Below are 44,194 nucleotides of genomic sequence, written 5' to 3'. Positions count from 1 at the left end.
TGGTGAGCTAAATACTGCCTATATCGTCGAGGTTAAAAGTCATGCTAGAGAGGAATCTATTACACAATTAAAAAGTATTTTGCAACGGTTTCGCAGCTTTTTCCCTGAACACAAAGATAAAAAACTCTATGGCATATTAGCAGCGGTTCATGTATCTCCAGAATTACGCGAAAAAATTCTGCAAGAGGGGTTTTATGTGGCTCGGATTCATGACCAAGTATTTGAATTAGATATTCCCGATAATTTTCAACCTCGACCTTATTAAAAATTTAAATGTAATCGCTCTATCTTGCCCAAAGGCATCAACACTTTTTTCTTCATGAATCGGCAAAATTCAGTAAAATAGTAATAGACCAAATCAGAGATAAAAAACTCTATGGCATATTAGCAGCCCTGGGTAAGCGCATCTTAACAATCCTTGACAAAATGAACTTTATGTGAGTTGCCCACCCAGACGACAATTCAGGCATATTTGAGTAGAATTTGCCATCTCAATTGTTAAGCAACAATCGACCAAATAGGTCGAGTTCGTAACTATTCTGATTGACTGGTATCACTTGAAATGCCCACGCAAATCACAAAATTGGCCAATTGTCAATAGCCTTTGAGATGCCCTCACCCCAGTTTGGGTCTAGGTTTTAAAAATCCCACAAAAGAAGATTTATATCTCAAATCAGCAACGCTGGAAAAATTATTGCTATGACAGGAGGTACCCCGACTCATATTCGCTCATCAAATACATAAACAAAGAAAATTATCTGTATATTTAATTACTTAATCAGAAACATTTACCTTTGAAATAGCAGTTTCTAAATAGGAAACCACCTCATTAATTGCTACTTCTGATGCTTTTTTACTGGCTCTTTCGACTAATTCCACCTTACCCGATTTGAGAGATTTACCCGTGACAATGCGATAGGGAATCCCAATTAAATCCGCATCTTTGAACTTAACTCCCGCACGTTCATCCCGGTCATCTAAAAGGGTTTCAATGCCGGCTTGATTTAACTCATTGTATAAACTTTCGGCAGTTTTTACCTGCTCGGCATCGGCTAAATTAGGAATAACCACAATCGCTTGATAGGGGGCAATAGCTACGGGCCAAATAATGCCATCTTTGTCGTAGGATTGTTCTACGGCTGCCTGGGCTAAACGCGATACTCCTATACCATAACAACCCATACAAATGGGGGTAGATTCTCCCGCTTCATTAGTATAAAAAGCATTCATAGCTTGAGAATATTTATAACCCAATTGGAAGATATGACCGACTTCAATTCCTCTAGCACTTTGCAAGGTTTGATTAGGATCGTGAATAGCTCGATCGCCTACCCGGGCTTTGCGTAGATCGACGATTAATTCTGGTAAGATAAAATCTTTACCCCAATTGGCTCCCACTACATGAAATCCGCTTTCATTAGCACCAGTGATAAAGTTTTCTAAGTCTATCACTGTGTTGTCTGCTATGCGTAAAAACTTAGGAGCTATATCGCTGGCTTTTTTGAGTAAATTATCTTCTAAGTCGGGAGCAATATAACCTAAAGGTAAAGGTTTAGTTCCCCATTTCTGTTGAGCGGCAGCATCGGGTATTTTTAAAGCCAAAATTGTTTTAGCATTGTAACAGCTCGCCTGTCTAACTAATTCATTTTGTAGTTTAACTTCATTAACCTCTTGATCGCCGCGAATATGCAGTAAAACTAAAACAGTTATGCCGCTATCATAAAGCACTTCGTAGAGAACATTTTTGACGATGGCAGTGGCAGAACAATCAAGAAATTTAGCTAAACTTTCGATCGTGTTGGTGTTAGGAGTCTCTTTTTTAGCAAACTTTTTAAAGGGAGAAGCCACTTTATCTGCTGGCAAAGAAACGGCTTTTTCTACATTAGCCGCATACTTTTCATCGGCAGTAAATAAAACCTCATCTTCTCCAGCATCAGCTAAGACCATAAATTCTTGGGATGCGGAACCACCAATCGCTCCAGAATCCGCTTCTACTGCCCGAAAAGCTAACCCACAACGGCGGAAAATATTGCGGTAAGCTATATCCATCGCTTGATAGGTTTTCTTTAAACATTCCTCGTCAAGATTGAAAGAATAGGCATCTTTCATAATAAATTCCCGTCCCCGCATTAAACCAAAACGAGGGCGAATTTCATCGCGAAATTTAGTTTGAATCTGATATAAATTAACCGGTAATTGTCGATAGGAACGAATTAAATCACGAGCGACGGCAGTAATTACTTCTTCGTGAGTCGGTCCTAATCCTAACTCCCGGTTTTGCCTGTCCGTCAGGGCAAACATAATCCCTTCTGCTTTTGTGTAGGTGTCCCAACGGCCCGATTCTTGCCAGAGTTCCGCCGGTTGCAGTTGGGGAAGTAAACATTCTTGGGCGCCGGCTTTATTCATTTCTTCCCGGACTATCTGGGAGACTTTCTGCAAAACCCGCCACATCAGAGGTAAATAGGCGTAAATACCGCTGCCGATACGACGAATGTAACCGGCACGGACTAAGCATTTATGACTGGGGATTTCCGCCTCGGCTGGATCTTCCCGGAGGGTGACAAAAAGCTGTTGAGAGAGTCGCATCCTATCGATATCCTTTTGAACAGAAGACTTTCTATTATCTCATCAAAGGAGAGCGACTGCAATTATCAATTACTTGTGTTGACAAACAATAACAGCGATCAGTTTACCGATTCTCAGGTATTTCCCCTCATAACTTGAGACTGGTTGGAGAAGCATTGAACCTCGGTTGCAATTGCCTAACTCCCTTGTTCTCTACTCTAGGAAATATGAGCGTTCAGGTTGATCGCTGTTATCGCCGTTATCGAGACAGAATGGAACTTTAACAGGGTTTACTCCTTTGTGAACTTGACCTTATAACCTTGCCAGTTGATCTGTCAGGGAGGCTTTTCTCTTTAGCCTCAATTATTAATATAACATCGGATCGGAGCTAGAAGTCTTTCTCTTAATTAAAGTTTACATTGCCAGGGTCAAGGAAAAGCTTAGATGTTTTGACGCTTGACCGACCATAACTCTTATTATTCAAAAATTATGGCAGCAGTGACCTCAACAGTAGTCAAAGAAAGCGCAGAAGAATTAACTAACTCAACAGAACAAAGAAGCAATCACCGCTAGGGAAAAAGACAAACTGCCCCTAAAGCAAGAAAAAGCTCCCACCCTCAAGGTGATAGCTAAAAGTTGAGGGCATCATAGAAACACAGTGCCAAGGTGCTTGTGTAAATATCGTGAGCAAGGCAACGAAAAGAACTTTATAAGATGAATCGGAACGATCCCTTAAACTTCCCGTTGCCGAGGTCCCAGTGAGACAGGTGAGTAGTATGCTTATCCACAGGGAGGCTTGATTTGGGCGCTATATATACAACCAGTCTCAATGGCTGGCTGGTACGAATTATCGTGTCTGACTTCAAATATGTTCTTGTTCCCCAAACTGAAACATCTTTGGCCTGTTTGCCGACAAGATACAAAGCTGAAATTATTGTGGCATCCGAGGCGATGCGGACGGCGAATGGGATTGATATCGCCCCTAAAGAACTCTTCGCCTTCACCATGAACTGCAAAGTTCTTGGCGCTATGAGTTGGACTCTGGTAAATGCGTAGCCATCTGAAGATTCTCCCTGCTTGAGATAGTCACTGCTTAGTCTTTCAATGATATCGAGATCAATTTCATGATCTAGCACTTCTGAAGGGGGGTGCGTCGGCCTGGAAAATCCCAAGAAACTGTGATCGGCAAATACGTCCTCAGCAGCGTAAGCCGTTTCTATTTGACCCATTTCATCTATGGTTATATGCCCGGGCCCGTGAAACCCATTAAAGTGATTGCTTACTGAATAGCAATATGCTCCTGCGTGTTGGATTAACAATGGATCCCCACGACTCTGGCCTTCTAAATTGGTCGATGGTAGCAATATATCGCCAGCAAAACAAAGTGGCCCTCCAATAGCATCGTCCCCTTGAGTAGGCAGGGTGCGATGATTGCGATCGATAATTTGGTGGCTCCATGAGAGGAGAGTCACCTTGATTAGCTGGTCGGAGCCAACATCAACAATAGCCCAACGTCTGCCCCGCATCTGCTTAAGCTCGCGGATACGAGTCAACAAGGCGACGGCATTACCAACCAGTGCGTGTCCAGGCTCGACTATGTACTCAATACCGGGTAACAAGTGTTTCTTTAATGCTTCTGTGTACTCTAGGATTGTTGGAAACTGTTGCCCGTCATGGAAGTCAATGCCAAACCCACCGCCAAGATTTAGTTTTCTCATGCAATGATTCGAGCTGGCTTCGATTAAGTTTTTCAAATGATGAATAAACTGAACCGAATTATTAAATGCCGATACATTATCCATCTGAGTTCCAATATGGATATGCAAGCCAGCTATAGGTAGTTTGCAACTGGCCAGAGCATCTGGCAATTCCTCGGATGGGATGCCAAACTTACTGTTTGGTGAGGCGTGAGAAACCAGATCCTGCCAATCAGTATTGTGGAAATATTCCACCGGTTTTTCTGGGTTAACTCGAACCAGCAAGCTCCCACTCCAATCCTTGCCATAAAGCTTATGTTGAAGGTCATCTAATATAGCTTGAGAGTCAGCAACTACTGTTGAGCCTCCATCGAGGAGATCTACCATTAGCTGGTGGTCGGGCGCCGGACTGTTGTATGTGATCCGATTCAACGGGAATCCGCAAGAAAGGGCCAACTCAACTTCATATTTAGAAGAGCAGTCTGCGGAGCATCCCAGGGATGCCAGTTCATTCAGAATCGCCATCGACGGATTAGCCTTGATCGGGTAGGCAACCTGAGATGGACTGCCGACAAGCTCCACAAAGTGGCACAGGTTCCGACGAAGCTGACCGACGTTCAGTATGTAGAGAGGAGACCCATGGCGTTTTGCTATCTCCTCGATGTCAATTGATCGCGTCCAAGTTTCCATAATCCCTTCTATAATCTCGCTTTTGTCCAACGCCTAGCATCACCCGCAAACAGCGATCAGTTTATCGATTCTCAGGTATTTCCCCCCACTACTTGGGACTGGTTGGAGAAGCATTGAACCCTAGCTGCAATTGCCTAACTCCCTTGTTCTCTACTCTAGGAAATATGCGCGTTCAGGTTGATCGCTGTTATCGTCGTTATGCCACCCTATCGAACCATACCAAGTAAGGAAGAACCTTTTTTTTTAGCTTCAATTATTAATGTAACATCGGATCGGAGCTAGAAGTCTTTCTCTATAATCAAAGTTTACATTACTAGGATTAAGGAGAGGCCTAGATGTTTTGACGCTTGACGATAATTAACCTCAGTTCGGTATCAGAAAAGGAGGGGGTGGTAGCCTGAAAAAATACAAACGATTCAGCACCCCCGTTCTACATTAGCCGAGTCCCGCCCTCTCGAACCGGTCATCGAGTTTTTCGCCACGCTCTGACGTAATATGAAAAATCACTTAGCGATGGCGTACTGCTAGGCAGTGGCTTCGACATTGCAATCAACTTATGGAACAGGGTCAGACGGAAGGCGATGTTAGTCCAAAATTATTTATTTTGAATTACCATTGTTGCACAAGTAATTATATTTTCTAAATTGTTATACTCATATCTTTGTTTTTCAATATAATTATCAAATAAATAATTTTTGTCTGGATATTTTATCGCTAAGTCTTGGCATTTTTGTTTAAGATAATTGAATTGTATTTCATACTCATCATTTTGATAACCGAACAACCCTGAGAACAGTTGAAGGAATTAACAATAAACTGAATGTGATTAAAAGGAGAGGCTGTGGATTTAGAAACTTTAAAAACTTTAGTATTAGATATTTATTAAATTGGCATTTTGCTAGTTGATTTTACATGGTAAGTTCGGAAAAACTAGAAAAATGAAAGACAAGGGTTTGAAAATCTGCGAAGACTTCTTAAAGTAGAAAGAAAGGGTAGTCGCGGGGATAAAACTTATGAAGAAACAGCTTACTATATCAGCGGTCACTGAGCCTTTACATTGAGCTTGTCGAAATGTGTCGAAGTGTAGCCTAACCGAATCCGCTCAAGTATTTGCCAAAATTATTCGCGGTCACTGAGCTTTTACATTGAGCTTTTACATTGAGCTTGTCGAAATGTGTCGAAATGTGTCGAAGTGAGGACATTGGAAAATAAAAAATCAGTTACATTGGGTAAAAGATGTAATTTTTGAGGAAGATAAAAGCCAGATCAGGGATTTTCAAGCGGCAAGCAATTGGTCAATTCTCACAACTATAGGATTGAATCTTTTCAGAGGTTTGGGTTTTCTCTTAATAACAGAGGGACAAAGGTGATTAGCTGAACGTTGGGAAAAACTGATAGTTTTATCGACGTAAGAAGTAAGCAGAAAAATTAGCTAAATTAACAGGATGTACTCTCAGACAATTTCAAGAGAGATAGGCTTTTAGTGGCTTGATAACAAGCTTTATCAATCTATTCATAATAAATATTGGCAGAGGATTAAAGATTAATTGTTGTGACTAACTCTTTTAGTTAGAGAAAGATAAACTTGAGAATCTTCAGTCAAATTTATTAATTCAAAATCAGCTGTACTTAATTTAAATGAATCAACCCTACCTTAATAAGGGGGCATCTGAAAGTTTTTAATACCTACCTACCCATTGATTGACTCCCTCAATTGATTATAGCAATTATTATACTGATAAAATGCAAAATAATTACCAGAAATTAGCTATGTTTACCCAAGGAAAAGATAACAGCTATCTTAATAAGACTCTTGAAAATTTTTAGCCTGCAACTAAACAGGAATTTGATCTCTCCCAAATGTGGGACAATTGACAAAGAACTAAGAATTGTAGAATCCCCCCATCATGACCTCGGAACTATCGAAGCAATACGATCCCAAGATCACAGAAACGAAATGGCAGCAATATTGGGAAAATCAAGAAATATTTACAGCAAACCCCGAAAAAGGCGGCGAAACCTACTGTATAGTCATCCCCCCTCCCAATGTTACCGGTAGTCTCCACATGGGTCACGCTTTCGAGAGTGCCTTGATTGATACACTTGTTCGCTACAAACGCATGACCGGCAAAAATACCCTCTGGCTGCCAGGTACGGATCACGCTAGTATTGCAGTACAAGCTATACTCGATCGCCAATTAAAAGCCGAAAAAACCGACCGTTATCAACTAGGAAGGGAAAAATTCCTCGAACGCGCTTGGCAATGGAAAGAGGAGTCAGGTAGTACCATTGTTAATCAACTGCGACGCTTGGGGGTATCCGTCGATTGGACGCGGGAACGTTTCACCATGGATGAGGGACTTTCCCATGCTGTCCGTACTGCTTTTATCAAACTCTATGAGGACGGATTAATCTATCGCGGTCAATACTTAGTTAACTGGTGTCCCGAATCCCGGTCGGCCGTTTCCGATTTAGAGGTGGAAAACAAGGATATTGAGGGAAATCTCTGGTATTTTCGCTATCCTCTCAGCGATGGTAGTGGTTATCTTCAAGTAGCCACCACAAGGCCCGAAACCATGCTCGGTGATACTGGTGTCGCTGTCAACCCGCAAGACCCCCGTTATCGTCATTTAATCGGCAAAACCGTCACTTTACCGATAATGGGGCGAGAAATCCCGATTATTGCCGATGAATTAGTGGATCCCCAATTCGGTACTGGTTGCGTCAAAGTTACGCCGGCCCACGATCCCAAGGATTTTGAGATGGGTAAACGCCATAATTTAGCCTTTATTAATATCATGAATTTAGACGGCAGTTTAAACGAAAATGCCGGAATATTCGCGGGTCAAGATCGTTTTGTTGCCCGCAAAAATGTCGTTAAAAAACTCGATGAAGACGGTTTTTTAGTTAAGATTGAAGCCTATCGCCATAGCGTCCCCTATAGCGATCGAGGTAAAGTTCCCGTGGAACCCCTTTTATCTACCCAATGGTTCGTTAAAATCGAACCTTTAGCCACAAAAGCTTTAACCTGTTTAGATCAGGAAAACTCGCCCCGTTTTGTGCCAGAAAGATGGACAAAAGTTTATCGCGATTGGTTAGTTAAACTCAAAGATTGGTGTATTTCTCGACAACTATGGTGGGGTCATCAAATTCCCGCTTGGTATATTATCAGTGAAACCAATAACGAAATTACTAACCATACTCCCTTCGTTGTTGCCTGGGATGAAACCTCCGCTTTAGCCAAGGCCAAACAAGAGTATGGAGAGGATATAATTATTCAACAAGACCCCGATGTTTTAGATACTTGGTTTTCCTCGGGATTGTGGCCATTTTCAACTATGGGATGGCCAGAAAAAACCCTTGATCTAGACACCTATTATCCCACCACAACCCTCGTCACCGGTTTTGATATTATCTTTTTCTGGGTGGCTAGAATGACGATGATGGCGGGCTATTTTACGCGACAAATGCCTTTTAAAGATGTCTATATTCACGGTTTAGTTAGGGATGAAAACGGCAAAAAGATGTCTAAATCTGCCAATAACGGCATCGATCCCCTAATTTTAATTGATAAATATGGAACCGATGCTTTACGATATACCTTAATTCGAGAAGTGGCAGGAGCAGGACAGGATATCAGTCTGCAATATAACCGTAAAACCGATGAATCGGAATCCGTAGAAGCTGCCCGAAATTTTGCCAATAAAATTTGGAATGCTTCCCGTTTTGTGATGATGAATCTGGAGGGAAAAACCCCAGAAGAATTGGGTGAACCAGCTTTAGAAAATTTAGAATTAGCCGATCGCTGGATTTTATCTCGTTATCATCAAACAGTGCAAAAAACTAGAGATTATCTAGAAAATTATGGCATGGGGGAAGCGGCAAAAGGTCTATACGAATTTATCTGGCGCGATTTCTGTGATTGGTATATCGAGTTAGTGAAAACTCGTTTATGGAAGGATAAAGAATCGGTTTCCTGCGCTACAGCCCGGCAAACTTTGGCTTTTATCTTGGCAGGAACATTAAAATTATTACATCCCTTTATGCCCCATATTACCGAGGAAATTTGGCATAATTTAACCCAAGAAAATCAGCAGGTTTTGGCTTTAGAAACCTATCCAATAGCCGATAGTTCTCTGATCGATCTAGACTTAGAAAATACTTTTGAGTTATTAATAGAAAGTATTCGGGTGTTGCGTAATTTGCGGGCCGAAGCGGGGATTAAACCGGGAGCAACGATCACGGCAATTTTACAGACAGAAAACAGCCAAGAATTAGCTATTTTGCAACGCGGACAAGTGTACTTAAAAGACTTGGCCAAGATCGAAAACTTAATTTTGACGGCCAAATTAACCGAGGAAGTCAATCAAGCGATCGCTGGTGTTGTCGCTACGGTAGAAATCCTCATTCCCCTGTCCGGATTGGTTGATATATCGGTATTGGCCGGGAAATTAGCGAAAAATTTAGCTAAAGTAGAAGGGGAAATTAAGAGTTTGAGCGATCGCCTGAATAAACCTAGCTTTGTCGAAAAAGCTCCAGAAGCTTTAATCCAAAAAACGAAGCAAGCTTTAGCAGAGTCCGAAAAACAAGCCCAAATTCTCCAAGAACGCTTAAAACGTCTGCAGTAGTGCCTTCGTACTAACTAAGTCCAGTGGGCTAGAGCAAAGCTACTGCGATCGAGATTATCCCTTAATCCATTGACTTAGTTGTTCAAGTAGTTGAAGTTAAAGGAGAGGGGCTAACCTAGGGATGACTTTGGGGAACTTAAGCATCTCATAAACTTGCTCCTCTTAACTCCCTATCTAACTCGGACTCCTTGTCCAGCAAGTCTTTCAGGAGTTTTCTGCACCACTGGGTCAATTAAGTTAGCAATTTCAAATTCCGGCTCAATAACAATAAAGCTAACCTTGACTCGCTGCATCTACGACCAAAACCTTATTTTTTTCTGTCACATTTCTAAATAAACAATCAAAATGATGATCAACAAGGATACAGTCCTTTCTGGACAACAATTAAATATTTGTTCAGCGATTTGATTGAATAATTTTTCCTTTACAAAAATACAAGAATTACTATAAAGATTTAGATAAACAAGAAAAAATATAAAGTCTTATGGAGATTATTCAAGAATTATCTCAAAAGTCAACAATTGATGAGATTCTGGCCAGATAATGGCGATGGAGGGGTGAATCAACCTGATCCGAAAAAGAGATTGTTGTCGAGAGTCGGAGGGAAAAGCAATGAATATCAAGGATACATTACACAATTTTGTCCAGTACCTAACAGAGGCTTTCGCTCGCATTTTTAGTCCCAACAATGATGAATATCCCGATGTGGGGATGCAGCCTTTTGATTCTGAACCTTACCATGCTTCCAAGGGTAATTCTTAACTATAGCGATCCTAAATTATTTTTGCTCTTCGGTTTGTGTTATGCAATGGACGGGGGTTATAAAGGATGAAACCCTTATAGAAAAAGACATTACCGCAATTTTTGTCAATTGTTTGCGATCTGGAGCGAACTAATCAATTAAATCTCTTGCCAGATAAGAATTTAGTCGATTTATACCCCCCTATCGAACCATACCAAGTAACGAAAAACCAGATACTGTAAGATCAAACTACTTCACTTTGAGTGTCCACAATCGGTCAGTCGAGTCTGACCCCAATCGGGGGCTTAGACCATTTTTTGGATGGCCCCATTTGGCTTTCAGGACTGGCACCGGCGCGTCAACGCAAACAACAAATTTGGAGAAAAGATTATGCCTACGCGAACCATCAATGGCAACAACAGCGGCAATACGATCAACGTCCTCGACGACACAGGCGGCTATAAGGTCACCGGGTCGGGATTCACCATCTCCCCTGGGGGGTCACCTCCATTCACCGACACCGATCTGGTGATCAACACCTTGGACACCACCGGCGGCACCGACGTCGTCAATCTGTCCGGCTTGACCACAAACTCCGGTGTCAGCTTCACCAGCATCACCATCAACGGCGGCGGCGGCACCCAGAACGTTACCGGCAGCGGCTTCGCCGAGACGATCAGCACTGGTATTAGCAACGACGCCATCAATGCCGGCGCGGGCGATGACACTCTCATAGGCGGCGACGGTGCCGATAGCATGGATGGGGGCGATGGCAGCGACACCTACAACATCGCTGGCTCACAGCTGGGTGGCGACACCTTCAACGACACGGGCGCTAGTGGCAGCGACACGATCAACGTCACCGGCGCCCTCTCCACTTTCCTGTCCTTCGGCGTCGCGGGGACGAACTACACCCTTATCAACGGGTCTCTGCCGACCTCAGCCGGCGCGACCTATCAGGGCATCGAGACCTTCAAAGGCAACAATTTTGCCATCAACGGCACCAACAACGGCAGCGACATCTTCGACCTCTCCGGGTTCAGCAGCGCCACCGGGGTGGGCGCGATCAACACCTTTAATGCCACCGGCGGCACCGACTACGTCAACGTCTCCACCGCGGATGCCGGGGTGACCATCAACGGCGGCGGCGGCACCCAGAACGTTACCGGCAGCAGCTTCGCCGATACGATCAGCACTGGTAGCGGCAACGACAGCATCAATGCCGGCGCGGGCAATGACACCATCACCGGCGGCGACGGTGCCGATAGCATGGACGGGGGCGATGGCGACGACACCTTCAACATCGCTGGCTTACAGGTGGGCGGCGACACCATCATCGGCGGCACCGGCAACGACACGATCAGGAACACGGGTGCTGGTGCGCTGAGCATATCTTCATTCGGCCCGTCGGGCAGCGGCACCACCGCCACCTATTCCAGCATCGAGACCCTGGACGGCAACAATCAGGCCATCAACGGCAGCAACGCCACCAACGAGGTGGTCAACCTCAGCCTGATCGGCCAGGTGCTGAACGTCACCGGCGTCAGCATGGCTGACGGTGCCGACACGGTTTGGACGGCGGCGAGCCACAGCGGCCAAGTCACCGTCTATGACGGCGGCAACGGTACTGACACCATCAATCTGGTGTTGACTCCCCTGCAGCTTGGGGCTTTCAGTGTCGGCGATATCGGGTCGCTCAACACTTACGTTGCTGCTCCCACGGGTAAGACCCTCGCGCCCAGTGGAGGCACCATCAATATCGCGAGCCTCCAGTTCAAGGCTAAAAACTTCGAGTCGGCCACAGCCAACGTGCTAGATGATGGCCAGGTTTACAACATCACCGATTGCTTGATCCCGATCAACAATGTGGTGGTGATGACCACGGCTAGTTATACGGATGTAGCCGGGAAAAGTAGCCTCATTGTGGGCACCGCAGCGAACAACACGATTCAGGCTGGTGATGGACAAGACTTGGTGTTTGGCCTTGCCGGAAACGACTCCATTACCGGAGGTGCGGATGAAGACTGCCTATTTGGCGGTGCGGGAGACGATACCTTCTTCGCCAACCTGAGCGAGGCGGAGTTTGACGACCTGCAAGGCGGCTCGGGGACAGACACTTTACAACGCACCACCACCGGCGGCCAGGGCAATCTGGTGCTGAACCAATTCTTGGCCACCAACGGCATCGAGCGGGTCAACCTGGATGCGGGCGGCTCAAATCGCGGGATTGATGGCAACGCGAATGGCAATGTGCTTGATTTCAGTGCCACCACCTTTCTCTCTAACGGCGTCAGTGGTTTAGGCGGAGACGACAGCATTACTGCCACCAACGCCTCGGCTCGCACCTATAATGGCGATGCCGGCAATGACACCCTGAACGGTGGTACACAGAATGACACCCTGAATGGTGGTGCCGACAATGACTCCATCTCCGGTGGCGGCGGGAACGACACCATCAAGGGGGGTGCGGGTGTTGACAGTCTGATTGGCGGCATTGGCGACGATACCTTCCTCGCCAACCTGAACGAGGCTGAGTTTGACACCCTGCAAGGCGGGTCAGGTATCGACACCTTGCAGCGAACCACAGATGGCGGCCAGGGCAATCTGGTGCTGAATCAATTCTTGGCCACCAACGGCATCGAGCGGGTCAACCTGGATGCGGGTGGTTCCAACCGAAACATCGATGGCAACGCCAGCGACAACATCCTCGACTTCAGCGCCACAACCTTGCTCTCTGGCAGCGTCTTCGGACAAGGCGGGAACGACACCATTACTGCCACCAACGCCTCGGCTCGCACCTATAATGGCGATGCCGGCAATGACATCCTGAACGGTGGTACACAGAATGATATCCTGAACGGTGGTGCCGACAATGACACTCTGGTTGGCGGCCTCGGCAATGACTCCCTAACTGGGGGGATCGGCAATGACACGTTCCGCTTCGCAAGTGGTTTCGGTAACGATGTCATCACTGACTTCAGTGGGGGTGGTGCTGACAAGATTGACTTGTCTGCCTTTGGTCTCGGCGGCATCGGGGCTTTGACGATTACTGTCGGCCCTGGTGCTGGTAACGACATCATTACGAGTCCTTCTACTCCAGGCTTCGGTCAGATTACCCTTGTAGGATTTGCGGGCACGTTAACTGCTAGTGACTTCATCTTTACTTGAAAGAGGGTGTAGGGTGTGGGGTGTGGGCTTCGGCCGTGAGCTTTTGCGTTCGACAAAAGCTCACGCCGAGGTCTGAACGGGTGTAGGGAAGGAAACCTCTTTCATCTCTGGTGGTGAAAATTTTTTCATCGGGACTGACTCCCGCGAATGGCTCGGAACGAGAAGCTCTCTGGGATGTCATTGGCTCGATTCAAGGATTACTGATTGGGGACAAAGGATACCTTTTTTTGACCACAACAACGATAAGGAACTTGCTTAGGAATAATATCCCAGCCAGAAAATCGCTCTGTAGAAGAACCAGACCAGCCAGATGGTAAATTATCAAAGCGCAAGTCCCTAACTGCTTTGAGATAAAAGTTATGGGTAGGGATAATAACCCTACCTGATTTTATAGGAAAATAATTAATCCTCTGCTTGCCAATCGGGACAACTATCACTATCCCAACCGTAGGGATGGAAACCGCAGACGAGAAGATTGCCTCCGTAGATATAACCGTGATAATTACGGCAACCGATACAAGCAGCATGGGTATTAGGATCGGGGTTAACCTTAGGAGTGAGGGTAAAATCCGAGGGTTCGTCTAATTCCGAAAATAGGGATTCATCGAGGTTAAAAAATTCTTCTAATTCCTGGGGTAAAACCTCTTGAATAAACTGTTCCAGATCGATGATAATTTCCTCATTGATTTCTTCAATAGCTTGGGTCACTTCTTGGAAAAAATTTTCAATTCCCAGTGCCACAGTTTCGATCACTTCCCAAAAATCCTTCTGCCAATCGTCCATGTTTATACTTGCATCCCTTGTCTGGTAATAATTAGTTATTTATCCCTAAAATCTAGGTTTTAATCCTGTTGCAGTTTCCGTAATTCCTCCTGAAGACGTTCCACCTTTTGCCGCAATTCATCTACTTTGGGATCAGCTGCTTTGGTGTCCTCCTCATCTTCAATAATTTCTATCCGTCGGGGTTCATGGGGAATATTAGATTCGTTAGCTGTCACCGGTTGCTGTTGTGCCTGTTTCACCAACTCATCGACGTATTTCCTCGCTTCTTCTGCGTTTATTTCGCCGCGAGAAATCATTTCATCGGCTAATTTTTGGGCTTGATTTCTTAATTCTTGTAAATTTACTTCAGCTTTTTCGGCGGCATAAGTAGCAATGCCTACGCCCAAATAAACTGCTTTTTTGACTAAATCACCTAAGTTGGCCATAACAAAAATCCTGAATCGATCGCTCTTACTTCCTAGAATAAACGATCCTTCTCCCAAATGGAGATGGGTTTTGGGAGTCAGTGAACAGTGAACAGTAATCAGTAATCAGTGAACGCTTGCGCCGCTAATGTAACACCATGAACATTTTTCAGCCAATATCCAAGAGAGCCATCAGTGAACTGAAAACTCACATCTGATAACTGGTAACTGATAACTGGTAACTGATAACTGATGAGGTAAAGTTTTGTAAAGAGATGAGGTGGTGGCAACAGCAAAAGTGATCGCTATAAAGATTAAATTTTAGTCAAATTGCTGGTTTTTCGCCCTCAAAACGACGATAAAGCCTCATTAGGTCAAAAATGATCTAAATAGTTTGATTAAGCTCAAAATAACTAAATATTGCGGATAGCTGCCGGCAGCCAGCTGCCGGCTGAATCGATTTGTGTTCATCCTCAGCAAAGATTTAAACTAAAGAATCGAGACAAGATTCCCGATTTAATCACAAAAAACTATGTTTCCTATTCATCGCCCCCGTCGTCTGCGTCAAACCCCTCAAATGCGCCGTCTGGTGAGTGAAACCGTCTTGACAGCCAATGACTTTATCTATCCCCTTTTCGCTACGACGGGGGAAGGTATTGCCCGGGAAGTCAAATCGATGCCGGGAGTGTACCAATTATCAATCGATAAAATTGTTGATGAAGCCAAGGAAGTGCGGGATTTAGGAATTCCAGCGATTATTTTATTCGGGCTGCCAGAAAGTAAAGACACAGAGGCGACGGGAGCATGGCACGATCATGGTATTGTGCAGAAAGCGGCCACAGCAATTAAAGAGGCAGTTCCCGATCTACTCATTGTCGCCGATACTTGTTTGTGTGAATATACCAACCATGGTCATTGTGGTTATCTGCAAACGGGGGATTTAACCGGCAGGGTGTTAAATGATCCCACTCTGGAATTATTGCAAAAAACCGCCGTTTCTCAGGTAAAAGCGGGAGTGGATATCATTGCACCGTCGGGAATGATGGATGGTTTTGTGCAGGCAATTCGTCAAGGATTGGATGAGGCGGGTTATAGTGATACACCGATTCTTTCCTATACGGCTAAATATGCCTCTGCCTATTATGGGCCGTTTCGGGATGCGGCTGATTCTACCCCCCAATTCGGCGATCGCAGAACCTACCAAATGGATCCGGGTAATGCCAGGGAAGCCTTAAAAGAGGTGGAATTAGACCTATTAGAGGGAGCAGATATGTTAATGGTAAAACCTGCCCTATCTTACATGGATATTATCTGGAGAATCAAGGAAATGACTAATTTACCCGTGGCTGCCTACAATGTGTCGGGGGAATATTCAATGATTAAAGCGGCGGCGTTAAATGGCTGGATTGACGAAAAACGGGTGACTTTAGAGACTTTAACCAGCTTTAAACGGGCGGGTGCCGATATTATCTTAACCTACCACGCTAAGGATGCCGTGCGCTGGTTAGCAGAGGGTTAAACTTGATGATTGAACCCACCATGCCGATTATTGAGTAGGTAGGCACAATTCATTCAAGCAATTACATAGCGCACTGCTGCAACAATTTGTAACCGATCGTGGAATCTATAGCGTTTCCTAAGCTAGTGAGGTACACCTATTTTTCTTCCCTTTCGCCTTTTGCCTAAAACCCATAACTTTTGTACCTCAGCCGACTGAAAAACGCTATATGATGCCTTTTATTTTTGGGTGTTCAAGTGCCGACGGTTCCACAGTTTTAGTCCTTCAAACCAGAAAATACTGACAACTCCAGAAACTAAGCTGACCAGCAAATCATCAGTATGTAGAAATGAAAAGCTGAACAGGTGTCGTAACAAAGGAACATAGAGAACTAATCCCAAAAACAGCAGTCCACCGCCGATCACCCACCACAAAGCCCGATTAGGAGCTTGGAGCATTTCTGGAATCGTTCGGGACCAGGAACGATTGGTGAGAATCATAGCCAGGTTAGAGATAATCAATGTCGTAAATGCTAAGGCACGAGCATTAAATTCACTATTGCCGTTGCTATAGGCGATCGCAAATACAATAACCAGTACCACTAAAACGCTGGTTCCTTGAAGCAAGGCTAATCGCAACGTCCGACGACTGAACAAGGGTTCTTTGGGATTACGGGGGGGGCGACGCATAATATCGCTTTCTGCCGGTTCAGCTTCAAACACAACCGTGCAGGCCGGATCGATAATTAAGTGCAGAAAGGCAATGTGGATCGGGAGTAGCACCAAGGGCCAGCCAAACATGACTGGAATCAAGGACATACCCGCGATCGGAACGTGAACGGCCAAGGTATAGGCCATCCCCTTTTTCAGGTTGTCAAAGATACGTCTGCCCAGTTTGACCGATTCGACGATGGACGAAAAATCATCTTTCAACAGAACCAGATCGGCAGACTCGCGCGCTACATCCGTACCTCGTTCACCCATGGCAATGCCGATATGAGCAGACTTGAGGGCCGGGGCATCGTTGACACCATCACCAGTCATGGCCACAATTTCCCCGGAGCGTTTCAGTGCATTAACAATCAATAGTTTTTGTTCGGGGACGACACGGGCAAAGATGTTGGTGCTTTGAATGCGATCGCGCAGTTCCGACTCACCCATTTGCTCCAGTTCCCTACCGGTGATCACCTTGTCTAAAGGCGTGAGTCCAATCTGACGGGCAATGTTCTGGGCTGTTACCGGATAATCACCCGTAATCATCATAACGCGAATTCCCGCACCATAGCATTCGGCGATCGCAGGTGCCACAGTAGGACGCACGGGGTCTTCCAGTCCGATCAGTCCCACAAATTCAAACTCAAAGTCGTGTTGTTGAACAGGTAAGCGATCGTCAGATTCTAAGTAGGCTAGAGGCCCGGATGACTCAAGAGCGTGAGTTTTGGGTAATGTTCCCATTTTGCGTCCTTGGGCAACTCCCAGAACTCGCAAACCCTCTCCGGCCATTGCCTGGATCTGTTCGACAAGCTCCTGTTGTTGAATCGGGCTGAAATGGCAGAGATCGGCGATCGCTTCTGGGGCCCCTTTTGCCGCAACGGTAAGCTCCCCCGTCAGGGATTCCCAGACACAGGACATGGCCAAGAGATCGGTGGACAGGGGATATTCGCGCAGTAGTTGCCAATCGCTATGCAGGTGTTCAGTCTTGGCTAGGTAATCCCAACCAATTTGCTGCAACGCTTTCTCCATCGGGTCAAAGGGATCTTTGCGACTCGCTAGAATACCAAACTCGATCAGGGGATGAAGGACTTCGGGCAAGGGTTCGCGCTCGTGGAGCGTCACATCGTACAGATAAGCATTGGAGCCGCTGTAAACCAACAATTGTTTGACGGCCATTTGGTTCAATGTCAGGGTTCCAGTCTTATCGACACAAAGAACGGTGACAGAACCCAGGGTTTCAACCACTGGAATGCGACGGGTTAGTACCTGTTTTTGCGAGAATCGCCACGCTCCCAGAGCCAGAAAGATGGCCAGCACCACCGGAATTTCATTGGGCAAAATTGCCATCGCCAGGGCTAATCCTGCCAAAAAGCCATGCAACCAATCGGCCCGGGTTAATCCATAAATCACGACCACCGCCGCACAAATGGCCAGCGCGATCATCGTCAATTTACCGACAATGCGACGGGTTTCTTTTTGTAAGACCGTGTCTTCCGGTTCAACCGTTTGCAGAGCTTTGCCAATTTTTCCCATTTCAGTATGTATGCCCGTTGCTTGCACCTGGGCAATGCCCTGCCCTTGTACCGCCAGAGTGCCAGAATAGACAGTGGGTAAGTCGTCTCCACCCGGTCTCAAGGTGGCTGAAAGCTGCTTCGGGTCTTCTTCTAGCTGGATGGTGCGTTTCCTGACCGGAACAGACTCTCCGGTTAACAGCGATTCATCAATCGTCAAGTGAGTGGACCACAGCAAAATCGCATCCGCAGGAACGCGATCGCCCTCCTCCACCACGATCAGATCGCCCTGTACCACTTCCCGGCCGGCAATCCGCTGCCGTTCCCCATCTCGAATCACCAAGGCCCGCGGACTGGATAAGTCCCGCAGTGCTTCTAGAGAACGTTCCGTTTTTTGCTCCTGGTAAAGATTGATGCCAATAATAAAAAAGACAAACCCCAGTAAAATTAGAGCTTCTTGTGCATCACCCAAAAAGAGGTAGATGACACCACAGGCAATTAGGAGCAGGAAAATCGGCTCTTGGATAATGTCTAGGGCGATGGTTAAAAAAGTACGATGCTGAGTTGAGGGGAGTTCGTTGTAGCCGTGCTGTTTCAAGCGCTCACTAGCTTCTTGGCTAGACAACCCGTTAAACTGCCTATTTTGTATAGGTGCAACCATAACAATTACCTAGGTTTTTCACACAGGCTATTCTCGCACACAGAGAGTGGGTAAACTGTACTGAATTTAAACTGCGTATTAACAATTTTAGTACAAATGCTCAAACTTCCTCTCCCTGCTCCCCACTCTGACACTCCGGTGCAGTCTTAACGGCTAATTTAAGTAGCTGGTTATAATTAAATTAAAAATGGATTTTAGGTTCGATCCCCCCTGCCCCCCTTGATAAGGGGTGTGCCGATCCCCCCTTAGTCCCCCCTTTAATCCCCCCTTAATAAGGGGGGCATCTGACAACTTTTAACGCCTACCTACTTAGATAGTCAAGAGCTTGGCCGGTCGTCAAGACCAAATTAGGTTATAAGCTCAGACGCATCTTAACCGCCTATCCTTAGATTAGCTGAATCTCCCCCAATCCTTTTACTAAGTACCTAAGCAAAATTAATTACACATATCTAACCCCCCCTTTGCCTATTGCCTATTGCCTATTGCCTCTCCTAACCAAGAAGTTAATTTTTTTCTAGTGCTTAATCATATTCTTTTGCCGCTTGTACTAAGGATAAAAGTTGTCCAGTTTGATCGGTTCCCGATACTCCTAAATCACTGTGACAGAGGATAACTTTTTCGCTTACCCTTGCTAATAAATCCCTTAAAACTCTCTGTAAACGGTCCTGATTTTCCTCTAATTCTGCTTCCGTTGTCCAGGGTTGATAGGGACTTTTTCGCCAAAAAATTGGCGCAGCAAAAAGAGTAGCAGCACCTCCTTGTTCCCAGAGTGGGGAAGAACAATCTAGCCAAAAATGCCAACGATGACTAGAACGAAAAGAACGATATTGAAAGATATTGCCTAGGGTAACTGCTGAGGAAGATTTAATAAATTGTCGCACAGGATAGGGATTAGCGGTAATTGTACCACGGCGCAAAAGTTGGATAAACTGACTAATAGTTTCGCTGGGACTTTGAAAAGAGGGTTCACTCTCACGCAAACGGCGATCGATCTCCCAAAAATGTTGGGCAGTTTCCATTAATTCTCGCAAAGCTGCCAAGTGATCGAAGGGCAAATTTTCCCCATCGTTTAATAATTGTTCGATCGCTTGATTTAAGACAAAAATCGGGAAAAGTTTGGCTTCCTGCTGCCGTTTTTTCATCCCTTCGATCCAGTGACAAATTCTTTCGTAGGCAGTACAAGCTTTTTGTCCTAAGCGATCCCAACGGGGAAAAGTTTCGATCGCTAATAAACGAGGATTTTCCAGATCCACTTGATAACAATGATCGGCAATTAATCCAGCGCGAACCGGATCGATATCGGGAATTAAATTTTGTTCTTCATCCCAGCGATAACGGCTAAAAATCACCAGCATTTCCGCTATAGCCTCTTGGGGGGCTAAACGCCCCAAATTTTCATAAACAAGGGCGAGAAGGGTCAATAATGCCCGAATCAGAGGACAACTGATCAGGGGTCGTTGTTCGTTCAGGGGTTGAACGGCTATCCCGGCACCGGTTAAAATTTCCATCAGGCTATAACGGGCGATTTCGTCTAAACCGGGGGCAATAACGGCGATTTCTTCGGGTTTTACTGTTCCTTGCTTGACTGCTTGAATAATAGCTGTGGCTGTCTTCCGTAACAATTCAGCGCGAGAGGTGGTTTGCAGGGAGATGAATTGATCGGGAAGATTGCCAAGATAGTTACCGTCGCTGATTAGGGAGAGAATCGTCTCGCTAAACTGAGCAGCTAACCCCTCAGTGGTAGATAATGACATAATTTGACAGCGTTTCTCTAATTCGTGTAGATAATCGGGATCGGCAGTTAATCCTAAGCGGATTTTTCCCTGGGGATTGTAGGTAAAAACGCTAAAACAATCATGATCGAGGAAAAAACTGAGTAAATCCTTGGCAATAGCCGGATAATCGTCCACATCGTCCGCAAAAACCCCCCGGAAGCGTTTTAATAGTTGCTGTTGATAGCGACTATCAGGAAATAAATAGCGCCAATAGAGTTCGTAGATGATACCATAACTTAATAAACCACGTTCTAGAGACCAATCACGCCATTGAATGATTAATTCTCCTACTTTTTCTGGTGTTTCCTGCTCATTAATCGCTAAAACTCGTTTTAGATCTGTTTCTGATAATCCTTCGGCTAATCTTTCGGGTATCTTTTCTGCGGGAACACCACTAGCACCGGCTAATTGTAACAAATCGAGAACTTGACGCACGAAACGATATTCATTTATGCTAGTAAGCTGGAAGAATTCGGCGATTGCTGGTTGCCAGAGACGGGTGGCGAGTTCCTGCTCCGTTTCTGGGCGTAATCGGCGGGGAAATTGCGCTTTTAGCTCCAAAAACTCGAAAATTAACGGCCAAAACAGGATGACTTCATCGGTGAGAAAACCTAAAGGGGTTTTACAGAGAATCGGATAGCTACCCCTAACAGCAATGGCTAATCGATCAGCTAATTCCCGTTTATTATCATCGTTGGCAGCGAAAACTAAGATCGATCGAGGAAGGGGGGATGATTTTGAGCGATCGCGAGACACCCAGCGCCGAAATTCCCCGACTAAAGTGGTGGTTTTTCCTGATCGCGTGCCACCTTCGATCCAAATTGGTATGATTGACATCGTTTTTTCTCGATTGTATTTGTTAAGATAACTGATCGGTACTCTAGCTTTTCTCCCTTGTGGAAGTAATTGTTTCCTATGAATCTTAATCGGATTTTGCAAGGTGTTAATCAATGGTTATTACAAACTCCTGAACGTTCTTTAGATGAGGCGTATCATGCAGCTTTGAAGATTAAGGAGATAGAAGACAAGCATTTTCAAGGGCGAAAAGTGGCGAATGAATTCTCGAATTATGGCCGCAGCACTAATTCCTATTTTATCGCAGAAGTTAAAGGTTATCTGCAAAAAATTAAAGTCAGATTGACGGAGTTTAAAGCTAGTCGCTCGATCGTTAATACCTTCGGACCCAATCAACCGACAATTAGTAATGGGGTGATTACTGTCACCACAGATGTTTGTCTGAAAAAACTTCAGTTTATCGATAGTGTTATCGGAAAATATCAAGATAATTATTGGCAAGAAGATATTGAAGATGTCCCCAAAAGTCTCCAGAACCGAAATTTTGAGCAGGAAACAGCCAAAAATAAAACTTCCAGGAATCGCTCTTTTTTAGCGGCGGGTAGTATTGAAGATGAGGAAATAATCAAAAGTAATAAATCCCAAAAAGCTACGGAAAAACCGGGGGTTTTGCCCCGTTCTTTTGTCAACACTTTTAATCGCATTAAACAGGAAATTGATCCCCAAGCGGAGGAATCGGAGGAGGCAGTTTTAAAGAAATTTCGCAATTCTCGTTATAAAACAGCCATTTCCCTCAAGTTTATTTTACTGTTAATTATTGTTCCTTTATTAACCCAGCAATTAACCAAAACTTTCCTAATTACCCCCTTGGTTAATAAATATTTCCAACAACAGGAACAGTTTATTTTTATCAATCAGGATTTAGAAGAAGAAGCTTTTTCGGAATTGAGAAGATTTGAGGAAGCTTTACATTTTCGAGGTATGATTGGTTTAGCACCCAAATTATCTAACGAAGAAATCGAGGGAGAAATTACCAAAAAAGCAGCGGTACTAAGTGAAGAATTTCGCCAACGAGGTTTAAATGCGATCGCTAATATTTTCGCCGATATTTGTTCCCTGATTGCCTTTGGTTGTGTTGTCGCTTTTAGTCGTCGAGAAATTGAGATTGTCAAGTCTTTTCTGGATGGCATTCTCTATAATCTTAGCGATTCAGCTAAAGCTTTTTTAATTATTCTTTTTACCGATATATTTGTCGGTTTCCACTCTCCCCACGGTTGGGAAGTGATCCTAGAAGGGTTAAGTCGTCATTTCGGTTTACCAGAAAATCGCCAGTTTAATTTTCTCTTTATCGCCACTTTTCCCGTTATCTTGGATACAGTCTTAAAATATTGGATTTTCCGTTATCTCAATCGCATTTCTCCCTCGGCAGTGGCTACCTATCGTAATATGAATGAATAGGGTAAAATCCGGGAGAAAACTGATAATTTATCCTTCTAATTTGGGGGGATAATTTGGCTGCATCTCAGATTTGCAGAAATACCGACAATCAGCAATTATCAGTGACTCTTAAATTATTACAGATATATCAGCAGCTGTTTGTAAGCATCCCTCCGAAAAACTAATGCACGGGGGGGTTTTCAGCTATTTATTCCGATAAATCGACTAAAAACGTTGCCAGATAAGGATTGGAGAGAATGACATTGGAGAGAGTGAAAGAACCCTAGGGAGCGTTGATTCATGAATCAACCTACAAACCACGACGTTTTGAAAAATGCAATATCTCTCTTCAATTTAATCATAACTACTTACTTATGATAAAATGCTATCAAGGTCAGGGAGGGAAAACTTGCAATTATTAACCCAATAAAATAACTGATAGCCGAGATGAAACCCTGTTACTGTATTAATCCCGATTGTTCTCAACCAGACCATCCGAGTAATAATAACTCGAATACTCGTTACTGTCAAAGTTGCGGCTCTGAGTTGTTGTTAAATGGTAAATATAGGGTAAGTCGGTTATTGAGTGATACGACTGGTTTTGGCGTTGTTTATGAGGCTTTTGAAGGTTTTACAGCCAAAATCCTCAAGGTATTACAAGAAAAATGGAATAATGAACCGAAAGCAGTGGAATTATTTAAACGGGAATATGACGTTTTATTAGAGTTGAGTCGTCAAAATGTCACCGGTGTTCCTCGCGCAGATGCCTATTTTCAATATTCCACAAGGGAGGGGAAAATATTACACTGTTTAGTTATGGAAAAAGTGGAGGGGATTAATTTAGAACAGTGGCTCAACCAGTATGATAAGTTAAGTCAAAAACGGGCTTTTAAATGGCTGAGAGAAATTACTTTAATTCTCGATAAAATTCATCAACAGAATTGGCTGCATCGAGATATTAAACCCCCTAATATCATGTTGCGGAATAGTGGCGAGTTGGTGTTAATTGATTTTGGCACAGCAAGGGAAGAAACCCAAACCTATCATCAAAAGGTAAAAGGTCAACAGGTGACAGGTATTACCTCAGCCGGATATACCCCCAATGAACAACAACATGGCCAAGCGGTGATTCAATCAGATTTTCATGCTTTAGGACGAACTTTTGTGCATTTATTAACCGGAAAACATCCCTTAGAAATTTATGATCCGATTAATGATGTTTTATCTTGGCGAGAAGAAACGGAAAATATTCACCCGTTATTGTTGGATTTTATTGATGAGTTGATGGGAAGATTGCCCAGAAATAGGCCAGCTAATACTAGGGTTATTTTACAGCGTTTGGATGAGATTGAACGGCAATTAAAGTTACTTCCTACACCTGTACAACCGGTTAAAAATAATAAGCTTAGAAATAGAATGATAGCTCTTGGTGGAGTTTTGTTATTAGGAGTAGGAATAACGCAAGTTTATGGTTATTTGAAATATAAGCAGTTTCCCGCCGGTCTTCAATCTATGCCTCCAACACCAAATCTAATGATAGCTCTTGGCGGAGTTTTGTTATTAGGAGTAGGAATAACACAAGCTTACGGTTATTTTAAATATCTAGAGTTTCCTGCTAGTCCTCAATTATTAATATCTGATTTATCTAGTCTTCGCTTCTTAGATAAAACCCTTACTGGTCATTCTAGCTCGGTTTTGTCAGTGGTATATAGTCCCGATGGTCGCTATTTAGCTAGTGGGAGTAATGGCAGAACTATCAAAATTTGGGAGGTAGCAACGGGAAAAGAATTGCGTACCCTTACTGGTCATTCTGACTCGGTTAACTCAATAGCATATAGTCCCGATGGCCGCTATTTAGCTAGTGGTAGTAGTGACAAAACTATCAAAATTTTGAAGGTAGCAGCGGGAAAAAAATTGCGTACCCTTACTGGTCATTCTCGCGGGGTTTACTCAGTGGTATATAGTCCCGATGGCCGCTATTTAGCTAGTGGGAGTTGGGACAATACTATCAAAATTTGGGAGGTGGCAACGGAAACAGAATTTTGTACCCTTACTGGTCATTCTAGCGGGGTTAGGTCAGTAGCATATAGTCCCGATGGCCGCTATTTAGCTAGTGGTAGTTCGGACAATACTATCAAAATTTGGGAGGTGGCAACGGGAAAAGAACTGCGTACCCTTCCCAGTCATTCTGACAGGGTTGAGTCAGTGGTATATAGTCCCGATGGCCGCTATTTAGCTAGTGGTAGTTGGGACAATACTATCAAAATTTGGGAGGTAGCAACGGGAAAAGAACTGCGTATTCTTACTGGTCATTCTTACCGGGTTTATTCAGTAGCATATAGTCCCGATGGCCGCTATTTAGCTAGTGGAAGTGGTGACCAAACTATCAAAATTTGGCGGGTGGGACAGTAAACTTGTGTTTGGGGTGACAGCAATAACTTTTGTCTATCAAAAATGAGCGCTGAAGATGATATTATCTAGAGCAAAAAAAAACAGTCTTCCCTAATTTTTCGGGAAAACTGGCCAAGCTAATCTTGAGATTTTAACCAACGTTAGCGGTTTGTTTTTGGCTAAAAAATGCCGCTAAAACCTGTTGGGCAATCTGGGGACTGGTTAAACCCAAATCAGCGAAAGATTCCTCTGGTTTTGCGTGGTCCACTAATTTATCGGGAACCCCGAAACGTTTGACTGGAACTAGAATATTAGCATCCTGTAAAGCTTCCAAAACCGCAGAACCAAAACCACCCATCAAACAACCTTCTTCTAAAGTCACCACCTTACCAAGACGTTGGGCAAGGGGAAAGATAAGTTCTGTATCAAGGGGCTTGACAAAACGAGCATTAACCACTGTGGCCTCGATGCCGTGTTCGCTGAGGATTTCGGCCACCTGTAGGGAAGTGTTGACCATCGTGCCGTATCCTAACAGGAGAACATCATCGCCACTGCGGAGAATTTCGCCCTTACCGATGGGTAAAGCTTCCCAACCCTCTTCCATCAGGGGAACCCCTAAACCGTTGCCCCGGGGGTAACGCATGGCAATGGGGCCGCTGGTATGATTAATCCCCGTTACGACCATTCTTTGCAGTTCTGCCTCATCTTTCGGGGCCATAATGGTCATATTGGGGATACAACGCAGGTAGGCGATATCGTACATCCCTTGGTGGGTCGGTCCATCGGCCCCGACAATACCGGCCCGGTCCATACAAAAGAAAACCGGTAGATTTTGAATGCAGATATCATGAATAATCTGATCAAAAGCCCGCTGCAGGAAAGTAGAGTAAATGGTGACAACCGGGCGCATTCCTTCGCAAGCAAGACCACCGGCGAGAGTAACCGCGTGTTGTTCCGCAATTCCCACATCGATATACTGTTTCGGCAGTTTTGCCTGAAATTTATCTAATCCTGTCCCGGTAGCCATGGCGGCGGTGATACCGATAATGCGCGGGTCATTTTCCGCTAATTTGGTGAGAGTATGCCCGAAAACTTTGGAATAAGCCGGAGGTTTCGGTTTACTGGAGGGAATCGGTTTACCCGTGGCTAAATTAAAGGGATTTTGGGCATGATAACCCACTTGATCTTTTTCGGCCCATTCGTAGCCTTTGCCTTTAACGGTGGCAACGTGGACGAAAACCGGTCCTTGGACTTTATGGGCCTGTTTAAAAGTGGCGATTAATTCGGGAATATTATGACCATCAATCGGGCCAAAATATTTAAAGCCCAATTCTTCAATGACAGCGCCGACTTTGGGAACTGCTAACCGTTTCATCCCTTCTTTGACTCGTTCCATTTCGGGGGTGAGGGAGTCACCGAAGAAGGGTAGGTGTTTCAATTGTTCTTCGAGATTATCGGCGATAAACTGGACGGGTTCGCTCAGACGCACTTTATTGAGATAGCGGGAAATTGCCCCGACGTTGGGGGAAATGGACATCTCGTTATCGTTGAGGATAACCATGATGTTGGTGTTCGGTAAATGTCCAGCATGGTTAATCGCTTCTAGGGCCATACCCCCGGTTAAAGCACCATCCCCGATGATCGATACTACCTTGAAATCTTCCCCCTTGGCATCCCGGGCTAAAGCCATTCCTAACCCCGCAGAAATGCTCGTGGAGGCGTGTCCAGCCCCAAAATGGTCAAATTTGCTCTCGCAACGCTTTAGATAGCCCGCAACGCCATTTTTTTGGCGCAGGGTGTGAAAATCGTTATAGCGACCGGTGAGGAGTTTGTGCGGATAAGCTTGGTGTCCCACGTCCCAAAGGACTTTATCGCGATCGAGATCGAGGGTTTGGTAAAGGGCGATCGTTAGTTCTACGACTCCTAACCCCGGTCCCAAATGTCCACCGGTAGCGGCGATCGTCTGGAGGTGTTTTTCGCGAATCTGACGGGCAATATCTTCTAATTGACGGAGTGATAAACCATGTAACTGGTTGGGATGAGTAATTTCACTTAGGTGCATATCGGCTTCTTTTTCAAAGTAGTTTATCCCTATACCAACTGTATAGGATTTTCAGTCTGAGATGAAGGAAAATCTAGGCTAATCTTGCCGCCGTGCGTAAAATTTGGCCGGCTAACATGGCAGCCCCAAAACCATTATCTATATTAACCACACCGATGCCGACCGCGCAGGAATTGAGCATAGTTAACAAAGGAGCAATACCGCCGAAACTGGTTCCGTAACCGATACTGGTGGGAACGGCGATCACCGGGCGATCAACTAATCCCGCTACCACACTTGGTAAGGCTCCTTCCATTCCCGCAACAACAATTAACACATCGGCGGCATCCAGTAGATGGCGATGATTCAAGAGGCGATGAATTCCCGCTACTCCCACATCCCAGAGACGCTGCACGGAAAAACCGCATAATTGAGCAGTAACCGCCGCCTCCTCCGCTACGGGAATATCGGCAGTTCCCGCCGTTAGGATGGAAATTATCCCTTTTGGGGGATTTTCTGGAGCGGCTGCGGCAATGGCACAGATGCGGGCTAAGGGATAATAAACTAAGTCTGTTACCTGTTCCTGTAGCTGGACTGCTATCTCTGCTTCAATGCGGGTGGCCATAACCACGGGACTATTTTGACGCAAAACATGGATAATTTGGGCGATTTGAGCGGTGGTTTTACCCGGCCCCCAGATAACCTCCGGAAATCCCGTCCTTAATTGACGATGATGGTCAATTTTAGCGAAGTCTTCCACCGGTTCAAAGGCCAGATGTTTAAGTTTATCTAAGGCTGTCTCCGGGTTAATTTCTCCCCTGGCAACGGCGGTCAGCAGCGATCGCAAATCGGCAGCATGGAACATGGTCAGTTATCAGTTATCAGTTATCAGTTATCAGATTTGAGTTTTAAGTGAGCAGTATGTGTTAAGTGACCAGTATTAAATAGCAGTTTCTTGCCATCTTTTCACTGTTTACTGATCACTGTTTACTGCTCACTGTTTACTGCTCACTGATATTAGGAGGCCATGGTAGCTGCGGGACGGCGGCGGCGATAAGTACGATTGTTCGCTGGTTCCGTTGCCGCCGCTTGCAGGAGGAAAATCACTAGAGGTTGACTCTTTAACTCCCGTTTGATTAAACGCTGCAAAGTCGTCTCGATTTCGGCCCGCAAACCGGCCCAATCTGGGTCCCCCGTGGCAGTTTTAAATTCACTACTGCGATCGCTTAAACAGCGTTCGATCGCCCGAATAATTAACTGATTCAGCAGCGGGATTTCCACTTTTGTGACCACACCGCGCAAATTAATCTCTGGAGGTGCGCTTAATTGTCCCTCACCGTTAACGAAGGATGCGATCGTAATCACACCATCTTCGGCTAACTGTTGTCTTTCCTGCATAATGTGTTCGTGGACCACACCCGCTTGATCGACTAACTCGATTCCCGAAGGCACTGGTGTGCCGATGGCAATGCGATCGCCAGTTAACTCGATCGTGTCACCATTTTTGACAATTACCATATTTTCGGCGGGAATCCCCATACTTTGGGCCATCTGAGCGTGTTTGACCAGCATTCGGTGTTCTCCATGCACTGGCACAAAAAACTTCGGCCGGGTCAAAGATAGCATCAATTTATGGTCTTCTTGGGAACCATGGCCAGAAACGTGAATTCCCTTATCGCGTCCGTAAACCACGTTAGCACCCTGCATCATCAGGCGATCAATTGTATTGACCACAGCGATGGTATTACCCGGAATCGGATTAGCGGAAAAGACAATCGTATCCCCCTGACGCACGCGAATATGAGGATGTTCACCCTTAGAAATCCGCGTCATGGCCGCTAAAGTTTCTCCCTGGGATCCTGTGGTTAAAATGACGATTTTTTCATCGGCTAAATTGCGGGTCGCTTTTAAGGGTTCAAATAGATCGTCGGGACATTTGATATACCCCAAATTACGCGCATGAGCGATGACATTTAACATCGATCGACCCACTACCACCACTTTCCGGTTAAATTTCTGGGCCAATTTCAACACCAGATTAATCCGATGCACCGAGGAAGCAAAGGTAGTGATCATAATCCGTCCCGTTGCTTGGTTAAAAACCCGCTCTAAACCGGGATAAACGGAAGCTTCCGAGGGAGTATAACCGGGTACTTCCGCGTTAGTGGAATCACTCAATAAACATAGCACCCCTTTCTCGCCATGTTCGGCAATTTTTTGCAGATCAAAGAATTCGCCATCGACGGGAGTATGGTCAATTTTAAAATCTCCTGTGTGAATAACTACCCCTAAAGGAGTGTGAATTGCTACACAAAAACTATCGGCGATCGAGTGGGTATTGCGGATATATTCCACCATGAAAGATTTACCTAAACGCACCATTTGCCGAGGAGCAACGGTTTCTAATTTGGTACGATTTGCCAATCCTGCTTCTTCCAATTTATCCCGCAATAAAGCCATCGCTAGACGCGGACCGTAGATAATTGGTACATCAAATTGTTTGAGATGGTAGGGAATGCCACCGATATGATCTTCGTGACCGTGGGTGACGATCATACCCTTAATTTTATGGCGATTTTCTCTTAGATAAGTCATATCGGGAAGCACTACATTGACCCCGTGCATATCATCGGAAGGAAAAGCTAAACCAGCATCCAGGAGAATAATCTCATCATCGTATTCAAAAACACAGGTGTTTTTGCCGATTTCGTGTAATCCTCCTAGGGGAATGATCTTTAGTTTTGCTTGGGTTTTATCTTGACTCATTAGGTATCCTTTGATGGTAAGTTATGGTGATTTTTCAGGTTGGTTTTGTGGACGGGAAATCTCAAAAAATGAATAGTTAGAATAAGTCGAACTAGGTAAACAACACCTAGTTAAATTCACTTAGTATCAATACTTTCTGGCTGTTCTAAACTATATTTCTTTTCTTCTAGTGAAGCTATTAATATTATAACCTACTTTCTCGAAAAATCCCAGTTTAGTGGGCAAGAATTTCTAGTATTTTTCTAGATTAAAGCCAATTCTTGCATGATTTTTGCTAATCCTTCTTCTAACTCTGGACTTAAGGAACATAAAGGAAGTCTTAGACCCCCCACTTCCCAACCGACTAGATTTAAGGCCGCTTTAATTGGAATTGGATTAGTGGCACAGAATAAACCTTTAAACAGGGGAAATAATTTCAAATTAATCTCGATCGCTTTGGCCGCATCTCCAGTTAAGAAAGCTTGAATCATTCCTTGAATTTCTTCTCCCACCAGATGACTAGCAACACTGACCACCCCCACCGCACCACAGGTCATTAGGGGTAAGGTGAGAAAATCATCGCCGGAATAAATAGCGAAATTTTCAGGAGTATGACAGTAAATCTTACAGGTTTGTTCTAAATTACCACTAGCTTCTTTTACCGCCACAATATTATCAACTGCTGCCAGTTTAATAATCGTTTCCGGGGTCATATTTTGACCAGTACGACCGGGGATATTATAAAGCATTACTGGCAGATCGGGACAAGCTTTGGCAATGGCGCGAAAATGCTCATATAAACCCTCTTGGGGTGGTTTATTGTAGTAGGGAACCACTTGTAAAGAACCATCTAAACCCAGTTTAGCAGCCTGTTGGGTCGCTTCGATCGCTTCGGAAGTGGAATTAGAACCCGTCCCCGCGATCACTTTTCCCCGACCATTAACCGCTTTTTTGACAATACTAAATAGTTCGTATTCTTCCTGCCAACTTAGGGTGGGTGATTCTCCCGTCGTCCCACAGACCACTATACCATCGCTACCGTGAGTAACTAGATAATCGGACAATTTTTCCACCAGGGCATAATTAACTTGACCCTCGACGGTGAAGGGTGTCACCATCGCCGTAATTACTCGTCCAAAATATGTTTCACTCATTGATTCAGTTATCAGTTATCAGTTATCAGTTATCAGCTTCTCAAGGCAAGAGGCAACAGAAAGAATCTAGCAATCCTCCTACCTAAAAAGTAGGTTTTAGGTTCGGCCTTTATTATCAGTTTTTGAGCGATCAGCAATCAGCTTTCAGACTTTACTTATCCGGTTAATTAGCGATTTTTCTAGTTATCATTGCCTTGATCTAGCTGATGGCTGATAGCTTAATTATCAAACTGTTGCTAATCTTGAACCGACGAGATTTTTCTTAACTAAAAGTTCGGCAATTTGTACAGCATTTAAAGCCGCACCCTTGCGAATTTGATCGCCGCATAGCCACAATTCTAGACCGTTAGGATGGGAGATATCTTGACGAATGCGTCCCACTAATACTTCATCGCGACCGGTGGCATCAATTGGCATGGGAAAATAATTAGCGTCCCAATCTTCCACTAATTTTACCCCCGGAGCAGACTCAAGAATTTCTCTGGCCTTCACCACAGAAAAAGGCCGACTAAATTCTAGGTTAACCGATTCCGAATGGGCCCGCAGCACGGGAACCCTCACACAGGTGGCACTAACCCGCAGCTCTGGACAAGCAAAAATCTTGCGGGTTTCGTTGACCATTTTCATTTCTTCCTCGCAGTACCCTTGACCATTAATCGGGGTATTGTGGGGAAAAAGATTAAAAGCGAGGGGATAGGGGAAGGAATTAGTGGGAGGTTGCCGATTGTCAAGAATTGCTTGTGCTTGCTGTTTTACCTCCTCCATGGCTCGCGCTCCAGCACCACTAGCGGACTGATAAGTAGAAACTACTACTCGCTCGATCGCCTGTACTTGGTGGAGAGGCCAGATCGCCACTCCTAAAAGAATTGTCGTACAGTTGGGATTAGCGATAATGCCCCGGTGATTGTCCACACTGTCGGGATTGATTTCTGGGACAACTAAAGGCACTTCGGGATTCATGCGAAAAGCACTGGAGTTATCGATAATCGTCGCACCGGAATCGACAATAGTTTTCGCCCAAGCTTTCGAGGTGGACCCCCCCGCAGAAGCGAGAACTATATCCACGTCCTGAAAAGAGCGCTCGTTTACCGCTTCGATTAGGAGACTTTCGCCCCGAAAATCGAGGGTTTTTCCAGCAGAACGCTCGGAAGCCAGTAATTTTAGACTAGCGAGAGGGAAATGACGACTAGCTAATAATTCTAGTAATTCCGTTCCCACGGCCCCAGTGGCCCCTAAAATAGCGACCCGTACTTTTTGACTCAAATTGTGTGACCTCCTGACGAGTTGGGTGATGATGATGATCCGAAGAAATCGTTAAAATAAAAAATCTTTTTTGTCCACCGAGTTATTCTCAAGCTTGGATTGATCGGCTTTTGATCAGCAAAATTTTCTGATTGGGCTTAACTGCCCCAAGGACGGAATAAATTAAATATACCCCATTGACCGCTAAAATAAAAAGATTGTGAGAGCTTGGGGAGCAACTGCAGCTATTCCCCTAGAATATCATGAGCGGGACGGATCCACCGCAGGCGTAAACACCGCTCACCCTATTATAAACGTTCCTTGTCGTAAGAGCTAGAAAAATCAATGAAAGTTATTCAGGAAAAGCTTCCTGCCAGTCAGATAGGTTTAGAAATTGAAATTCCCGCCGAAACCACGAAAAACACCCACGAGAAAGTGGTAAATAATTTAGCGAAGTCGGCCAATATACCCGGTTTTCGCCCCGGTAAGGTTCCCCGTCAGATTCTTCTGCAAAGATTGGGTTCTAAAGCTGTAAAAGCGGCGGTAATTGAGGAATTAATCGAAAATTGTCTCGAATCTGCCCTAAAACAGGAGGGGATCGAGTCCCTGGGTACTCCGCAGCTATTGTCTAAGTTTGAGGATTTGATCGCTGCCTATGAACCGGGTAAAGCTTTGACTTTTTCAGTTTCCGTGGATGTGGCCCCGACAATTATTCTCGGAGATTACGAAAATCTGAGCGTTACTGCCGAAAAAACCGTTTATGATCCCGAATCCGTGGAAAATTGGTTTAAAGAGCGTCAAGAACAGTTAGCGACATTGGTTCCCGTGGAAGATCGCGGGGCGCAGCTAGGAGATGTGGCGATCGTTGATTATCGGGGAAAATCCGCCGAAACTGGCGAAGATATCCCAGATATTGACGGCGAAGATCTGCAGGTGGATATGGAAGCAGGACGCTTTATCGAGGGGATGGTGGAAGGAATTGTCGGCATGAAACCGGAAGAAGTCAAAGAGATGACTTTAACTTTCCCAGAAGATTATCCCAAAGAGGATGTGGCAGCAAAAGCGGTAATCTTTACCATTACGATGAAAGAGTTAAAAGCGAAGGAATTACCAGAGCTTGACGACGATTTTGCCCAAGAAGTCAGCGATCAGGAAACAATCGCCGAATTAAGAGCAAGTTTAGAGAAACGCTTCCAAGAACAAGCGGAGAAGGAAACCAAAGAAAGCATTTATGACGCTTTAACCAAGGAATTGGTCAAAGGTGCGACTTTAGATTTACCGGAGACGCTGATCGAAAAGGAAGTGACGCATATTTTGACCCAAAGCTTCATGGAATTTCAACAAATGGGGCTAGATGTCAACCAGTTGTTTACAAAAGATAATATTCCCAAAATGCGGGAAAGCACCCGTCCTGATGCGATCGAAAGTCTAAAAGAGACTCTCGTGGTGCAAGAATTGGCTAAAGTCGCAGGCATTGAAGTCAGTCCCGAAGCGGTAACGGAAAAAATCGCTAATATCATGGCCCAATTGTCCGATCGCGACATAGATAGGCAGCGTCTGGAACAGGTGATCACCGAAGAAATGCTGGCGGAAAACACCCTAGAATGGCTGAAAGAAAAGGCTACTATCACCCTCGTCCCCAAAGGTTCCCTAGAGGAAGAAACAAGCGAGGAGGAGGAAACAGAAGAAACCTTCGCATTCACCGAAGTGGAAGTGTTGGCAGCCGAGGAAGAACCGTAAGGAGTTAGCAGTCGTGTTGGGGTGTTGGGGTTTTAGGGTATTGGTTGAATTCCCCCATCCCCCCATTTCCTGATAACTCAGCAATTCTAAATTTGCGCTGTAGCAAGGGTTTCAGATTTTAGTTCACGTAATACGGGGTAAAATTCAACGGGATTAACAAGTTCATTTTACGAGTCTTCAGGCTTTTAGGCATGATAGTACACTCAGAATTGCCCCAAAAACCCCCTTTTAAATGTTCTTTAAATCCCTAAAAGGCTTGCTGTGTCTAAAACTGATAACTGATAACTGATAACTGATCACTGATAACTGATCACTGATTCCTGCCAACCGGGGAAAACTTAGGGCATAATAGATGGACAGAAGTGCTAAAGATGCTTAACATTTGCCAGTCAAAGCTCCACAGCCAAGCAAAAACCCTAAGATTGTGATAGCGGAACCGAAAAAATTATGCTCGAATCGAGATCACCTGACTACCCAATTACCAGTAATTGTCGCCCTGCTATCTACGCCAACACGGGGAGAAACTCCCTAGCTAACGTTTTACCCGTGGTAATCGAACAGTCTGGCATGGGTGAACGGGCTTTTGATATCTATTCTCGACTCCTGCGCGAGAGAATTGTCTTTTTGGGAACTCCCGTCGATGATCAGGTCGCTGATTCGATCGTCGCCCAACTCCTCTACTTGGAGGCAGAAGATCCCGAAAAAGATATCCAACTCTATATCAACTCCCCCGGCGGTTCCGTTTATGCCGGACTAGCTATCTACGACACCATGCAACAAATTCGCCCCGACGTGGCGACAATTTGTTTCGGTTTAGCCGCTAGTATGGGAGCATTCCTGCTTTGTGGTGGCGCGGCAGGTAAACGGATGTCCCTACCCAGTAGCCGGATCATGATTCACCAACCCCTCGGCGGCGCCCAAGGTCAAGCTAGTGATATCGCCATCCAGGCCAAAGAGATCCTCTATATTAAACAGAGACTCAATACCATGCTGGCTCACCACACCGGTCAACCCTACGATCGCATCGCCAACGACACCGAACGGGACTTTTTCATGTCGGCCGTCGAAGCCAAAGAATATGGGTTAATCGATCTGGTGATTTCCCGTCCCGAACTGCCCGATCCTACCGTTCCCGTTACTTCCCTGTAAATAAACTATGTCTAAGTACGACTCCCACCTCAAGTGTTCATTTTGCGGCAAATCCCAGGAACAAGTGCGAAAATTAATCGCCGGGCCGGGGGTCTATATCTGTGACGAGTGTGTGGAACTGTGTAACGAAATTCTCGATGAGGAATTAATGGAACCGCCCAGTCCGGTCGCCCCAGTGGAGGAACGTCCCAACAAACGGCGATCGGGCCAAAACAAAACCACTTGGGAACAAATTCCCAAACCAAGAGAGATTAAAAAACACCTCGATGACTACGTTATTGGTCAAAATGAGGCGAAAAAAGTGCTTTCGGTGGCCGTTTATAACCATTACAAACGCCTCAAAGATATCCAAACCCAAAAAGCCGGTGGTGGTAGTCCAGAAGATAGCATCGAACTGCAAAAATCCAATATTCTGTTAATTGGTCCCACAGGATCGGGAAAAACCCTTCTAGCTCAAACTCTGGCTAAAATCCTCGATGTACCTTTTGCTGTCGCTGATGCCACCACTTTAACCGAGGCTGGTTATGTGGGGGAAGATGTGGAAAATATTCTCTTGCGTCTGTTACAAGTGGCAGATTTAGACGTGGAAGAAGCGCAGCGGGGCATTATCTACATCGATGAAATCGATAAAATTGCCCGTAAGAGCGAAAATACCTCGATTACCCGGGATGTGTCCGGAGAAGGGGTACAGCAAGCTTTACTGAAAATGTTAGAGGGAACGATCGCCAATGTTCCCCCCCAAGGCGGCCGCAAACACCCCTATCAGGATTGTATTCAGATTGACACCAGCAATATCCTGTTTATCTGCGGTGGGGCGTTTGTCGGTTTAGATAAGGTGATCGATCAGCGTCTCGGTAAAAAATCCATGGGCTTTATTCAACCGGGAGATGGCCAAGCTAGTAAGGATAAGGTAGCGGCAGGGTTATTAAAACAAATGACTCCCGATGATTTAGTCAAATTTGGCATGATTCCGGAGTTTGTCGGTCGGATTCCCGTCCTAGCTGCGCTTTCACCCCTGGATGAGGAAGCTTTAATCGCTATCCTGACGCAACCCCGCAACGCTTTGGTGAAACAGTATCAAAAACTGTTGAAGATGGACAATGTACAGTTAGAGTTTAAATCTGATGCCGTCCTAGCGATCGCCCAAGAGGCCTATCGTCGCAAAACTGGGGCCCGGGCCCTACGGGGTATTGTCGAGGAATTAATGCTCGATGTCATGTACGAATTGCCCTCGCGCAAGGACGTGAAACGCTGTTTAATCACCCGCGAAATGGTGGAAAAACGTTCCACGGCAGATCTATTGGTTCATCCTTCCTCTCTACCCAGTCAAGAATCCGCTTAAGGGGAAAAATCGAGGTTAACCATGCTCAATACCGTTCCCGCAATTGTCAAAGAAGGCCGGATCGAACTCCTCGAATCCGTGCCGATTCCAGAGGGTACTAGGGTTTTAGTCACCCTCATCCCGGAGGAGACAAACTCGGATTTCTGGCAAAAAGTCAGCGAAACTGCACTGGCTAAGATTTGGGATAATCTGGAAGACGACATCTATGAACGATTACTCGAAGCTTGAAATCGTTCTCGTTCGTTATCCTTTTTCAGATTTAGCGGACGCTAAAATCAGACCGGTTATCATTGTTAGTTCTCCTCACCGTTCACGGGATGTTTTTCTGGTTCCCCTTACCAGTCGCATCAATAATTTACTGGAGGGCGAGTTTTTGCTGGAAGATTGGGAGAACGAGGGATTGAATGTACCGACGGCCGTTAAGCGGGGGATATACACAATCCAACAAGATTTACTCCTTAAGAGAATCGGACGACTATCGGACACAGATGCGCGACGTTGGCAAAACTCTTGACGAGGATGGCTAAATAACCTGAGTTTGGGATAAGCTGAAACCCTTATGCTATCCTAGCCAGTCAACTTGATTCTTTTGCGGAAGTCATAACAAAATCGCCCTGACCCGAACAGGTGTTAAGTAAATCCCGACTACCAAATCCTTGTCAGATTAAGTATTGCCTATTGCAGGCAAGCTTGGCAATGGTTTGGGATGCAAACCTTGAACTCTTTCTCTCATTCACAGTCAGCAAGGCAGTCTAGTTTCAATTTCGCTAGGATTTCTTTTTTTGACTTGTCGGCTTCAGCTAAGGCTTTCCCCAGTAAATCTAAAACTTCTTTTGCTTCTTTAACTTCTTCTAATTCAGGACTATGTTTCATAGCATCTTTAAGATCAATGACGGCTACAGAGAGAAGTCCACATATTTTGGGAGCGTATTCTTTTTCAACGTATTTTTCTTGTATTCTATCTATCCCTTTTTTATACTCTTGCAGTGCCAGCTCATAACGTTTACTGCACATTAATGCTAACGATAGATCAAACTGAAGGGAAAGTTGTATCGGGTCTTCCGTTTCCAGTAAAGATAAAGCTTGAACAAAAAACCTAGCCGCTTCACTATAGTTAGCTTGCCTGTATTCGCACCAACCCACTAAATCAAAGTAAAATTCATCTGTCCTTTGTTTTGCTTCTTCTATAATTTTCTGGTATTCATCCTCTGCTTTTTTTCGATTTCCAAGGAGATAATAGGTTTCAGCAATTCCCTTATGTACCCAGAGATTGCTTGAATTAATCTGGAGAGCCGAGGTATAAGCTTGTTGCGCTTCTTTGATTCTTCCGAGTTTAGATAAAGCTAATCCTTGAAGATAAAAAATTTGCTCGTATTGGGAATCGCGTTGAATAGCTTTATCAAGAACTTTAACCGTCTGTTCATACTCAGCAATATCGACTAAAATTTCTGCTTGTAGTCCCAAGAGAAAAGTATAGTCAGGCTTGGGAAGTTTTAAGGCATGATCTAGGACCTGTAAAGCTTCGGGATAGCGATCTAGTTCAGCTAAAGCGATCGCTCTGTTTTCCATGATTGTTGCGTTCTGAGGCTCAAACTTGAGGGCTTCATCAAGAACATCGAGCGCTTCTTGGTATCGTTCTAGCTGACATAAATTATCCCCTAAATCTTTATATACCCCATATAGTGTTGGCTCTCTTTTCACAGCCTCTTGTAGATTTTGTACTGCTTTTTCGTATTCCCCCATTTCAGACCAAGTTTTGCCTAATTCAGCATAAGCCCAAGCTAGACTATGATCAAGGGTAATAGCTTGTTGTAGGCTTTTAATTGCCTCTTCGTTACATCCTAGATTTCGTAATGCCATACCTTTCCAGCCTAAAGCCAAGGCAGCGTTTGGGTTTAATTCCAAAGCTTTATTTAGCACTTCTAGGGCTTCAGTATAATTTCTTGACCGGCAGTATTGAGAGCCGATCCTGCTTAATCCTTCTGCTAATATGGCTAAAGTTGGAGTATCTTGCGGTTTATTTTGTTCGGCTTGTTTGAAAAAGTCGTAAGCTTTATCATAATCTTTCGATTCCAAGAATATTATCCCTTGATTGAGCAACGCTCCAATATTATTAGGCTTTAGCTCTATAACTTGTTCAAAGCATGACAGTGCTTCATTATTCCGTCCTAATTGTCGGAGTATTTCTCCTTTAAGAAGTAGAAAATCAGCATTATGAGTTAGGGGTGTGACATCATGCTTCAGAGCGTTCAAGGCAGTCTCGACAATCCCCAAAGCATCTTCGTATTGTTGAGCTTTTAACAGATCTAATGCTAAATTTTGGTATAAGGGAAGGATATTTTGTATTTTCCCCTTAAGAACCCGTCCTAAAGATTGCGCTGCTTCAGTCAGGAACGCGGGGGCAGGTTTATTAAAAGAGCTATAGGAAAGAATATCCTTGGATAGTTCTTCCAGTTTTTTTTGGCTATCTGTTGTTTCCATTTTTTGGTTCTCCTAGTGATTACTTATTTTTTTTTATAGAAGACATGGACGAATGCTGCTTTGCGGATTTTTGCGACTCTCTTTGTGTTTTAGAAGTCAGTCCTTTCCATAAAGAAATAGCTGTCTCCGCAATTATGTCTATATCTTGATGATTTTTCAGTCGTTCATTCCAAGCTCCATTGAGAATATGGCGTAGGTCTTGCCCTATGTTTAAATTAGGATCTTTAATTTTATTCTGCCAATCATCACGAATGTTTATCCATTCTCCATGAGGATAGAGGACAAAGGTAACATCTTTAAAAGTATTCCATACCTGTTCAACCTTTTCTTTGATGGTTTGGTCATCCGACAAACAGGAAATAGATGAACCAGTCTGCTGAATATATTCCTGCCAAGCATTTTCTAGCTGCTTAATAATTTCGCTATAAGGGTCTAGACCTTTTCCAAGAGCGTGTTCATTCATCCTGTTTAACATGGTCAGGATAACTGAGTATCTTTCCAGTGCAGAGGGCATCTGTTTAGGTCCTTGAATATCTAAGCGAAGTAAGATAACAGCACAAGCATAAGCCGGTCCAAGAATAAAGGTAGCAAAAGCATCAACGACAAGATGTCGATTTTTGGGTTCAGCGCCGTCAATATATTGTCTTAAAGCTGGAATCTTGCGCACTAAAATATATCCATATTCGCTGATAACCAAAGGCAATGTCCAAATTGTCCATTCAGGGAATCCCACACGAATCAGACCAGCCGGAGAATTTTCTCGGGCTTCATGACGGGCAGGAATTGTTAAAGAATATTTAATAGGACCTTTCAATATCGGATATTCTGTTATTTGAGATATCAGATTATCAGCAAAATTACAAATTTCTGAGTCTAGTCCAGCCCCTCGCATTGCTAAACCACTTAGAAATTCAATATACTCGGTAAAGATTTTTTGACTGTCTTCATCTATTTGTCTGACCTCATCCCAAAGCGAGTTGATAGACTCTCCGTTATTCTCCTGTTGTCTTTCTAATTCGCCCTGAGCCGTGTATATCCTTTCAAGTAATGTCTCTATTTTCCCACTCACTTCTGTTTCTAGTAGCTTTTTTAACCAAATTTCTGTTTTTTTACTTTGCTCTTCAAGACTCTTTATTTGGTCTTTTATTTCTATTAAACTTGTATTGAGTTCTTGCACTTTAGATTCAACTGTATTCGCCTGTGTTCTAGAAGTATTATATGGCTCTATTAGTTTATCAGGGAAGGTTATTGTTTGACAAAAATCTTGAAGAAAATTTTTGATAACACCACAATTCCTAAGTATTTCGCTCGGCAACAAATAGATTACTTCTATAGAACTTTGCAATGTCTCTATATTCTGTTGTTGTTCTTGAAAAAATTTAAAGGTTTTTAATCCACCTTGAATTCCTTCAAGATTTCTTTTTAAGGTGTCCAAATGTATTTGCAAAATTAGATTTCTCATAATAGCCTTCTTAGAGTTGTCCCTCATTAATAATTTTATGACATAAATTAATTGCCTTTTCACTGATATCGTCTTGGGGTTTAGAATCGAGCCAGCGACATATACAAGCAGCATTTAAGACATCAATCAATTGATAATCATAATAATTAATCTCATTTTGTTCACTGAGGCAAAGGTAATTAGACAAACTTAAAGCGCGAAGCCAGTCCTCTTTAGTATAGCGAACATTAGAGACTTCCTGCATAAGAGTACTATACATTTTATCTAAGCGATCACTGAGCAACTTAGTTGTTTTTTCCTCTCTTTTTGCCTTTAGTCCAGAAATAGTAATGGTTGATTCTTCCAATTTATTCAAACTGACGTGCCAGCTTTCTCTGAGTTGCCTTATAAGATGTTGGTAATTAATGCCTTGGTTTTCTCCGGGCAATGTGTTCATTTTTTCTAGGGTTTTAAGAATGATATAAACGCGCTTGACATTACTAGGATGGATCTCTCCGTCTTGGCTTTGATTAGGGTTGAATTTTAGGAGGATACTGGTGAATGCAAAAGCCGGACCTAAACTATAGGTGGCAAATATGTCAGCTAGGTGTTCATAGAGATAATCTTCTTCCTTTTTCTTTTCATCTTCAGTTGAATTTTGTTTCCCCTCCTGTTCTATGATCTCTTTAATAAAATCTCTCTGCCCTTTTCTATCTTTGATTCTTTTTCTTAACTCCCTACCAACGAAATGTCCAAACTCATGACCAACTATTGGTAAGTTCCAAATTGTAAATTCGGGAAAACGTAAACGGATAATTTCAGTCATGTCGGCGAAAAAATCACCTTCGCCTAAAATAGTCATTCGCGTCCACGGGATGTCGCTTCTGGAACTCAGATCAGCTAATATTTTATCTGCTATTGTGCAGACACCATTATCCAACTGAGCTTGGCGTATTAAAGCTCCTCCCAAACAAGCTAGAAATTCCTCGAAAATCGCGTCACATTCCTTTCGGTCTGCCTGTAAATCTTTCCAGACAGTGTTTAGTGCATCATCTGGAACAGAATTAGCCAATTTTAACGCAATTTCTAGTCTTCTTTCCCATTTGTTAAGTAGATTGTGGAAACGGCTGTCAATGGCTTGACGAAGCTCACTGTGAATCAAACTGTTAGAAAGTAGAATTCTTCGGGTTCGTCTTAGATCGTCTTGAAGTCCCTTGATTTGATCGATTAAATTTGAACGCTCATCCATGATTTCTCTGTTTAAGGTGGATAGTTTTGCTTTTATCTTGTTGCCAAAATATTCTTTGCAACTTAGGTTAAAGTATCGACAATTATGCCAACTCCTCTCACTAAACTAATTCCTCCTCTTGAGTCGGTGTAATCTATTCCACGAAAAATCACGAACAACAGCAGCAACCAATATAAACCAATAATTACTTGTAGTAAAGTTGGATCTGGCCAAAAGTGTAGCAATAAAGAGACAGAGAATGTTACTATGACTAAGCCCCCAACAATTTTCATCTCTTTGGTAAAGTTATTTTTTAGTTCCTTTAACTCATTACTACCGTCAATTAGGCTTTGTTCGTTTAAGTTTTGTAACAATTTTTCGTCTCTGCGGCTGCGAACATCTTCAACACCAAACGCCCAAGCTATGCTTTGTTCCAGAGGAGACCCAGATTCTTTAAATTTATCCCAGATTTCTTTGGCGGTGTTCTTGAGATTATCGATAAAGCTTCCGAGATTCGCCTCACCTAACAGTCGGAGCAGAGAATTGAAGGCTTCTTTTATAAACTGTACCCCCTGTTTAATAAGTCGTCCCACTTCGGATAATTGGTTAAGTATGTCAGAAGCAAGTCGAGTTAGCAGATCGCCTATGTTGAGCCTGTCTGTGTTTCTTGATAACTCATCAAAAATTGAAGTGGCGACGTTTGCTGCTTCATCAACAAAAGTGTTTAGGGCTTCCTCTGAATCCTTTCGGAAAATTTCACGGGTATTTCTGTTGTCACTTGTACTTGAATCCTCAGCAAAATTTGCTAAAGTTTGTTTGATGTGTTGGGCTGTCTCCTCTAGTTGTCGAAGGGTTTGTCGCAAAATCTCTGGATCTTGTACTTCCCCTGTTTCCCCAAGTGCCTGTCCCGATGCAATTAATACGTTGGCAACCTGAATGTCATTTAGGACACTGACTAGGGTTCCTTGAACTGCTGGTTCCTTATCGGCTTTTTCAGATTCTAGTTCAGAGAACATGAAATTACGGTAGGTTGTCCCTTCATTGCCGTAGTCCTGAGCCGCTCGTTCTAGGTTATCAATGGCAAACTGACGCATCTCTTCTGGTTCATTGAAAAGCGCCTGTAGTTGCTGTCCCGCTTGGACAACAGATTCCGCACGTTCTAGGTATTGATTAAGTTCGTCTTCATAAAAGGCTACCATACAAATTTGATAAATTACAGCACAATTAATAAATTACAGCACAATTAAATTAAAGCACAATATTCTCTTTTGTTTTGTAAAGATTAGCAACACAACCTTCTTATGCCTTGAGCGCATTTTCTTAACAATCATGAAAAGTAAGTATAGCAACGGTTTCGGCAATTTCCTTAACAAAGCGTCAGTTCGGGTTAAGGCGACCTTGCCATGACTTCCACCACGAAAGAAACGGGTTTTCAGGCTAGATTAGCATAAGGGTTTCAGGGGTGCATCTGTTGTTTTGCAAAAACATCTGGAAAAACTTCTGGGCATTTCACGGTTAACCTACAAGAAACGTATAATCATCTCATAAAACAGCTTTATCCCCCTACCAGACTACCCATCCGACCCCTAATCGCTAATCGTTAACTATCATGAAAACTCAAATAATCGATCAAACAATCACTGTTCGCGGTGTTCCCCACTATTACGAGTGGATTCGACAGTCGGAATCTGCCCAAAAAAAGCCGGTGATGGTGTTTATTCATGGTTGGGGAGGATCGGGACGCTATTGGCGATCAACAGCTGCGGCAATTTGCGATCGCTTTGATTGTTTATTGTACGATATGCGGGGTTTTGGTCGGTCTAAATTGCCGGAAAAATCCTCCGATCTTTCCTACGATTTAGAAGAATATGCCCTTGATTTGGCCTTGTTTTTAGATAGTTTGGAAATTGAAAAAGTCTATCTTAATAGTCACTCTATGGGGGCATCGGTGGCGACTTTTTTTATTACTATGTACCCCGAAAGAGTGGTCAAAGCAGTTTTAACCTGTAATGGCATTTTTGAGTATAATAAAGCGGCTTTTGCTGCCTTTCATAAATTCGGTAAGTATGTGGTACAGTTTCGTTATGATTGGTTTTTAAAAGTACCTTTTGCCGATCGATTATTTATGGCGAGATTTTTGCATCGATCGATCCCAAAATCAGAAAGAATTGCT

General features: G+C 44.1%; 29 protein-coding genes and 4 pseudogenes. 17 read left to right on the top strand and 16 right to left on the bottom strand.

Annotated features, from left to right (window positions below):
- Nucleotides 1-265 (top strand): hypothetical protein (locus IM507_RS12785; RefSeq protein WP_287637119.1); only part of this gene is annotated, 265 nt, incomplete at its 5' end.
- Nucleotides 266-774: 509 nt separating this feature from the next.
- Here IM507_RS12785 and IM507_RS12780 read toward each other — a convergent pair.
- Both IM507_RS12780 and IM507_RS12775 read right to left on the bottom strand, forming a co-directional pair.
- Nucleotides 775-2,586, bottom strand: a complete 1,812-nt coding sequence (locus IM507_RS12780) for a proline--tRNA ligase (RefSeq protein ID WP_287637118.1) — start codon at nucleotides 2,584-2,586, stop codon at nucleotides 775-777.
- 686 nt (nucleotides 2,587-3,272) lie between these two features.
- The gene (locus tag IM507_RS12775; RefSeq protein ID WP_123230262.1) at nucleotides 3,273-4,952 is read right to left on the bottom strand and encodes a diaminopimelate decarboxylase family protein; all 1,680 of its coding nucleotides are present in this window, start codon (nucleotides 4,950-4,952) and stop codon (nucleotides 3,273-3,275) included.
- A 765-nt stretch (nucleotides 4,953-5,717) separates the two neighbouring features.
- Here IM507_RS12775 and IM507_RS12770 point away from each other — a divergent pair.
- From IM507_RS12770 to IM507_RS12760, 3 genes and pseudogenes are all read left to right on the top strand, one after another.
- Nucleotides 5,718-5,858, top strand: a pseudogene (locus IM507_RS12770) (transposase); the annotation flags it as partial.
- A gap of 28 nt (nucleotides 5,859-5,886) precedes the next feature.
- Nucleotides 5,887-6,322, top strand: a pseudogene (locus tag IM507_RS12765) (hypothetical protein); the annotation flags it as partial.
- Between the two features lie 537 nt (nucleotides 6,323-6,859).
- Nucleotides 6,860-9,580: a valine--tRNA ligase gene (locus IM507_RS12760; RefSeq protein WP_287637116.1), complete on the top strand. Its 2,721-nt coding sequence runs from the start codon at nucleotides 6,860-6,862 to the stop codon at nucleotides 9,578-9,580.
- A gap of 170 nt (nucleotides 9,581-9,750) precedes the next feature.
- Here the strand turns inward: IM507_RS12760 and IM507_RS12755 are convergent, their stop codons facing one another.
- Nucleotides 9,751-9,873, bottom strand: coding sequence for a hypothetical protein (locus IM507_RS12755; RefSeq protein ID WP_002738230.1), 123 nt, complete (start codon nucleotides 9,871-9,873; stop codon nucleotides 9,751-9,753).
- A gap of 319 nt (nucleotides 9,874-10,192) precedes the next feature.
- On the opposite strand from IM507_RS12755, the gene IM507_RS12750 reads away from it, so the two are divergent.
- The 4 genes and pseudogenes from IM507_RS12750 to IM507_RS23695 form a co-directional block, all read left to right on the top strand.
- Nucleotides 10,193-10,342: a hypothetical protein gene (locus IM507_RS12750; protein ID WP_002735434.1), complete on the top strand. Its 150-nt coding sequence runs from the start codon at nucleotides 10,193-10,195 to the stop codon at nucleotides 10,340-10,342.
- Between the two features lie 41 nt (nucleotides 10,343-10,383).
- A pseudogene (locus IM507_RS12745) lies at nucleotides 10,384-10,564 on the top strand (hypothetical protein).
- Nucleotides 10,565-10,712: 148 nt separating this feature from the next.
- The gene (locus IM507_RS12740; protein WP_287637115.1) at nucleotides 10,713-13,490 is read left to right on the top strand and encodes a beta strand repeat-containing protein; all 2,778 of its coding nucleotides are present in this window, start codon (nucleotides 10,713-10,715) and stop codon (nucleotides 13,488-13,490) included.
- Nucleotides 13,491-13,624: 134 nt separating this feature from the next.
- Nucleotides 13,625-13,774: pseudogene (locus IM507_RS23695) on the top strand (IS982 family transposase); the annotation flags it as partial.
- 118 nt (nucleotides 13,775-13,892) lie between these two features.
- Here IM507_RS23695 and IM507_RS12730 read toward each other — a convergent pair.
- A complete protein-coding gene (locus IM507_RS12730; protein WP_002752180.1) occupies nucleotides 13,893-14,273 on the bottom strand; it encodes a hypothetical protein in 381 nt (126 codons plus the stop codon).
- Between the two features lie 59 nt (nucleotides 14,274-14,332).
- Entirely contained in the window at nucleotides 14,333-14,698 is a 366-nt protein-coding gene (locus tag IM507_RS12725; RefSeq protein ID WP_002777874.1) for a phasin family protein, read from the bottom strand.
- 511 nt (nucleotides 14,699-15,209) lie between these two features.
- Between IM507_RS12725 and hemB the strand changes: the two genes are divergently transcribed.
- Nucleotides 15,210-16,196 (top strand): porphobilinogen synthase, encoded by a 987-nt coding sequence (gene hemB / locus IM507_RS12720; protein WP_002752178.1) that lies wholly within the window; start codon nucleotides 15,210-15,212, stop codon nucleotides 16,194-16,196.
- 218 nt (nucleotides 16,197-16,414) lie between these two features.
- Here hemB and IM507_RS12715 read toward each other — a convergent pair whose 3' ends face one another.
- Nucleotides 16,415-19,060, bottom strand: coding sequence for a cation-translocating P-type ATPase (locus IM507_RS12715; RefSeq protein WP_287637114.1), 2,646 nt, complete (start codon nucleotides 19,058-19,060; stop codon nucleotides 16,415-16,417).
- Between the two features lie 521 nt (nucleotides 19,061-19,581).
- Nucleotides 19,582-21,672, bottom strand: a complete 2,091-nt coding sequence (locus IM507_RS12710) for a PD-(D/E)XK nuclease family protein (protein WP_069475730.1) — start codon at nucleotides 21,670-21,672, stop codon at nucleotides 19,582-19,584.
- Nucleotides 21,673-21,750: 78 nt separating this feature from the next.
- Between IM507_RS12710 and IM507_RS12705 the strand changes: the two genes are divergently transcribed.
- A complete protein-coding gene (locus IM507_RS12705; protein ID WP_103111855.1) occupies nucleotides 21,751-23,088 on the top strand; it encodes a proton extrusion protein PcxA in 1,338 nt (445 codons plus the stop codon).
- Nucleotides 23,089-23,514: 426 nt separating this feature from the next.
- On the top strand, nucleotides 23,515-25,479 hold the full coding sequence (locus IM507_RS12700; protein ID WP_287637112.1) for a serine/threonine-protein kinase: 1,965 nt from the start codon (nucleotides 23,515-23,517) through the stop codon (nucleotides 25,477-25,479).
- A 130-nt stretch (nucleotides 25,480-25,609) separates the two neighbouring features.
- Here IM507_RS12700 and dxs read toward each other — a convergent pair whose 3' ends face one another.
- From dxs to IM507_RS12675, 5 genes are all read right to left on the bottom strand, one after another.
- Nucleotides 25,610-27,520, bottom strand: a complete 1,911-nt coding sequence (gene dxs / locus IM507_RS12695; RefSeq protein ID WP_002737111.1) for a 1-deoxy-D-xylulose-5-phosphate synthase — start codon at nucleotides 27,518-27,520, stop codon at nucleotides 25,610-25,612.
- Between the two features lie 73 nt (nucleotides 27,521-27,593).
- Nucleotides 27,594-28,364 (bottom strand): nickel pincer cofactor biosynthesis protein LarB, encoded by a 771-nt coding sequence (gene larB, locus IM507_RS12690; RefSeq protein ID WP_024969506.1) that lies wholly within the window; start codon nucleotides 28,362-28,364, stop codon nucleotides 27,594-27,596.
- A gap of 152 nt (nucleotides 28,365-28,516) precedes the next feature.
- Complete coding sequence (locus IM507_RS12685; RefSeq protein WP_069475725.1) at nucleotides 28,517-30,265, bottom strand: ribonuclease J; 1,749 nt, start codon at nucleotides 30,263-30,265, stop codon at nucleotides 28,517-28,519.
- Between the two features lie 242 nt (nucleotides 30,266-30,507).
- Nucleotides 30,508-31,398, bottom strand: a complete 891-nt coding sequence (dapA, locus tag IM507_RS12680) for a 4-hydroxy-tetrahydrodipicolinate synthase (RefSeq protein WP_002735639.1) — start codon at nucleotides 31,396-31,398, stop codon at nucleotides 30,508-30,510.
- 225 nt (nucleotides 31,399-31,623) lie between these two features.
- Complete coding sequence (locus IM507_RS12675) at nucleotides 31,624-32,661, bottom strand: aspartate-semialdehyde dehydrogenase (protein WP_123230245.1); 1,038 nt, start codon at nucleotides 32,659-32,661, stop codon at nucleotides 31,624-31,626.
- Between the two features lie 324 nt (nucleotides 32,662-32,985).
- Between IM507_RS12675 and tig the strand changes: the two genes are divergently transcribed.
- From tig to IM507_RS12650, 5 genes are all read left to right on the top strand, one after another.
- Nucleotides 32,986-34,380, top strand: a complete 1,395-nt coding sequence (tig, locus tag IM507_RS12670) for a trigger factor (RefSeq protein WP_002736515.1) — start codon at nucleotides 32,986-32,988, stop codon at nucleotides 34,378-34,380.
- 447 nt (nucleotides 34,381-34,827) lie between these two features.
- Nucleotides 34,828-35,529, top strand: a complete 702-nt coding sequence (gene clpP, locus IM507_RS12665) for an ATP-dependent Clp endopeptidase proteolytic subunit ClpP (RefSeq protein ID WP_002736918.1) — start codon at nucleotides 34,828-34,830, stop codon at nucleotides 35,527-35,529.
- A 7-nt stretch (nucleotides 35,530-35,536) separates the two neighbouring features.
- Nucleotides 35,537-36,871 carry an ATP-dependent protease ATP-binding subunit ClpX gene (clpX, locus tag IM507_RS12660; protein WP_002752154.1) on the top strand — a complete coding sequence of 445 codons (1,335 nt, stop codon included), beginning with the start codon at nucleotides 35,537-35,539 and terminating at the stop codon, nucleotides 36,869-36,871.
- 21 nt (nucleotides 36,872-36,892) lie between these two features.
- Nucleotides 36,893-37,099 (top strand): hypothetical protein, encoded by a 207-nt coding sequence (locus IM507_RS12655; RefSeq protein WP_002737934.1) that lies wholly within the window; start codon nucleotides 36,893-36,895, stop codon nucleotides 37,097-37,099.
- Nucleotides 37,077-37,385 (top strand): type II toxin-antitoxin system PemK/MazF family toxin, encoded by a 309-nt coding sequence (locus IM507_RS12650; RefSeq protein ID WP_002736988.1) that lies wholly within the window; start codon nucleotides 37,077-37,079, stop codon nucleotides 37,383-37,385. The genes IM507_RS12655 and IM507_RS12650 overlap by 23 nt, the downstream gene beginning before the upstream one ends.
- A gap of 215 nt (nucleotides 37,386-37,600) precedes the next feature.
- Here IM507_RS12650 and IM507_RS12645 read toward each other — a convergent pair whose 3' ends face one another.
- From IM507_RS12645 to IM507_RS12630, 4 genes are all read right to left on the bottom strand, one after another.
- On the bottom strand, nucleotides 37,601-39,352 hold the full coding sequence (locus tag IM507_RS12645) for a tetratricopeptide repeat protein (protein WP_123230246.1): 1,752 nt from the start codon (nucleotides 39,350-39,352) through the stop codon (nucleotides 37,601-37,603).
- A gap of 19 nt (nucleotides 39,353-39,371) precedes the next feature.
- Entirely contained in the window at nucleotides 39,372-40,814 is a 1,443-nt protein-coding gene (locus IM507_RS12640; protein WP_148045314.1) for a hypothetical protein, read from the bottom strand.
- Between the two features lie 10 nt (nucleotides 40,815-40,824).
- Nucleotides 40,825-42,042, bottom strand: coding sequence for a hypothetical protein (locus tag IM507_RS12635; RefSeq protein WP_123230247.1), 1,218 nt, complete (start codon nucleotides 42,040-42,042; stop codon nucleotides 40,825-40,827).
- A 62-nt stretch (nucleotides 42,043-42,104) separates the two neighbouring features.
- On the bottom strand, nucleotides 42,105-43,220 hold the full coding sequence (locus IM507_RS12630; RefSeq protein WP_287637111.1) for a hypothetical protein: 1,116 nt from the start codon (nucleotides 43,218-43,220) through the stop codon (nucleotides 42,105-42,107).
- A gap of 410 nt (nucleotides 43,221-43,630) precedes the next feature.
- On the opposite strand from IM507_RS12630, the gene IM507_RS12625 reads away from it, so the two are divergent.
- The coding region (locus IM507_RS12625) for an alpha/beta fold hydrolase (RefSeq protein WP_287637110.1) at nucleotides 43,631-44,194 on the top strand (564 nt) is incomplete at its 3' end.

The sequence above is a fragment of the Microcystis sp. M20BS1 genome (assembly GCF_020245305.1).
GTDB classification, from domain to species: domain Bacteria; phylum Cyanobacteriota; class Cyanobacteriia; order Cyanobacteriales; family Microcystaceae; genus Microcystis; species Microcystis ichthyoblabe_A.
This window is presented reverse-complemented; position numbering and strand designations above follow the sequence as displayed.

Coding starts and splice junctions, on each gene's coding strand:
- hemB (WP_002752178.1), top strand. CDS start 15,210: ATGTTTCCTATTCATCGCCCCCGTCGTCTGCGTCAAACCCCTCAAATG.
- IM507_RS12650 (WP_002736988.1), top strand. CDS start 37,077: ATGAACGATTACTCGAAGCTTGAAATCGTTCTCGTTCGTTATCCTTTT.
- IM507_RS12700 (WP_287637112.1), top strand. CDS start 23,515: ATGAAACCCTGTTACTGTATTAATCCCGATTGTTCTCAACCAGACCAT.
- IM507_RS12635 (WP_123230247.1), bottom strand. CDS start 42,042: ATGGATGAGCGTTCAAATTTAATCGATCAAATCAAGGGACTTCAAGAC.
- IM507_RS12760 (WP_287637116.1), top strand. CDS start 6,860: ATGACCTCGGAACTATCGAAGCAATACGATCCCAAGATCACAGAAACG.
- IM507_RS12730 (WP_002752180.1), bottom strand. CDS start 14,273: ATGGACGATTGGCAGAAGGATTTTTGGGAAGTGATCGAAACTGTGGCA.
- IM507_RS12740 (WP_287637115.1), top strand. CDS start 10,713: ATGCCTACGCGAACCATCAATGGCAACAACAGCGGCAATACGATCAAC.
- IM507_RS12775 (WP_123230262.1), bottom strand. CDS start 4,952: ATGGAAACTTGGACGCGATCAATTGACATCGAGGAGATAGCAAAACGC.
- IM507_RS12715 (WP_287637114.1), bottom strand. CDS start 19,060: ATGGTTGCACCTATACAAAATAGGCAGTTTAACGGGTTGTCTAGCCAA.
- IM507_RS12780 (WP_287637118.1), bottom strand. CDS start 2,586: ATGCGACTCTCTCAACAGCTTTTTGTCACCCTCCGGGAAGATCCAGCC.
- IM507_RS12755 (WP_002738230.1), bottom strand. CDS start 9,873: ATGCAGCGAGTCAAGGTTAGCTTTATTGTTATTGAGCCGGAATTTGAA.
- IM507_RS12655 (WP_002737934.1), top strand. CDS start 36,893: ATGCTCAATACCGTTCCCGCAATTGTCAAAGAAGGCCGGATCGAACTC.
- IM507_RS12710 (WP_069475730.1), bottom strand. CDS start 21,672: ATGTCAATCATACCAATTTGGATCGAAGGTGGCACGCGATCAGGAAAA.
- tig (WP_002736515.1), top strand. CDS start 32,986: ATGAAAGTTATTCAGGAAAAGCTTCCTGCCAGTCAGATAGGTTTAGAA.
- clpX (WP_002752154.1), top strand. CDS start 35,537: ATGTCTAAGTACGACTCCCACCTCAAGTGTTCATTTTGCGGCAAATCC.
- dxs (WP_002737111.1), bottom strand. CDS start 27,520: ATGCACCTAAGTGAAATTACTCATCCCAACCAGTTACATGGTTTATCA.
- IM507_RS12685 (WP_069475725.1), bottom strand. CDS start 30,265: ATGAGTCAAGATAAAACCCAAGCAAAACTAAAGATCATTCCCCTAGGA.
- IM507_RS12750 (WP_002735434.1), top strand. CDS start 10,193: ATGAATATCAAGGATACATTACACAATTTTGTCCAGTACCTAACAGAG.
- larB (WP_024969506.1), bottom strand. CDS start 28,364: ATGTTCCATGCTGCCGATTTGCGATCGCTGCTGACCGCCGTTGCCAGG.
- clpP (WP_002736918.1), top strand. CDS start 34,828: ATGCTCGAATCGAGATCACCTGACTACCCAATTACCAGTAATTGTCGC.
- IM507_RS12725 (WP_002777874.1), bottom strand. CDS start 14,698: ATGGCCAACTTAGGTGATTTAGTCAAAAAAGCAGTTTATTTGGGCGTA.
- dapA (WP_002735639.1), bottom strand. CDS start 31,398: ATGAGTGAAACATATTTTGGACGAGTAATTACGGCGATGGTGACACCC.
- IM507_RS12645 (WP_123230246.1), bottom strand. CDS start 39,352: ATGGAAACAACAGATAGCCAAAAAAAACTGGAAGAACTATCCAAGGAT.
- IM507_RS12630 (WP_287637111.1), bottom strand. CDS start 43,220: ATGGTAGCCTTTTATGAAGACGAACTTAATCAATACCTAGAACGTGCG.
- IM507_RS12705 (WP_103111855.1), top strand. CDS start 21,751: ATGAATCTTAATCGGATTTTGCAAGGTGTTAATCAATGGTTATTACAA.
- IM507_RS12640 (WP_148045314.1), bottom strand. CDS start 40,814: ATGAGAAATCTAATTTTGCAAATACATTTGGACACCTTAAAAAGAAAT.